Below are 48,759 nucleotides of genomic sequence, written 5' to 3'. Positions count from 1 at the left end.
GTCGAGAACATCTGAACGCCCTCGCCCGTGGCGGTGTCGGCGCCCGAGGCCTGGCAGCTGGTCGAGAACATCTGAACGCCCTCGCCCGTGGCGGTGTCGGCGCCCGAGGCCTGGCAGCTGGTCGAGAACATCTGAACGCCCTCGCCCGTGGCGGTGTCGGCGCCCGAGGCCTGGCAGCTGGTCGAGAACATCTGAACGCCCTCGCCCGTGGCGGTGTCGGCGCCCGAGGCCTGGCAGCTGGTCGAGAACATCTGAACACCCTCGCCCGTGGCGGTGTCGGCGCCCGAGGCCTGGCAGCTGGTCGAGAACATCTGAACGCCCTCGCCCGTGGCGGTGTCGGCGCCCGAGGCCTGGCAGCTGGTCGAGAACATCTGAACGCCCTCGCCCATCATTGCGCGTGCCGAGGTTATCGGCGCGGAGCCGGACGAGAACATTTCCGTTACGTCGCCATCCATCATGCTGGCACCGTCTTTGTTTTCGCCTTGGATTTGGTTGATCTTGAGCATGGCAGTCATTGGTCTGTCCCCCAGAGTTGGTGTTGATGACCCCCTCACGGTTGCAGGACCGACGGCTCTCGAAAAGATATTTTTCAATCATGCGTTGCAAAATAATGAGTTATCCACATTAAGGAAATGAGGCAAAAATAAGTCATTCAACAAAATTGCAGGCCACGGAAATCATTGAAAAATTTTTATCCACAACCCGAAAATTCAGCGAATTGGGGCGAAAGTTCGGCAACTTCACAGCGAATCGGAGGGACGGATTCGCCCGAACTTGCCGATCTGCGGGTTCTTGCATCGCTTGCCCCCGCCGCCGGGATCGGGGATAGATCGGGGCAAAGCCAGCACGGGGGACCCGGACATGAAGATCGCCACGTTCAACATCAACGGGATCAAGGCCCGCGCCGAGGCGCTTCCAAACTGGCTGGACAGCGCCCAACCCGATGTGGTGCTGCTGCAAGAGATCAAGTCGGTGGACGAGGCTTTCCCCCGCGATCTGTTCGAAGAGCGCGGGTATAACGTGGAAACACATGGCCAGAAAGGCTTCAACGGGGTGGCGATCCTGTCGAAGCTTCCGCTCGAGGATGTCTCGCGCGGGCTACCGGGCGACGAGAGCGACGAACAGGCGCGCTGGATCGAGGCCACGGTGGTGGGCAAACAGGCGCTGCGGGTCTGCGGGCTTTACCTGCCCAATGGCAACCCGGTCGAACTGGCCGAGGATGGCAGCCCGGTGCCGGGCGGCAAGTACGACTACAAGCTGCGCTGGATGGAGCGGCTGCGGACCCGCGCGGCAGAGCTGTTGGCGGCAGAGGAACCGGCGCTGATGGCGGGGGATTACAACATCATCCCGCAAGCCGAAGACGCCAAGCGTCCCGAGGCCTGGCGCGAGGACGCGCTGTTCCGGCCCGAAAGCCGCGCCGCCTTTCGCCGTATCCTGAACCTGGGCTTTACCGAGGCGTTCCGAGCACGGGTGCAGGGACCGGGGCATTATTCGTTCTGGGACTATCAGGCCGGCGCCTGGAACCGCAATGACGGTATCCGCATCGACCATTTCCTTCTGACCCCGCAGGCCGCCGACCTGATGCGCGATTGCGGCATCGACAAGGAGGTGCGCGGCAGGCACAAGCCATCCGATCACGTGCCGGTCTGGGTCGAGCTGGATATCTGAGCCGTACGGTTGTTTGGGGGCGCTGCCCCCGCCGCGCAAGCGCGTCTCCCCCGAGGTATTTGGGAACAGAAGAAGAGAGGGCCGTTTACGCGCCCATTGTCACGTCGTGGCGGTAGAGCCAGTCGAACTGGCGCACCATGCGGGCGGGCGCCAGCCTGCCGCCAAGTGACAGGGCCAGATGCGCGGGGCCGCGCAACGGGCTGCGCAGGTGGTATTTCCAGGCATTGCTGTTTGCCGCCGCGATCACCCGGCGGGCGCGGGCCTGACGGCGGGCCTGATAGGCGGCCAGCCCCAGCTCGATCCCCGGCGCCTTGCCCAGTTCATCGGCCAGCACCCAGGCGTCTTCGAGCGCCATATTGGCGCCCTGTGCCATGAAAGGCAGCGTCGGGTGGGCCGCGTCGCCGACCAGAGTGACCCGGCCCCGATGCCAGGTTTCCGCCACCGGGTGGCGGAACAGGCCCCAAAGGCCCGGCGCGCTGACCTGCGCCAGCAGGGCGGCGGGCAGGCCGCCGAAATCTGCAAACGCGGCGCGTAGGTTGGCGGGGTCGTCGGACTGGCTCCAGCTTTCGGCGGTCCAGTCGGCGCGTTCCTGCACCGCGACCAGATTGACCAGGCTTCCACCCCGCAGCGGGTAGCAGACCAGATGCCGCCCGGGGGCCATGAACACGTGCGCCTCGTCCGGTAGGTTCACCATGTTCGGTACGGTGGCGCGCCACGCAACCTGACCGGTGAAGAAGGGTTTGCCCGCCCCGTTGAGCGCGGCACGCGCCCGGGAATGCAGCCCGTCGGCGCCCACCACCAGATCGGCGGTCAGATGGGCCCCGTTACACATATGCAGGACCGGCGGCGATCCGGGGTCGATGCGATCCACCTTTTGCAAGAGCCGGACATTGACGCCGGCCCGGCGCACCGCCTCGGCCAGAAGGTCGATCAGGTCCGCCCGGTGCACGAAGGCATAGCGCTGATCGCCCGCATGACGCATGAGGTCGAGCCGCACCACCTCGCCCGGACGTCGATAGTCCGAGAGCACCACGGCCCGGCCGCGCACCGAGGCCCGCTCGAAATCCGCCCCCAGACCCAGCGCACCCAAGACAGCGGCTCCATTGGGGCTGACCTGGATACCGGCGCCCACCTCTTCGATGGCATTTGCCTGTTCCAGCACGGTGACATCGGCGCCGCGCGCCTTGAGCGCCAGCGCCGCAGCCAACCCGCCGATTCCAGCGCCCACCACGATGATCCTGGTTCCGAACATTCCCATGCGCCCCCTTTAACGCAAAAACGCCGGGGCGAAAGGCCCCGGCGTTTCCGCTGATTGTCGCAGGTCGCGACATCAATCGTCGCGATGCACTTTCTCGCGGCGCTCATGGCGTTCCTGCGCCTCGAGCGTCATGGTCGCGATCGGGCGTGCATCCAAACGTTTGAGCGAAATCGGATCGCCGGTGACCTGGCAGTAGCCGTATTCACCTTCGTCGATGCGACGCAGCGCGGCATCGATCTTGGCAACCAGCTTGCGCTGACGGTCACGGGTTCTGAGTTCCAGCGCTCGGTCCGTTTCTTCGCTGGCGCGGTCGGCCACGTCGGGAATGTTGCGTGTGCCGTCCTGCAACCCTTCGATCGTGTCGCGGCTGCCCGCCATCAATTCGTGTTTCCAGTTGATCAGCTTGCGACGGAAATACTCAAGCTGACGATCATTCATGAATGGCTCGTCTTCGGCCGGGCGATAGTCTTCCGGCAGAAAGGATTCCGGCTTCATCTTTGCTCCCTCGGTCTGGCCTACAACGTCCGCTTTGGTAACTGGTTCAGACATTCGGCTCCCCCTTCTGCCGCAGCGTTTATCTGACGAACCGGGGAATGTCACTACACAAAGACATGCGAAAGAGCCCAATTTCCCGCCCTAGTCAGCAATTGATCAAACGACCCAAAATCTATGCCCAACCTCTTGAAATTTAGTGAGTTCCTGAGGGTTGTGTGAATGTTGGCATCGACATGACGTTACGACATATGGAGTCGAAGGGCGCATTTTCTCAATCTTTGACGTGGAAACAGGGTGTTTCCAACCTTCTCAACGACGCCGCGGCGCGCCTTGCCAAAGCGGAGCGCGCGCTTTACCTCAGGGCCGAGCACGCTAGGACGAGGACCGCCATGACCGCACGTTTTCAGGGAACCGCTGAATATGTGGCCACCGACGATCTGACGATCGCGGTGAACGCCGCCGTGACGTTGGAGCGACCGCTGCTGGTCAAAGGCGAACCGGGCACCGGCAAGACCGAGCTGGCCAAACAGGTCGCGGGCGCCCTGGGCCTGCGGATGATCGAGTGGAACGTGAAATCCACCACCCGCGCACAACAGGGCCTGTATGAGTATGACGCGGTCAGCCGTCTGCGCGACAGCCAGCTGGGCGAGGAGCGCGTGCATGATGTGAGCAACTACATCAAGAAGGGCAAGCTGTGGCAGGCTTTTGACGCGGACGAGAAAGTGGTGCTGTTGATCGACGAGATCGACAAGGCCGATATCGAGTTTCCCAACGACCTGCTGCAGGAGCTCGACAAGATGGAGTTCCATGTCTACGAGACTGGCCAGACCATCCGCGCCCGGCAGCGCCCCATCGTCATCATCACCTCGAACAACGAAAAGGAACTGCCCGACGCGTTTCTGCGGCGCTGTTTCTTTCACTATATCCGTTTCCCTGACGAGGCCACCATGCGCCGCATCGTCGAGGTGCATCACCCCGGCATCAAGGAGGCGCTGCTGACCGCCGCTCTGACCCAGTTCTACGAGATTCGCGAGACGCAGGGGTTGAAGAAGAAACCTTCGACGTCCGAGGTGATCGACTGGCTGAAACTGCTGCTGGCCGAGGATTTGAGCGCCGAGGATCTGCGCCGCGACGGGGCCAATGCGCTGCCGAAACTGCATGGTGCGCTGCTCAAGAACGAGCAGGATGTGCACCTGTTCGAACGGCTGGCCTTCATGGCACGCGGTAAACGCTGATTCAGGCCAGATTAGCAACAAAATGCGGGCGGTTCGTTCCGAACCGCCCTTTTTGTTTCCAAAAAATTGGTAAACAGAGCCTTAAATGGCCTTCACGCGCTTGCTTCGAGAAGGCTGCGGATGCCACCATGTTCCTATTGCGGCGGTAACCAATCACCGCGCAATAGATTGACAGGTTTGGTATCATTGAGCAGCAGTAAGAGAATGACAGTCAAAAGCGCCTTTTCCCGCACCATCTCCCGCCCGCTTGTCAGGGCGCTTGCCCTGGTCTCGGGCCTTGGCCTTGCTGCCTGTGATACCGTCCCGCTCGAGGATACGCCGACCCGCGCGCAGACGCCCGGCCTGTCGCTGGAGCCGATGAAGAGCTTTGGCACCACACGGGTGCAGCCGCCGCAACGATCGAACGGCAATATCGCCGCCGATTTCCTGGCCCTGCATTTCCAGCTGGAAAGCGGGCGCGACCTGCCGGTGTTTACCCGGTTCGAGACCCCGATCACCGTGCGCGTGACCGGCTCGCCGCCCGCAAGCCTGCAACCGGACCTGACCCGGCTGCTGGGGCGCCTGCGCGGTGAGGCCGGGATCGACATCCGTCAGGTCAGCGACGCCAGCGCCAATATCACCATCGAGGCCGTCAGCCGCGAGGAGATCGGCCGCGCCCTGCCCCATGCCGCCTGTTTCGTGGTTCCCAACGTATCCAGCCTGGCCGAATTCCGCCGTGACCGCCGCAAGGACAAGACCAACTGGGCCAACCTGCGCAAGCGCGAGCGGCTTGGCATCTTCGTGCCCTATGACAGCAGCCCGCAGGAATTGCGCGACTGCCTGCACGAGGAGCTGGCGCAGGCGATCGGGCCGCTCAACGACCTCTACCGCCTGCCGGATTCGGTATTCAACGACGACAATATCCACACCATCCTGACCGGGTTCGACATGCTGGTGCTGCGTGCCACCTATGCGCCGGAACTGCGCAGCGGCATGAGCCAGGCGCAGGTCGCCGCGGTGCTGCCCGACCTGCTGGGTCGGCTCAACCCGCGCGGCGTCACCGTTGCCGCGCAACCGGTCGTGTCGACCCCGCGCGCCTGGATCGATCAGGTACAGGCCGCGCTTGGCCCCGGAACGGCCTATCAGGCCCGGCTGGACGCCGCCAACCGAGCCGCGCAGATGGCCCAGTCCTGGGGCTGGGTGGACCAGCGCCGCGCCTTTGGCCACTACATGCTTGGCCGGATGCTGCAAACCGCCGATCCCGATCTGGCACAGCGGCATTTCACGACCGCCATGCAGGTGCTGCAATCGACACCGGGCACCCGGCTGCATCAGGCCTATGTGACCACCCAGACCGCCGCCTTTGCCATCTCGCGCGGCGATGGTGCCGGGGCGCTGGCCCAGCTGCGCCCGATGCGTGACGTCGCCGCTCAGGCCGAGAATGCCGCGCTGCTGGCCACCCTCATGATGCTCGAGGCCGAGGCGCTGACCCTGTTGGGCAAAACCGACGCGGCCCGCGACCTGCGGCTGGACAGTGTCGGCTGGGCGCGGTACGGGTTCGGCTCGGACTGGGCGGTTCGGGCCAAGATGCAGGAGATCGCGGCCCTGAACCCCCGCAACGCACTGGGCGGGTAAGAACGCATGATTGTCATCGCAGCGGCGCTGTTCGGCGCCTTGCTTGGCGGGCTGACCGCCAAGCGACGTAACGGCACAACCGCGGATATCGCGCAATATGCTGCGGGCTACGCGATTGCCTTCGCGCTCCTCGGGATGATAGCAACATTGGTGATCCACCGTCTGATGGTCTGAGCCGATGTTCCTGCCCTTTTTCGAGAATTTGCGCAAAGCCGGGGTGCCGGTGTCGCTGCGCGAATACCTGACCTTTCTCGAAGGCATGAAAAAGGGGCTGGCGACCTACGATGTCGAGGCCTTCTATTACCTGGCCCGCGTGTCGATGGTGAAGGACGAGCGCAATATCGACAAGTTCGACCGCGCCTTTGCCGCCAGTTTCAAGGGGCTCGAAGAGATCACCTTTGAGCAGGTGATGGAGGCCGTGGACATCCCCGCCGACTGGCTGGAGAAGATGGCCGAGAAACACCTGTCGCCCGAGGAAAAGGCCGAGATCGAGGCGCTGGGCGGGTTCGACAAGCTGATGGAGACGCTGCGCGAGCGGCTCAAGGAACAACAGGGCCGCCACCAGGGCGGCAACAAGTGGATCGGCACAGCCGGCACCTCGCCCTTTGGCGCCTATGGCTACAACCCCGAAGGGGTGCGGATCGGCCAGAAGGAAAGCCGCCACCAGCGCGCGGTCAAGGTCTGGGACAAGCGCGAGTTCAAGAATCTCGACGACACGGTCGAACTGGGCACCCGCAACATCAAGGTGGCGCTGAAACGCCTGCGCCGCTGGGCGCGCGAGGGTGCGGCGATGGAGTTGGACCTGGACGGCACCATCCGCGCCACCGCCGAACACGGCTATCTGGACGTCAAGGAACGCCCCGAACGGCATAACGCGGTCAAGGTAGTGCTGTTCCTTGACGTGGGCGGCTCGATGGACCCGCATGTGAAAGTGGTGGAAGAGCTGTTTTCGGCGGCGCGTGCCGAGTTCAAGCATCTGGAATATTACTACTTTCACAATTGCCTCTACGAAGGCGTCTGGCGCGACAACCGTCGCCGCTGGGATGCGCAGATCCCCACCCATGAGGTGCTGCGCACCTATGGGCCCGATTACAAATGCATCTTCGTGGGCGATGCCTCGATGAGCCCCTACGAAATCGCCTATCCCGGCGGTGCCAACGAGCATTGGAATCAGGAGGCGGGCCAGGTCTGGCTGGCACGCGCGCGCGAGCAATGGGCCAGCAACCTCTGGATCAACCCGGTGCCCGAGAAATACTGGGACTATACCCATTCGATCGGCATGATCCGCGAGATATTCGAGGACCGTATGGTGCCGATGACCCTGTCGGGGCTGGAACAGGGCATGCGGGTACTGACCCGCTGACCACCAGCTGCGCGGCGGCCAGCGGCTTCATGCGTTCAGTACACGACCCCGGCACAAACCGGTTCGCCGGTCTCGGTGGTGGACAGGCTATAGCCTTCGGGACAGACCGGATTGCCCAGTTTGTCGAATGAGGGGGCTTCAAGGATCTGTACCGGCTCGGGCTCAGGCTCGGAACAGCCCATCAGCGGAAGCGCAAAGGCAATCAAAAGGGTCAATCTGGTCGTCATCGCTCGTGGTTCCTCGCATCAAGATGTGCGGCTGCATCGGGCCGCCCGTGGCACGCTAGGCGCGCACGGCCCGAACCGACAAGCGCCGCAATAGGGACGCGGCTAAACCGGCGGAAACCCTGTCTGCGATGCCAGTTGCGGGGGCAGAACTCTGCCCAGGATGGCGCCCTGCCCACCGGGCCGACCCGTCATCGGCGGCTTGCCGCTTGCCCCCGTCGCCGGAACGCCCCATATCTGATCCATGTTGCGCGTCACCCCGATCCTGCTGGCGGTTCTCTACGCCTTTGCGATGTACCATTTCTCGGCCTGGCGGACCCGGCGCGAGCTGGATGCCCGCTCGACCGAGCTGGCCGACCCGGCGCTGAAACGGCTGACCGACCGGCTGGCGGCGGCGCTGGGCGTGGCGCGGGTGCCGGTGCATATCTATGAAATCGACCCGGTCAACGGGTTGGCCGCGCCTGACGGGCGCATCTTCATCACCCGCGGCTTCTACCGCAAATATCAAAGCGGCGAGGTCACCGGCGAAGAGCTGACCTCGGTCATTGCGCATGAGCTGGGGCATGTGGCGCTGGGCCATTCGCGGCGCCGGATGATCGACTTTTCCGGCCAGAACGCCATGCGCACCGCGCTGGCCATGCTGCTGGGCCGGTTCATCCCCTTTTTCGGGGTCTGGATCGCCAATATGCTGACCACCCTGCTTGCCGCACGACTAAGCCGCGCCGACGAATATGAGGCCGACGCCTATGCCGCCGCCCTGCTGACCAAGGCCGGCATCGGTGTGGCGCCGCAAAAGGCGCTGTTTCACAAGCTTGACGCGCTCACTGCCCAGCGCGCCGGGGTGGCGCCCGCATGGCTGCTCAGTCATCCCAAAACCGCCGAGCGCATCGCCGCGCTTGACCGGCTCGAAGCGCGCTGGCAGGCGCATTGATCCTCAGGACCGACCCGCATGCTCTATTCCCTGCTCGACCTCGCCCCGGTGCCCGAGGGCAGCGATATTCCCCAGGCGCTGGCCAACAGCGGCGATCTGGCCGCCCATGCCGAGGCGTTGGGGTATCATCGTTACTGGCTGGCCGAGCATCACAACATGCCCGGCATCGCCAGCGCCGCGACCGCGGTGCTGATCGGCCATATCGCCAGCCGGACCAAGTCCATGCGGATCGGCGCGGGCGGCATCATGCTGCCCAATCATGCGCCTTACATGGTGGCCGAGGCCTTTGGCACGCTGGCGTCGCTCTATGGCGACCGCATCGACCTGGGGCTGGGGCGGGCGCCCGGGACCGATATGGCGACCGCCCGCGCCTTGCGCCGGGGTCTGTCACAACAGGACAGTTTCCCTCAGGATGTGATCGACCTGATCGGCTTTCTCGGGCCCGAGGATCCAGAGGCACGGGTGCGCGCCTTTCCCGGCCAGAACACCCATGTGCCGGTCTGGATCCTGGGGTCCAGCCTCTATGGCGCGCAACTGGCGGCTCAACTGGGCCTGCCATATGCATTTGCCTCGCATTTCGCGCCGCAGGCGCTGGAGGAGGCGCTGGAGATCTATCGCCGCAGCTTCCGCCCCTCGCTCTATCTGGATCACCCCCATGCGATGATGGCGATCAATGTCTTTGCCGCCGAAACCGACGCTGAAGGGGTACGCCTGCGCACCACCATGCAACAGGCCTTTGCCCGGCTCAGGCTGGGGCGGCCCGGCAAACTGCCGACGCCGGTTGACGATATCGCCGCGCATCTGGATCGCGCCACGCTGGCCGGGGTGAATGCCGCGCTCAGCGTTTCGGCGGTGGGCAGCCCCGAGATGGTGCGCGCCGACCTGACCCGCATCATCGACCGTTATCAGCCCGACGAAGTGATCCTGACCGGGCAGATTCACGATCACACCGCGCGCAAACGTTCGTTCGAAATCGCGGCCGGGATCCTGCGCTCACTCTGAGCGGTGGTGTTCCAGCGCCTTGCCCAACCGAGGCAGCCGCGCCTTTTTCATCAGACTGCGGAGGGTCCATGTCTCGCCCGACAGACGGTTGGCCTCATCCAGCACTTTTTCGGCCATGAGGGCCATATTGTCCGGGTCATCTTTGAAAAACTGCAAAAGGAACGCATCCGGGTCGATCCGCTCCAGCCCTTCCTCGGCCAGGATGTTGCGCGGGAAATCGGCCCGGTTGAGGGTCACGATCACCTCCGCAGATCCGGCGATGGCCGTGGCCAGCACATGGATATCCGCCGGATCGGGCAGCCACAGCCGTGCCTCGACACCAGGCGCGGGCGGCAGCTCGGCCCTGGGCCAGGCGGCGCGGGTCAGGGCGATCTCGGCGCGCGCCTGCGCCTCGCCCGCCGGTCCCAGCTTGACCGCCGCACGCGCCCATTCCTCCAAAATGCGGGCCGACCAGAGCGGGGTGAAATGCCCCAGCCGCGCCGCACCCAGCAGCATCTCGCGCATGACCGTGGGGTAGATCACGCAAGTGTCGAGCACCGCTTTCACAGCCGGAAGAACACCGCCTTGAGATAGCCGCTCTCGGCCAGTTGCGGCAATTGCGGATGATCCGGCCCTGCAAAGCCGGTATGGATCAGCTGCGCGCTGCGCCCGGCGCGGCCGATGCCGCGCACGCTGGCCTCGCGGAACCGCGACAGGTCGGCGGCATGCGAGCAGGAGCAGAGACCCAGATAGCCACCCGGTCGCACCAGCGCCGCAGCCAGCCGCGCCACCCGTTCATAAGCGCGCAACCCCGCGTCCAGCGCCTGTTTCGAGGGCGCAAAGGCGGGCGGATCGCAGATCACCACGTCAAATGTCTCACCTTCCTCGGCCAGCGCGGTCAACACGTCGAACGCATCGCCCTGCCGCGTCTCGAACCGCCCGGCCAGACCCGAGGCCAGCGCCCCCTGTTCGGCCAAGGCCAGCGCCGGGGCCGAGCCATCGACCGCCAGCGCGCTTCCGGCGCCGCCGGCCAGCATCGCCAGCGCAAAGCCGCCCACATGAGAGAACACGTCGAGCACCCGCGCACCCTGCCCCGCCAGCCGCTGGGCAAAGGCATGGTTGGGGCGCTGGTCGAAGAACAGGCCGGTTTTCTGGCCACCGGTCAGATCGGCCATATAGGTGGCGCCGTTCATCGGCACAGGAACCGGCGCCACTGGCGCCGCCCCCGCCAGCACCGCGTTCTTGTCATCCAGCCCTTCGAGAGACCGCGTCCGGCCCGAAGCATTCTTCAGAACCGTGTTCACGCCGGTCACCTTGATCAGTGCCGCGCTCAGCAGCTCCAGATGCGCCTCGGCCCAGGCGGCATTGGGCTGGATCACGCAAGCCTCGCCGAACCGGTCGATGATCACACCTGGGAAGCCATCGGCCTCGGCATGAACGAGCCGGTAAAAGGGCGCGTCAAACAGGCGTTCGCGCAGTGCCAGCGCCCGGGTCAGACGCGCCTCGAACCAGGCGGCGTTCAACTCTGCCTGCGGGTCGCGGTCCAGCATCCGGGCGAGGATGCGCGAGCCGGGATTGACCGCAACCAGTCCCAGGGGCGCGCGGTTGTCATCCTCGAGCACCGCCACGGTACCGGGGGCGATCTTGCGGGTACGGCGGTCGGTGACCACCTCGTTGTCGAACACCCAAGGCGCCCCGTGACGGATGGCACGGGCGTTGGCCTTGGGCTTCAGGCGGATGCGGGGACGGTCAAAAACGTCAGAGGGCGCTGTCATGAGCGCCCTCTTAATCTCATTCCCGTTGGCTGGGAAGTGTCAGAGACGATTCATCACCTGGATGATGCCCAACGAGGCGTTCTCGTAGCCTTCGGGGTTGGTCAACTCTTGCTGGATCACCCATGTCAGGTGGTCGGTGATGCGGACCTTTTGGGTCTGACCGCGGGCCTCGGCGTTGATCGCCTGCTGGCCGCCAAAGGCCTCCAGATCGGCGCGAACCTCGCGCGGCGGGGTCAACTGCTCACCCGTAACCGGATCCTTGAGGACCATGTCAAAGGTGATCGCGTGCACGCCGCCGGTGGTATAGCGCGCCTTTTCGGTCAAGGCGTGGAACCGCTTGACGACGATTTCCAGATCGGCCTTGACCGGGCCGCTCAGCGGGCTGACGCCACGCACCATCGCGTCCTGCACGATCTTCTGAACCTGGGCGTGACGGTCGCCGATCGGATCCTCACGCCACACGATGTCGCCGCGCGGCAGATAGCTGTTGCGCTCGGACACCTTCAAAGAGCGCGGCACCAGCACGGTGACCGAGTTGATGGTCACGGGCGCCTGCCCTGCAACCAAGCCGCCAACTCCCGGCTCTTGCGTCGCTGCGCGCGCAACGGTGTCGATGTCGGCATGCGGGATCACCACCTGCCCCACCGCCGCTGTTGACTGGACCCGGCTTTCCGGTTGCAGCAGGTCATACCCCGCCGGAGCCGTAATCGACGTGGTCGGCAATTGCTCGTAAGGGGCGTTCCGGGTCGGGACATCGACGGCCGTGCAGGCCGCAACCGACAGGCCCAGACCGGCAAGCAGGATCATCCGCATGGTTTTCATGTCTCTTCTCCATTTTCGGGTTCCGACTCCCACAGCCGCACCCGTTTGAGGAGAATTTGCCCCGCAATTAGGGCAACTTTGCGACAAATTCCGTACGTTTCAGAGATTGTTTCCGATCCGGGATCACTCAGTTTCTGGGTCGGCTACGCCATCCGCCACGTCGGCGGGGCGCCTGTTCGGCGCTCAGCCCGTCCTGCATGACGGCGGTCATGGGATGATCGGGCGCCTCGGCCCCATAGCGCCCGTGCAGGTCCGCCAACGCGTCGCGCTGGTCTGTTCCCACCGGCAGGCTGAGCGCCCAGTCAAGGAATATGGTGCGGCATTCGGGGGCCGTGATCCCCTCGATCCTGTAGGCCTCGTAGATCAGACCCTTGGGGTCATGCGGGTCACCCGTCTTCGGCATCCTCTGGTCCTCCCACCGCGGCGCCAATCAGCGCCGCCGCCTCGGCATATGTCGTCTCCAGCGCCGCCTCCAGCGCCGCCATGTCCTCGAACCCGGTGCTGCGGCAGAGGAAGGCCGCGCCGCCCTCGCCGATCCGCTCCGCGTCGATCATCTCGCCCGACAGCAGCCGCGCCGCCGTCTGTACCGACCAGCATAGGTCATAGGCACGGGTCAGCGACTGCGCATCCGCGACATCCAGCCATCCAGCGGCGACCGCGCCTTGTAGGCCCTGCGCCACATCGCGCGCGGCGCTGCCCGACAACAGCGCGCCGGTCTGCGCCACCAGTTCGATATCCAGCATCCGGCCCGGCCCGGTCTTGGCATCCCACACTCCGGCGGGCTGTTTCGCCGCCGCCAGCCGGGCGCGCATCTCGGCCACCTCGCGCAGCACCTTGTCGCGGTCGGCAGGGCGGTTCAGAAGCTCTTGCCGGAACCGCTCGATATCCGCGCCCAATGCCTCTGAACCCGCCACCGGACGGGCACGGGTCAGCGCAAGATGCTCCCACACCCAGGCCTCGTTCAACTGATATTCGGTAAAGCTGGTCCAACTGGTCGCCACCGGTCCCTGCGTGCCAGAGGGGCGCAGGCGCATGTCGACCTCGTACAGCTTGCCCTGCGACATTGGCGCGGTCAGCGCGGTGATCAGCGCCTGCGTGAGCCTTGCGTAATAGGGCCGGGTCGCCAGCGGGCGCGGCCCGTCCGAGCCTTCGGCGTCTTCGGGGTCATAGATCACGATCAGGTCAAGGTCGGATTGCGCATTGATCCGCCCCGCCCCCAGCGAGCCCATGCCCAGCACCGTGGCGCCACGTCCGGGCGGCGTGCCGTGTTTGCGGGCGAATTGGGCCTCGACCACCGGGAACAGCGCCGAGATCACCGCCTCGGCCAGTTCGGCATATTGCGCACCGGCGCGGGCGCCGTCGATCAGCCCGCGCAGATGGTGCACGCCGATGCGGAAATGCCATTCCTTGGTCCAGCGCCGCGCCATGTCGAGCCGGGCCTCGTAATCGTCCTCGGCGGCCAGACGCTCGGCCAGATCGGCGCGCAGCGCTGCCCCGCCCGGCCAGTCATCGAAGAACGAGCCGCCGATCACCGCGTCAAAGACCGAGGCATTGCGCGACAGGAAGGTCGCCAGCGCATGGCTGGTACCGACGATATCGACCAACAGGTCGATCAGTTGCGGATTGGCCTCGAACAGGGAAAACAGCTGCACCCCGGCGGGCAACCCGGCCAGGAACCCGTCAAGCGCCAGCAGCGCCTCGTCCGGTTTGGCGGTGCGCGCCAGCCGCGCCAGCAGTTCGGGCTTCAGCCGTTCGAAAATGCGCCGCCCCCGTTGCGAGCGCAGCGCCGGATAGGTAGGCCAGCGCGACAGCACATTGTCGTCGAACACCACCTCTGCCGGCAGGGCGGGCGCCGGGGCGGCGGCGCTATCGGGGGCAAAGAAATCCTCGGTCAGCCCATGCACCTCGGTCAGGCGCCGGGTCAGGTCGGCGCGCAGTTCGGCGGCGTCGATCCCTATCAGGCAGGCCACGCGGGCAATGCCCTCTTCGGTCTGCGGAATGCGGTGGGTCTGGGCGTCATGCACCATCTGGATGCGGTGTTCGACCTCGCGATGGGCGCGGTAGTGGCGGGTGAGCGCCTCGGCCACCTCGGGCGGCACCCAGCCCTTGGCCGCCAATGCCGCCAGCCCCTCGACCGTGCCGCGCAGGCGCAGGTCACGGTCGCGCCCGCCCGCGATCAACTGCCGGGTCTGGGTAAAGAACTCGATCTCGCGAATGCCGCCCCGGCCCAGCTTCATGTCATGGCCCGGAATGGTCAGGGCGCCGCCGGTGCCCTTGTTCTCGCGAATGCGCAGGCGCATGTCATGGGCGTCCTGGATGGCCGCGAAATCCAGATGGCGGCGCCAGACAAAGGGGCGCAGGGTTTCCAGAAACCGCGCCCCCGCCGCCAGATCGCCCGCGCAGGGCCGCGCCTTGATATAGGCGGCACGCTCCCAGGTGCGGCCAAGGCTTTCATAGTAATGTTCCGCCGCCTCCATCGCCAGGCAGACCGGGGTGACCGCCGGATCGGGGCGCAGCCGCAGATCGGTGCGGAACACATAGCCATCGGCGGTCTTGTCGCTGAGCGTGGCGCAGAAATTGCGGGTGGCACGCACCATGCCCTGACGCGCCTCAAAGAAATCGTCGGGCTCATAGCGGGTTTCGTCAAACAGCACGATCAGGTCGATGTCCGAGCTGTAGTTCAGCTCATGCGCGCCCATCTTGCCCATGGCCAGGATCACCATCCCGGCGGCGGTTTCCACATCCGCCTCGGTCTGGCCCGGCAGCTTGCCGCGCCGGATCAGGGCGGCGATCTCGGCCTTGGCGGCCAGATCGGCGGCCAGCGCGCCGAAATCGGTGAGCAGCGCGGTCACCTTCTCCAGCGGCCAGGCACCCGCCAGATCGGCCAGCGCGGTCAACAGCGCCAGTCGCCGCTTGGCCTGTCGCAAACCGGGTTTGAGCTGATCGGGCGGCAACGCGCGGGCCGCGGTCAGTTCGGCGGCTACCGCCGCATCGGCATCCTCGAGCGCGGGCGCCAGCCATGCGGCCTCGGCCCGCATCAGCCCCATCAGATAGGGGCTGGTGCCCCCCGCACCGGCGACAAGATCGGCCAGATCGCCCCCCAGTTCGGGCAGCAGGGCACGCGCCTCTGCCCCCAGTTCGGGGTCATAGGCACGGGGGAGTCGGGTGATGGCTAGGCGTGTGGTCATGCGCCAAATAGCGCAGCCGCCCCACCCGCCGTCAATGCGTCAAAACTTGACCTTTGCCACCAGTGCGGGCAGTTCATGCGCCATGAGCAAGAGCCTGAAACGGGTCCGCGCCGCACTTGAGGCCGCGCAGATCGCCACCGAAATCCGCGAGACCGGCAACGCCCGGACCGCCGAAGACGCCGCCGCCGCTGTCGGCTGCGCGCTGAACCAGATCGTCAAGTCGATCATCTTTCAGGCGCGCGAGGGCGATGCGCTAGCATTGTTTCTGACCGCAGGAGGCAATCAGGTCGACCCAGAAGCCGCCACCGCCCTGTTCGGCACGCCGCTGACACGCACCGATGCCGATACGGTGCGGCAGAAAACCGGCTTTGCCATCGGCGGTGTTGCGCCGGTGGGGCATTTGTCGCCGATCACCTGTTTCCTGGATCCCGCACTGATGGACTTTCCTGTAGTTTGGGCCGCGGCAGGTACGCCCCGGCATGTCTTTGCCATCGCACCCGGTCAGCTGCATGACCTGACCAGTGCACACATCGCGGATTTCGTGAAATCGGGTTAGATCAGCGGCAGCGCCTGGCTGATCAGAACCGCCCAGAAACAAGCCCCCAATAGCGCACTGGGCAAAATCCACCACCCTGGCGACATCCGGTCGTCCCGCTGCAACACGTCCTGGCCAAACCTGTTCGCACCCGATGTCGGCATAAAGCTTCCAATTTACTTTCTGAGAGGCGGATTTCACTTAAGTAATAGCAAATCTGATTTTCGCGCGAAGCGCAACCCAAGATTGCGTTGCCGATAGTCAACTCGCCAAAATCAGAATGTAAATCTTTTTCACATCCCCTCTTGCATTCCCCGTCACGCCGCCCCAAATGAGTAATGTGAAAGACATTCACATCAACTGATCTGGAGACCCAAAATGACCATGATGACCGACCCCGTCGCCGCCCCGTCAAATCCGGGTTGGCTACATCGAAGCGAAGCCTGGCTGGACAGCAAGGGCAAAGGCGCCTGGATCGCCGCAATGGTCCTTGGATTCATCTTCTTCTGGCCCCTTGGCCTCGCCCTTCTCGCCTATATGATCTGGAGCAAACGCATGTTCAGCAAATCCTGCACCCGCCGCAAAGCCTGGAGCCATCATGGCATGCGGGCGATGTCGACCACCGGCAACAGCGCCTTTGACGCCTACAAGGCCGATACACTGGCCCGCCTGGAACGCGAGCAGGCCGATTTCGAGGCGTTCCTGCACCGCCTGCGCGAGGCCAAGGATAAGGCCGAGTTCGACGATTTCATGGACGAGCGCGCCCGTACGGCCCGCGACGACAAGAACGACGCCGACGCCTGAACCCAACCGGCCGCCCCCTCACGGGGCGGCCATCCCAAGTACACGGACCCTGCCCCGATGACCCACCTTCCCCATCCCGACCATCAGCCGGAATTCTATCAAAGCATCCCGGCCAAACGCTTTTTTGCCTGGGTGTTCGACACCTGCGTGATCCTGATGCTCAGCTTGGTCGTGGTGTTGCTCACCGCTTTTGTCGGCGCCTTTGTCTGGCCCCTGCTCTATCTGATCGTGGGTTTCGTCTATCGTGTCGCCACGATTGCTGGCGGCTCGGCCACCTGGGGCATGCGCTTTGTCGGGATCGAGCTGCGCGACGCCCATGGCGCTCATCTGAACGGCGGTCAGGCGCTGGCCCATACCGCTGGCTACACCGTCAGCATGGCACTGCCATTGCTTCAGGTGATCTCGATCCTGATGATGCTGACCGGCGCTCGCTCTCAGGGGCTGACCGACGCGGTACTGGGGACCGTGGCGCTGAATCGTCGGGCCTATGCTTAACTCTTGTGATTTTGGTCACTTGGCGGGTCCTTGATGGATTGTTATCATCCAATCCGAAATCAACGAGAACCCCATGCGCCACAGCCTGCCAATCGCACCACAATTTTATGTGACCGCTCCGCAACCCTGTCCGTATCTTGCGGACAGGATGGAACGAAAGCTATTCACTGCTTTGCAAGGTGAAGGCGCCGAACAACTGAACAATGCGCTGTCGCAACAGGGCTTTCGCCGGTCTCAGAATGTCCTCTACCGCCCGTCCTGCACCGATTGCGCCGCCTGTCTTTCGGCCCGGATCAACGTGTCGGCCTTTCGCGCCAGCCGCAGCCAGAAACGCGCCCTGCGCCGAAATGCGCACCTGACCAGACGCGCCACTTCGCCCTGGGCGACTGACGAGCAATATGACCTGTTCCGCCGCTATCTGGACAGTCGTCATGCCGATGGCGGCATGGCGGACATGGACGTGTTCGAATTCGCCGCAATGATCGAAGAAACGCCGATCCGCAGCCGGGTTATCGAATACGCCCATCGCGAGACCCGAGCGCTCACTGCAGTCAGCCTGACCGATGTGCTAGATGATGGTCTCAGCATGGTCTATTCCTTCTATGACCCCGACCTGCACCGTGCTTCGCTTGGCACTCACATGATCCTCGATCATATCGACATCGCCCGCGAAGCGGGGCTGCCTTATGTCTACCTTGGCTACTGGGTGCCTCGTAGCCCCAAGATGGGATACAAGGCCCGCTTCTCGGGGCTTGAAATCTATTTGGGCGGAAGCTGGCAACCGATGACGAACCCCGATGCGCATGACGTCATCCGACATCCGCTTTCCACAGACCCGATTGCCGAACAGGTAGCTAATATCCAGTTGCCCGACCGCATGCCTACCCGCGACTGAACGCGTAGCGGGTCTTCCCAACGACAAAATGGTTTCGCCGACTGCGGGAAATGTCCGCTAATTCACGCGCCTCGGTACCGCTTGTTCCTCTTGCCCGAAATATCCCGGGGATGAATTGCCCCAAAGGGGCAAGAAGGGGCAGCGCCCCTTGACCGAAACTCAAAAAGCAAAGGGGGCCCGAAGGCCCCCTTTTCCATTTGATAAACTCCGATCAGTTCGGGATCAGCGACGGAACGATGGTCACGATCGAGGGGAAGCTCCACAAGATCGCGATCCCGACCACCTGGATGATCACGAAAGGCACGATACCGCGATAGATATGGCCCGTGGTCACCTCCTTCGGCGCCACGCCCCGCAGATAGAACAGGGCAAAGCCGAAGGGCGGCGTCAGGAACGAGGTCTGCAGGTTCACCGCCACCATGATGGTCACCCATTTCGGATCGAACGACCCGCCATAGATCACCGGCCCCACGATCGGGATCACGATATAGATGATCTCGAGAAAATCGAGCACGAAGCCCAGCACGAAGAGCACCAGCATCACGATCAAGAACACCGTGAACTCGTTGTCAAAGCTCTTCAGGAATTGCTGGATGTAATGCTCGCCACCAAAGCTGATCACCACCAGGTTCAGCAACTGCGACCCGATCAGGATGGTGAACACCATCGAGGTCACCTTGGCCGTCTCACGCACGATCGGTGACAGGACACCGCCGGCAAACAGCACCCAGCAGCCGAACAGCAGCCCGCCCAGCGCATAGATATAGGTCGCATAGGCGAAGACAAAGGCGATCCAGGTTTCGACGCTGACACCGTCCTGATTGATGCGCAGGTCGAAATTCACCCCGATCAGCAGGCAGATGATGATGGCAAAGGTGGACCAGATGATCACCTTTCCCGACCGGCCCTCATCGCGCAGCTTGCGATAGGCCGCCAGCATGATCGCCCCGCCCGCGCCCAGCGCCGCCGCCGGGGTCGGGTTGGTCACACCGCCCAGGATCGAGCCCAGCACCGCGATGATCAGCACCAGCGGCGGGAACACCACCCGGATAAGATCATTGCCGGTGCAGCGGATCGCCGCCTCCTTGCAGCCGTAAAGCGCCAGCGCCAATGGCAAGAGCAGGATAAGCACTGTCACACCGGGAGAGGTCAGCGGTCCGATGAACAGGATGTCGGCCAGCAGCATCAGGACCAGACCCAGCCCGCCCACCAGCAGCGGTTTCGGATCACGCGAGGGCGCGATGCCCCGGCCCACCACCAGCGTCAGGCCCAGCAGCACCGCGATCACGGCGACACCGGTGCCGATCGGCGCGGCATTCGCAATTTTGGAGGCTCGGGCCTCGGCGATCTCCTCGTCAGTCAGGCGGTGCGATTCCTGCACCCCACCTGCGGCGTCGATCGATTCCTGTTCGGCGACGGCCGCGTCCCAGGCTTCCTGCCCGTGCAGCGCGATCATCGAGGCCTTGCAGTCAGGGCCCACATTGGTGCGCAGGCTGGCGCTCTTGGAACTGTCCGAAAAGGTCGAAACGGTCACGTCCTGACTGCCCACGACACCAAGACTGCCCAGCAGCAAGACCCCGGCGATCAGCGCCACCGGTGCCCCCAGCAGCCAGGTAAAGCCCTCGGCGCGGGTGATCGGCTCGCCGGTGCCTCCCCCCATCGCCACGGCCGGCGCTTTCTCGGGGTTCAGAAGCGCATAGCCAAAGGCATAGAGCGCATAGAGCAGCGCCAGCAAAATGCCAGGCAGCAGCGCTGCTTGGAAGAGGGTGCCGACTGACACCACTGCCGGTTCGCCCAGATAGGTCAGCGCGTCGGTACAACCCGCCTCGATGGCGCGCGTCTCCTGCGCGGTCGAATAGAGATCGCCCGCCAGCGTGCCCAGCAGAACGATCACGATCGAGGGCGGAATGATCTGCCCCAATGTGCCGCTCGCCGCGATCACACCGGTCGCCAGTTCCGGCGAGTAGTTGTTGCGCAGCATGGTGGGCAGGGCCAGCAGGCCCATGGTCACCACGGTCGCGCCGACGATCCCGGTCGAAGCGGCCAGAAACGCGCCCACGACCACGATCGACACCGCCAGACCGCCGGGCAGCGGGCCAAAGACGCGCGCCATGGTGGTCAGCAGATCGTTGGCGATCTTCGAACGCTCCAGCGTGATGCCCATCAGCACGAACATCAGCACCGCCAGCAGCGTCTCGATGGACTGGCCCGCCAGCACCCGCTCGTTCATCCGGTTCACGATGAAGGAGACGTTGCGGTCCATCGCCGTCTGCCAGCCACCCTGGAACACATGTTCGGCAACCCGTGGCAATTCGGGGTATCGGAAGATCGAGATCACATCCGGTTTGACCCCGGAACCGATCAGATCGTTGTAAGCCTGCGACGAGGTGTCGATAGCCTGGTGGATCAACAGCCCCGCGCTGTCCAGCGCAGCGATGATACCGAATGAGATGATGCCGGCGCCGCCGATGGCAAAGGCCACCGGAAATCCCGACAGGATGCCTCCGAAGAGACAGAGAAAGACGATAATGAGGCCGATTTCGACGCCATCAAGACCGAATAGCATGTTCCCGGTTCCTATTCTTAATGCGTGCCTTCATAGGCCTCTTCGCCCTCGCCAAGAGTATCCTTGTCGAGATATTTACCCGCGCTGCTTTCGCCTTCGACGAATTCGAGCCATGAGCGGTAGAAAAAGGCGACTGCGTGGATGAACACCATGGCGGCAAACGTGATCAGCAGGATCTTGAACAGGAAATACCCGTTGAACCCGTTGGGACTGAACCCGATGGTCTCCACGTTCCAGCGCAGCGCCCGAGATTTCATCAGCAGGCGGTCAAGCTGGTCGCTGGCCGAAGGGTTCGGCACGATCAGGTGCCGCCACAGAAAGTACCAGCCGTAAAGCCAGGTCACCACTGCCACGGGCATCATGAACAGAAGCGATCCGGCCATGTCCACCACCCGCTTTCCACGGTGGCTGAGGCCGGAATAAATCAGGTCGACGCGGACATGACCGCCCTGCACGAACGTGTAGGTGGCGCAAAGGCAGACAACCATCGCGTTGTAAAGCTTCAGCTCTTCGGACCACCAGCTGACGTCGAGCGTCACCGGGATGCCAAAGCCAAAGGACAGATCGGGCCGTGCAAAGACGCGCTGCATGAACACGATGATGATCTGTTGCAGCACCATCAGCAGGCCCGCCCAGGCAAAGAAGCGCCCGACCGTGTTGGCGAAACCTTCGAGCCCGCGCACCATCAACCACATGAACGAGCGGAAATACATTCCGATCGCGGTGAGGACCAGAACGAAGGTGAAGACCACGAAGAAGAACTCGACCGAGCCGCCATAATAGACAAAGCGCATGATCGAGGCCTTGTCGGACCAGTCCAGCCAGAGCTGTGGATGGGTGACCGCGTAGCCGAAATTATAGAATGCCTCGGCGATGTTCTGAAACAGCCAGATCAGACCGTTCCACAGGGCGCCGAAAAAGGAGATACCGTTATCGTCCTGCATGATGTCCCCGATTCAGGAGTGCCGGATCGTCCTGCGGAACAGCGCCGCAAGGTCCTGGCAAAGCGTAGGCCCCCCGCCCTGGGGCGGGGGTCCGGTATTGGCCGCTTGGCGGGATCAGCCCAGAACGCGGTCGCGCTGTGCGGTGTAGACGCCCGACGACATGTTCAGCCAGGCCGACGAGGATTTCATCGACGCCATGGCGCTGTCGTGGATCTTCTTGAACAGCTCGTCGCCCATGTTCTCGGCCATGACTTCCTGGCTCGCCTTGCCGAAGGCATCCCAGACGCTGTCGGGGAATTCCAGGACCTTGACGCCACCGGCTTGCAGGCGCTGCAGCGCCGAGCCGTTGTTGGACAGGAACTGGGCCAGGTTCCACTGGTGGCACTCGCCCGCCGCAACCTCGATGATCTTCTGATGCGCGGGGCTCAGGCTCTCGAACACGTCACGGTTGGTGGCAACCGACAGACCCGCACCCGGCTCGTGGAAGCCCGCGGTATAATAGGTCTTGGTGATCTCCTGGAAGCCGGCCTTTTCGTCCGCCCAGGGGCCGATCCACTCGGTCCCGTCAATGGCACCCGAGGACAGCGCCTGGTACACTTCCGAACCCGGGATGTTCTGGACGCTTGCGCCCAGCTTGCCCAGCGCCTTGCCGCCCAGGCCCGGCATGCGGAACTTCAGACCGTTGAAATCCTCGGGGCCATTGATCTCTTTCGAGAACCAGCCACCGGCCTGCGCGCCGGTGTTGCCGCCCAGGAAGGATTTCAGGCCAAAGATCTGGCCCAGCTCGTCATGCAGCTCGTGGCCGCCATCGTGATAGTACCAGTTCACCAGTTCCTGCGCGGTCATGCCAAAGGGCACGGCGGTAAAGAACGCATAGCCCGGATGCTGACCGACGAAGTAATAGTCGGCGCCGTGATACATGTCGGCCTGGCCCGAGGAGACGGCGTCGAACACTTCGAACGCGCCCACCAGTTCGCCGGCGGCCTTCAGGTCGACAGTCAGGTTGCCATCGGACATGGCGGTGATGTTGTCGGCGACGCGCTGTGCCGAATCATGCACACCGGCCAGACCGCGGCCCCAGGTGGTGACCATGGTCAGGGTCCGCTTGCCCTGAGCATAGGCCGGAGCGGCCAGAGCGGTGGTGGCAGCCGCGGCAGCGCCGCCCATGGCCGAGGTTTTCAGAAAAGAACGACGATCCATAAGAGTATTTCCTCCCCTTGCAAGTCATGGACGCCCGCCAGGTCATCCCGGTGGGCGGATCGTTTCCAGTGGCGCAAGGGTAACGAGCGATGATCCGCTCTGTGAATACCTAGTACTACGTAGCGGCGCGGAAAAATGCGGCCACTGACCTAGAAATCCACTGTTTTTCGGGCACTGCGCGACCACACAAGTGCGTGGCGGCAGGTCACGACTTGATCGCATGCTTTGATTTTGCCGCCGGTTTTGCGTATCGATTCGCCATGCACCGCCTGCGCAACCTGATCCGCCCCAACTACGCCCAGAAGATCTCGCTTCTGGCGACCCTGCCGCTTGTGGTGGCGGTGGCCGCCATCGCGGCGCTGGTGGCCTATCAGGCGCGCACCCTGGCCGAACGCGAGATCCAGGCGTTGGAGCGGCAGCTGTTGCAGGCAAAGAAGGCCGAGCTGCGCAACTACGTCACCCAGGCGCGCAACGGCTTTGCCCATATCTATGGCCCCGCCGCGCCTGACGATGAAGGGGCCAAGACACAGGTCGCACAGATGCTGGCGGCGATGATCTACGGACAGGACGGGTTCTTTTTCGTCTACGATTACGAGGGCAAGAACCTGGTCAGCCCGCGCCAGACCGAATTCATCAACCGCAACTGGGAGGGGTTGACCGACAGCAAGGGCGTACCGGTTGTGGACGAGTTCATCCGCCTCGCCCGGCAGGGCGCGGGTTGGCATTCCTTCATGTGGGAGAAACCCTCGACCGGGGAAGAGGCGCAGATGGTGGCCTATGTGGTGGGCTTGCAGGACTGGCGCTGGGCGGTGGGCACCGGGGTGTTCATCGACGACGTTCTGGCCTCGGTCGCAGCGGCCCGGGCCGAGACACAGGCCCGCGTCCGCCGCACCTTTGTCTATATCGGCGCCATCGCGCTGGCGGCGCTGCTGATCGTGTTCGGCTCAGGCATGGTTCTGAACATCCGCGAACGCCGGCTGGCCGATGCCAAGCTCAAGGAACTGACGCAACGGGTGTTCGACGCGCAAGAGGAAGAGCGCGGGCGGGTGGCGCGCGAATTGCATGACGGTATCAGCCAGATCCTGGTCGGGGTGCGCTATGCGCTGGACAATGCCCGTCGCCGGCTGGCACGCGGCGATCATGACGGCGCCGAACCGCCGTTGGACAAGGGGATCGAGAACCTCGGCATCGCGATCACCGAGGTGCGCCGCATCAGCCGCGACCTGCGCCCCGGCGTGCTCGACGATCTGGGCCTTGGTCCGGCATTGAAATCGCTGACCGACGATTTCCGCGAGCGCACCGGCATCGCGACCGATTTCACCACCGTGGTGTTCCGCAACCGGCTGGATCACAACAGCAAGATCGCGCTCTACCGCATCGCCCAGGAGGCGCTGACCAATATCGAGCGTCATTCGGGTGCCACCCGGGTCTCGATCGACCTGCGCGGCCACAAGAAGGGCGCCACCATGCGTATCTCGGACAATGGCCGCGGCATCCGCTCGACCCCGGGCAAACCCGGCCCCGGCCTGGGCCTGCGCAACATGCAGGAACGGATCGAACAGCTTGACGGCAGCCTGCGCATCCTGTCATCCCGCGGCGCGCAAACCGGCACCGTGATCGAGGTGAGCCTGCCGCTGAGCCACCTGTTGCCGCCCCAGGAGGAGCCGGCGTCGAAGAGAAAGGCCCTGCCATGACCGACACCCCCGTCCGCGTTCTGATCGTCGACGATCACCCGATGGTGGCCGAAGGCATTCAGGCCATTCTCGAAAGTTATGACGACATTCAGGTGATCGGCACCGTGGGCGACGGGCGCGAGGCGGTGGGCCGCGCTCTGGCGCTGCTGCCCGATGTGATCCTGATGGATCTGAACATGCCCGGACTCGGCGGGCTGGGCGCCACCGAGATCATCCTGGAACAGATGCCCGATACCCGCATTCTGATCCTGTCCATGCATGACAGCCCCGAATATATCTCCACCGCGCTCAGCCATGGCGCCATGGGCTATGTGCTCAAGGACGTGCCGACCGAAGAGATCAAGCAGGCCGTCGACGCGGTGATGCGGGGCGAGCGGTATCTGTGCACCGGTGCCAAGGGCTCGCTGGAGCCAAAGGAGGGCGAGGAGGCGCGCGAGGCGCTGACCGGGCGCGAACAGACCATCCTGCTGCAACTGGCGCAGGGTAAGTCGAACAAGGAAGTGGCCATCGCGCTCGATATCTCGGTGCGCACGGTGGAAACCCACCGCAAGAACATCAAGCGCAAGCTCGGCATTTCCTCGACCGCCGGGCTGACCCGCTATGCGTTGGAACACGGCGTGCTGCAAGGCACCGGCGTCGGTCTCTGACCCGGCAGCGGCAGCGGCTCGGGTCAGTCCCGCAACGCGTCTGCGCGCAATCCCGCGCGCTGGTGATGCCGGGGCAGCACCCTGCCATACAGCTGCCGCGTCCGTTCGACCCCACCGCACATCCCCTCGGTCTCGACAAACGAGAAGATACCCACATAACGCCGTCGCGGCCCCTCGACCGGGGCGACCCGATGCAGCGCGTATCGGCCCTTGAAGATCTGCAAATCACCCGGTTGCAGGTCCAGCACCCGAACCCGGTCGCGGGCGCCCGCCAATACCTCGGCTACGCCCTCGAAATTCTCGTCGCTCGCCGTCCGCAGGTCGGGCACATACTCAAACGCGCCACCCGCACTGCCGTTCTGGATCGCCAGCGTGACCGTGAAATTGTTGGTGTCGAAATGCCAGGGGAAGCCCTGCCCCGTTTCGACCGCGTTTACGATCACATCCGCCAGCGGGTCGTCATAGCGAAAGAACCTGTTCTCCGGCTCACCCAGCACGTCACGGATGAAGGGCATGAAGGGCCCGGCCTCATAGATCCGGCGCAGCGGTCTGTCGGGCGGAAAATTATCGGCCGGCACGAAGGCGTTCGAGCGGTCGAAGAACTGCCGAACCGGGTGGTTGGCGGGCAGGTCCGGATCGTCCTGCGAGAAGTAGACATTGGTGCGGCTGAAGGAGCGATGCCCCAGATGCGCCACCGCATCGGCCTCGGCCACCAGCCGCGCCACGCCAGCGGGATGGGCAAAGCCCGGCAGCACCGCGCAACCGTCCTCGGCGATTTCGCGCCTGAGATCGGCCAGCAAGTCCGCATAGGCCGGCGCATCGGGCCGGTCGATCGGATAGCGCCCCAGATCGATCAAATCATGCAATTCCATCGCGTCCTCCTGCTTTGCCGCCCCTACAGGGTCGGTAAACGAGTCGCGGATTTCTGGCCTGTTTCCGGCATCGCGCGCCGCCAATGGATCAGTTCCGTCACGCGACGAAGGGTCAAATTCGCGGAAATGTCCCGCCCTGCGGCATTCCGCGCAACAAAATGTCGCCAAAACTGCTCGCAGCGACAGGTTTTCGACCCGATTGAGTGTTGACGCCCCCTGCCCTCGCCCATAATGTCCCCGCCAAGCATGAAGGAGCCGCTGGGAATGACCGCGCTAGTCGTAATCGTAGGAACAACGCGCATGGGCCGGTAACGGTAAGCCATAATCGAACCCATGCGCCTCCGAAAGTTCGGGGGCTTTTTTTATGCTGAAACGAGAAGACGCATGTCGCCAATGGAGCAAAGCAGATGACACGTGAGATGACCGGCGCAAAGATGGTGGTCCAGGCCCTCAAGGATCAGGGCGTGGACACGGTATTCGGCTATCCGGGCGGCGCCGTGCTGCCGATCTATGACGAGATCTTTCTGCAAAACGACATTCGCCACATTCTGGTGCGGCACGAACAGGGCGCGGTGCACGCGGCCGAGGGCTATGCCCGCTCGACCGGCAAGCCCGGCGTCGTGCTGGTGACCTCGGGTCCCGGCGCCACCAATGCGGTGACGGGCCTGACCGACGCGCTGCTCGACTCGATCCCGATCGTGGTCCTCACCGGCCAGGTGCCGACCTTCATGATCGGCTCGGACGCGTTCCAGGAGGCCGACACCGTTGGCATCACCCGTCCCTGCACCAAGCATAACTGGCTGGTCAAGGATACCGACAAGCTGGCCAAGACCATCCACGAGGGATTCCATGTGGCGACCTCGGGCCGGCCCGGCCCGGTCCTGATCGACATCCCCAAGGACGTTCAGTTCGCGACCGGCAAGTATCAGGGCCCCAAGGGGCTCGAGACCCATTACAACCCGCCGGTCAAGGGCGACATGGAAGAGATCACCGAACTGGTCGCGGCCATCGAAAAGGCCAAGCGCCCGGTGTTCTATACCGGCGGCGGCGTGATCAATTCCGGCCCCGCTGCCAGCCAGCTCTTGCGCGAGCTGGTGGATGCGACCGGCTTTCCCATCACCTCGACCCTGATGGGTCTGGGCGCCTATCCCGCCTCGGGCAAGAACTGGCTGGGCATGCTGGGCATGCACGGGCTTTACGAGGCGAACATGGCCATGCATGGCTGTGACCTGATGATCAATATCGGCGCCCGCTTCGACGACCGGATCACCGGCCGCATCGACGCGTTCAGCCCGAAATCGAAGAAGGCGCATATCGACATCGACCCCAGTTCGATCAACAAGGTGATCCGGGTCGATATCCCCATCGTCGGCGATGTGGGCCATGTGTTGGAAGACATCCTTAAGGTCTGGAAGGCGCGCGGGCGCAAGACCAATGCCGAGGCGGTGCAGAAATGGCAGGCTCAGATCACCGAATGGCGCAATGTCAACTGCCTGACCTACAAGCCTTCGGAAAAGACCATCAAGCCGCAATACGCGCTGGAGCGTCTGGAGGCGCTGACCAAGGGGCGTGACCGCTACGTGTGTACCGAAGTGGGCCAGCACCAGATGTGGGCGGCGCAATATCTGGGCTTTGAGGATCCGAACCGCTGGATGACCTCCGGTGGCCTGGGCACCATGGGTTACGGTACGCCGGCCTCGATCGGGGTGCAGATCGCGCATCCGGACGCGCTGGTGATCAACGTGGCGGGCGAGGCAAGCTGGCTGATGAACATGCAGGAGATGGGCACCGCCGTGCAGTACCGCCTGCCGGTCAAGCAGTTCATTCTGAACAATGAACGCCTGGGCATGGTGCGCCAGTGGCAGGAGCTCTTGCATGGCGAACGCTATTCGCAATCCTGGTCCGAAGCGCTGCCCGATTTCGTGAAACTGGCCGAGGCCTTTGGCGCCAAGGGCATCCTGTGCAAGGACCCCGCCGATCTGGATGACGCGATCATGGAGATGATCAACTATGATGGGCCGGTGATCTTCGATTGCCTTGTCGAAAAGCACGAAAACTGCTTCCCGATGATCCCCTCGGGCAAGGCCCATAACGAGATGCTTCTGGGCGACGCTGAAACCCAAGGCGTGATCCAGGCCGGCGGCGCGGTTCTGGTCTGACAAAATCCTGCGAATTTTGTCGGTCGCGCCCTGTGCGACCGGTACTCTCCACTCTGAAAGGGACGCATATGTCTGCCCTACACATCAAGAAAGGCTCCAGCAGCCATTCCGCCTATAACCTACGCCCGACCTTCTCGGACGTGGCCGAACGGCACACCATCGCCCTTCTGGTCGAGAACGAGCCCGGTGTGCTGGCCCGCGTCATCGGTCTGTTCTCGGGACGCGGCTACAACATCGAAAGCCTGACCGTCGCCGAGGTGGATCACACCGGCCATCTGAGCCGCATCACCATCGTCACCACCGGAACCCCGCAGGTGATCGAGCAGATCAAGGCACAGCTGGGCCGCATCGTCTCGGTCCGCGACGTCCACGACCTGACGGTCGAGGGCCGCGCGGTTGAACGCGAACTGGCGATGCTGAAGGTGGTGGGCAGCGGCGACAAGCGGGTCGAGGCACTACGCCTGGCGGATATCTTCCGCGCCAACGTGGTCGACAGCACCCTGTCGAGCTTTGTCTTCGAAATCACCGGCGCACCAGAAAAGATCGACGCCTTCGCCGATCTGATGCGACCACTGGGCCTGGCCGAGATCGCACGAACAGGAGTGGCAGCGCTCCTGCGCGGCGACTGATTGTCAGCCGATCAGGCGTGGCAGGCTTCGCCTTCGGCCTGCCTGTCACGCTTGCGCAGGGCAAAGCCTGCGAACGGGATCACCTTGGCAACCGACCTATCCGGGGCTGTATTGCCAGCTTTCTCTTCCCCAGTAGTGCGCAAGAGGTCGGGCAAGCCGCGATAGCTTCCCTGATCGATCAGGCGCGGGTTGAGAGCTAAACGCTGCTTGCGCTCGGTCACCAGATCAAACTGGACCCAGTCCCCCACATCCAGGCTAACCGATGCCTGCGCATCCGTTTTCCGATAAAATGCGAGGTCGCCATGATCCTCACACCAGATGACCGCTTTTTGATCATCCCTGTCGCTCCAGAGTACTACACCAAGCATATCCCGTCCCAATGATCTATTTTCTTTAGATTGAGCGAATTAACACGACTCAAACATGGTAAAATGCGTGTCTGACTATTGCTTTTTGTGTCTGGAAGGGTAGCTTCCCGACACGCTTTGGCGTCTATTATGACGCCATATAGTATCAGATTAAGTGTCGACCGAAGGGACCCACCACTCACCCTTCACGTTTCGGTCTAAATGAGCAATTCTGTTTCGGGACACTATGACAAAAACAACAAGGACACCGGCGGAGCTCCGCAACATGTTCGGCGAAAACTTGCGCCGACTGTCACGCCGTTACCCCTCCATCTCCGAGCTTTCGCGACAACTCGGTATCAACCGCACCCAGTTCAACCGATACCTGTCAGGAGAGAGCTTTCCCCGCCCCGATGTCCTGGACCGGATATGCAATTTCTTTAATGTCGACGCGCGCATCCTGCTGGACCCGGTGGATGCCATCCCGGTGTCTGACCAGATACTGTCAGGTCCAGTCCTCTCCGAGTTCTTTGGCCCGGATGTCACCAGTCTGAACGAGGACGACTTTCCAAGCGGCTTCTACCGCTTCACCCGGCGCAGCTTCGTAAACGAGAGCAAATTCGTTCTGGGACTGGTCTATGTGTTTCGTGAAAGCAACACCACTTACATCCGCGGCTACGAGGCTCTCGAGGCCATGCGGCAGCAGGATTTGCCTGATGATCCCCGGACCCGCGAGTTTCGTGGCTACGTCACCCGCGAGGATGACGGGGTGACGCTGTTGATCTCGCGCCGCAACGCGATGACCTTCTCGTTCAACTACCTGTCACGGGTGGCCTCGTTTGAGAACAACTTCTGGGTCGGCTACGTGTCTCGCTCGGTGCGCGAGCCGGTCAGCGGCCACCGAATCACCCGGCTCGTCTACGAGCACCTGGGTCGCGACAAGTCCTCCATCTGGAAGACAGCGCGCCAAGCCGGGTTTCTGGATGTTGATCAGCTTTTGCCTTTTCACAGGCGCCTACTGCGTCCCGACGACCCCTTTCTTTGACACCGCGCCGAGCAACGGTCTAGCGGACCGACGAACAGGCCGCCGCACGTCAGGGCGCGGTGTCTTCGCGCGTGACTTGACGGTACAGATGCCACGAGGCATGGCCGAGCCAAGGCAATACCAGGAATAGACCGAGGAACCCGGGCACCATCGCGACAAAAGTCATCATCGCCAGAATCACGGCCCAGGCCAGCATCACCGCCAAGTTCGAAGTCACAAAGCCGAAGCTCGCGATCATCGCCGTCACGAAATCCAGTTCCCGGTCCAGCAGCATCGGGATCGACATTACGGTAATCATGTAAAGCAACGCCGCAAAACCGGCGCCGACAACCGTTCCCATCGCCAGCATCATCAACCCGTTGGGACTGAGAAACACCTCCATAGAGCTGGAGACATTGGTCATGGTCGACAGGCCGAGGAAGAGGGCAAAGATCATGTGGCCCAGGAAGAACCAGAACAGAAACACCAGCACCATGATGGCGCAGATCGAGGGCAGCTGGCGGCGGCTCTGCAAGATCACGACGCCGAATATCTCTCCGAAATCCAGCGGCTCTCCCTGTTCCAATCGGTGCGATACCTCATAGAGGCCAACGGCGGCAAAGGGGCCAAGCAGCGGAAAACCGATCGCGGCCAACACCAGCCAGAAGGTGGTGCCGGTCCAGGCCGTCACCCAGGCCATCAAGAGACCCGACATCACATAAAAACCCGAAAACAGCAGCCCGAACAGCGGCGCCCGCAAGTAATCGCGCAGCCCGGCCGCCAGCGCATGGCGCAGCATGTCGAAGCTGGCCGGATGCATTGGCGGCACACCAAAAGGTTTCTCGATCATGCCTGCTCCTTCTCTGTTGTCTCGCGTCTACATGGCCGGGTGCCGTTGCGGCCAGGTCGTGGCCTGGTGATAGGCCTCGCCCAGTGCCAGCAGTGCCGCATCGCCGCCGCGCGGGCCAAAGATCTGGAACCCCATGGGTACGCCCTGGGGGCCGAACCCGGCCGGAACCGCCAGTGATGGCAGGCCGATCAGACCGATCGGTATCGTGACCTCCATCCAACGATGATAGGTATCCATGCTGCGGCCCGCGATTTCCTTCGGATACGGCACGTTCACGTCAAAGGGCCAGACCTGCGCCGAGGGCAATACCAGTGCATCGAATTCATCGAAAAGCTCGACCGACCGCTTGTACCAGTTCGAGCGTTTGACACTGGCGCGGTGGACATCCATCGCCGAGAGGCCGAGTCCGCGTTCGATCTCCCAGATCGCGGTATCCTTCAGCGCCGACCGGTTCTGGCGCAGCAAAGGCTCCAACGAACCGGCCTTGCCCCAGGATCGCAGGTCCAGCCAGGCCTCCCAGATCGCCGCCGCGTCCATCGGGGCCGGAACCGGTTCGACTGCGGCACCAAGCGTCTCAAGCACACGCAACCCGCTTTCGCACAGTTCCAGAATCCCCGACTCCATCGCATAGGCACCGCCCCAGTCACCCAGCCAGCCGATGCGGACACCCTTCAGATCCGCAGGGGACACCGGCGATGCCTTGGGAACGTTCACCGACAAAGGCACGCGCGCATCCGACCCGGCAATCACATCCAGCATGATCCCGATATCCGCTGGGCTGCGCCCCATCGGGCCCAGCGTGGCCAGTTGATGCAGGAACAATTCACGCTCCGGATCGAGGGGCACGGTGCCCCAGGTCGGACGGAAGCCGTACACGTTGTTCCAGGCCGCGGGATTGCGCAGCGACCCCATTTCGTCGGACCCATCCGCCAGGGCCGTCATGCCGGTGGCCAGCGCCACCGCCGCCCCGCCGGATGACCCTCCACAGGACAGGGCCGGCGCATAGGGGTTGCCCGTCGCGCCATAGACCGGGTTGAAGGTATGCGATCCGATCCCGAACTCCGGCACGTTCGTCTTGCCGATCAGGATCGCGCCGGCCGCCCGCAGGCGCGACGGCAAGAGACTGTCCTTGTCCGGGACAAAATCCGCAAACAACGGCGAGCCCATGGTTGTCGGCACACCGGCAATGCTTTCCAGATCCTTGATCGCGATCGGCAGGCCGTGCAGCGCACCGCGCGCCTCGGGCGCCACCGCATCCGCCGCCCGTGCCTCGGCCATCAGTTCCTCTGCCGAACGCAGCGCCACGATGGCGTTCAGTTCGGGATTGACGGCGGTGATCCGCGCCAGCGTGGCCTCCATCACAGCCTCGGATGACAGCTGCCCGCTACGCAGCGCCCCGAGAAGATCACTGGCGGAAGAACGGATCACATCCATGCGGTGGAGCCTCCCTAGGCTGGTTTCGAACCGAGCCTAGCGACGCCGGGGCGGCATTTAAACCCACTGTTTGCATGTATCTTTTCTGCAATCGCCCGCTTTCCGGCGAACCACCCCTGCGATAGGATCAGCCCATGCGACTTGCTCATGTCAGCCTCATCGCTCGCGATGCCCCCGCGCTGGCCGAATTCTACTGTACCGCGCTGGGCTGTTCGCCCCGACGGTCGGCCACCCGGCTGAGCGGTGCCTGGGTCGGGCGCGGCATCGGCCTTCCCGGGGCCGAGATCCTGTCGATCTGGCTGAACCTGCCCGATGGCGGCGCACCCTTCCTCGAAATCCAGCAATTCGCCCTTAACCCAGGTCACCCGCCACCCCAGCCCGACACGCCGGGCTTGCGCCATCTTGCCTTTGCAACCGCCGATATCGAGGCCACAGCCCGCGCCATCCTGGCCGCAGGCGGCAGCCAGCAGGGCGAAATCACCGATCTCGGCAGCGCCGAACACCCCTGCCGCGCGCTTTACATGCGCGATCCCGAGGGCAATCTGATCGAGTTGGAACAGGCCTGAACCCACCCCTTCATTTCGCTAGAAATACTCCGGGGGAGCCCAAAAAAATTCGACGAATTTTTTTGGGCGGGGGCAGCGCCCCCCTGCCCGGCCCGCCTCAGTCCTCGGACTGGGCGTCGGCGCGGCTTTTGCCGGAAACCTTCATGGCAAGCGTCGCCGCCATGAACCCGTCCAGGTCACCGTCCAGAACGCCCTTGGTGTCGCTGGTTTCGTGCCCGGTGCGCAGGTCCTTGACCATCTGATAGGGCTGCAACACATAGGAGCGGATCTGGTTGCCCCAGCCGGCATCGCCCTTTGCCTCATGCGCGGCGTTGATCTCTGCGTTGCGACGGTCCAGCTCCTGCTGGTAAAGCCGCGATTTCAGCGCCTTCATGGCGATGTCGCGGTTCTGGTGCTGCGATTTCTCGGAACTGGTCACCACGATGCCGGTCGGGATATGGGTGATCCGCACCGCCGAGTCGGTCGTGTTCACGTGCTGCCCGCCCGCACCCGAGGACCGGTAGGTATCGATGCGGATATCGCTGGGGTTCACCTCGATCTCGATATTGTCGTCGACCACCGGATAGACCCAGACCGAGCTGAACGAGGTGTGCCGCTTGGCCGCCGCGTCATAGGGCGATATCCGCACCAGCCGGTGCACCCCGCTTTCCGATTTCAGCCAGCCATAGGCGTTGTGACCGGAAATCTTGTAGGCCGCCGATTTGATCCCCGCCTCGTCACCCGCGCTTTCCGATTGCAGCTCGACCTTGTAGCCCTTCTTCTCGGCCCAGCGCACATACATCCGCGCCAGCATCGACGCCCAGTCGCAGCTTTCGGTGCCGCCAGCGCCCGCGTTGATCTCGAGGAAGGTGTCGTTACCGTCCGCCTCGCCATCCAGAAGCGCTTCCAACTCTTTCTCGGCAGCGCGCTCGCGCAGCGCCTTGAGCGCTGCCTCGGCATCCTTGACCACGTCCTGGTCGTCTTCCATCTCACCCAGTTCGATCAGCTCGATATTGTCAGACAGATCGGTCTCGATCCCCTTATAGGTGTCCAGCGCATCGACCAGCGTCTGACGCTCGCGCATCAGCTTCTGGGCGTTTTCCGGATTGTCCCACAGGTTCGGATCCTCGACCCGCGCGTTGAACTCCTCAAGCCGGTGCTGCGCAGTCTCGTGATCCATCCGCTGTGCCAACAGGCGCAGGGATTTCTCGATGTCGGTCACGACGTTCTGGATTTCGGCGCGCATGGGCTGTCCTGCTCTCGTTCTCTCGTGAAACAGCCTGATAAACCAGTGCCGGGGCGCGGGCAAGCGAGGCCCGATGTTTTTGCGGCCATCGGGGCCTTACCCCAGCGGCCGGCGCGAAACTGGCTCTGGATCGGTGGGCCGCCCCCCTTTGCAGGGCATCACGCAGCAGGGACAGCCCCCTCAGTAGAGCCCGCCCGAACTGACGGTGCCGAAATTGGCCTTGGGTCCCACAGTGGTGACCTCTCCAGTCGAGGTCCTGACCTGCCGGCCGGCCTGCTGCACCTCTTCGACCAGTGGCAGGTTCGACCCCATCGCAAAACCGCCATCATAGGTCAGGCCAAAGATCGGCTCTTCGCCATCCCGGAAATACTCGGCCACCACATAGTCGCCCGACGCGTCGTCCGGAAGGCGGGCGCCGGAAAAGCGGTCGATCTTGATGAAATGGCCCCCCGGCGGAATGTCGAAGGGACCACCGCCGTATTTCTTGACCGCCTCGGTCATGAAGCTCTGGAACACCGGGCCGCACATGCCGCCGCCCGAGGCACCCCGCCCCAGGGGGCGTGGGCGGTCATAACCGATATAGCAACCCGCCACGATGTTCGAGGTGAAGCCGATGAACCAGACGTCCTTGGCGTCGTTGGTGGTGCCGGTCTTGCCCGCCGTGGGCACCGGCAGGTTGACCGCGCCGCTGGCGGTGCCGCGCTCGACCACGCCACGCATCATCGAGGTCAGCTGATAGGCGGTGATCGCATCCATCACCCGTTCGCGATTGGTCACGATCCGAGGTGCCTGATCCGGCGCCAGTCGGTCCGACAGACAATCGACGCAGTCGCGCCTGTCGTGGCGATAGATCGTCTTGCCGAACCGGTCCTGGATCCGGTCGACCAGGGTCGGTTCCACCCGCTCGCCGCCATTGGCGAACATGGCATAGGCCGCCACCATCTTGTAGAGCGTGGTCTCTTCCGATCCCAGCGCATTGGCCAGGAACGGCCCCATGTGGTCATAGACCCCGAACCGTTCGGCATAACCCGCCACCACCGGCATCGACACCTCTTGCGCCAGACGGATGGTCATCAGGTTCCGCGACCGTTCGATCCCGGTCCGCAACGGTGTCGGGCCGTAGAACTTGTTGGACGCGTTCTTAGGCCGCCACAGGCCCTGCGGCGTATTCACCTCGATCGGCGCGTCGACCACGATGGTCGCCGGGCTATAGCCACTGTCCAGCGCGGCCGCATAGACAAAGGGCTTGAAGCTCGACCCGGGCTGACGCTGCGCCTGGGTGGCGCGATTGAACACCGAGTCCTGATAGCTGAACCCGCCCTGCATCGCGAGAACGCGACCGGTATTCACGTCCATCGCCATGAACCCGCCCTGCACCTCGGGTACCTGGCGCAGCGACCAGTCCTCGTCCGCCTTGCGCACCAGCACCACATCGCCCAGCGCGAAATTGTCCTTGAAGCTGCCCTGCATCCACTTGATGTCGGCGCGCGGCACGCGCCCCTTGGCCGGGCCATCCTCGATACCGATGGTCAGCTCCTGGTCGCCAACGCCCAGCACCACCGCCGGATGCCAGCGCCCGCCCAGATCCACATCGCGCGGCACCTCGGTTGCTGCCAGTTCTGCCCGCCAGACATTCTCATCCCCCAGCTTGGCCGGTTCGATGGTCTTTCCGGTGCCGTGCCATTTGCCGCGGCCACGGTCGTATTTCTGCAAGGCCTCGCGCAGCGCGCGGGCGGCCTCGACCTGCATCTCCTCGTCGATCGAGGCGCGCACGGTGAAGCCGCCGGTAAAGAACTCCCCCTCGCCGAAACCCTCGCTCAGCTGGCGCCGGATCTCGTCGGTGAAATAGTCACGCGGCGGCAACGCGGTGCGGAAGCCTTCGAAATCGCCGTTCTGCACCGAGCGCAGCGGCATCGCGCGCTCGTTCTCATAGGTGGCCTTGTCGATATACCCATTCTCGCGCATCTCGCGCAGCACATAGTTGCGACGGTCCAGCAGCCGCTGATATTCGCGGACCGGGTGATAATCCGAGGGCGCCTTGGGCATGGCGGCCAGCGTCGCGGCCTCATGCGGGGCCAGTTCGGCAAGTGTCTTGTTGAAATAGGTCTGCGCGGCGGCCGTTACGCCATACGAGTTCTGGCCGAGGAAGATCTCGTTCATGTAGAGTTCGAGAATCTGTTCCTTGTTCAGCGTCTGCTCCAGCCTTGCGGCCAGGATGATCTCCTTGATCTTGCGCTCTGCCCGACGATCCCCGGACAAGAGGAAATTCTTCATCACCTGCTGGGTGATCGTCGAGGCGCCGCGCACATTGCTGCCGCGCGAGCGGATCGCCTCGACCCCGGCGGCAGCAATGCCGCGGATGTCATAGCCTTGGTGGGTATAGAAATTCTTGTCCTCGGCCGAGATGAAAGCTTGCTTGATCAGGTCCGGGATCTCGTCCGCCGGGGTGAACAGGCGCCGCTCCTTGGCGAATTCGTCGATCAGCTGGCCCTCGCCCGAATAGATCCGGCTGATCGTCGGCGGCTTGTACTGGGCCAGCGATTCGTGACTGGGCAGGTCGCGGCCATACATCCAGAACACGCCCCCGATGGTCAGGGCGACCATGAAAACACCCAAGGTGACGAGGCTGAAGATCGCCCCGAAGAAAGAGAGGATGAACCGGATCACGTAGGCTGCCTTTTTAACGCGGTGGCCTCTATATAGGCGCGTCGCGCGCCATGGTCAAAACGCCCGGCGCCGTTTTGCCGCCACGTGCCACTTTCTTCTGTTGAAAAATACCTCGGGGTCCGGGGCAGCGCCCCGGTTCCATCCCAAGGCACGCGCTATTGCCGGACCAGCCCCTGCCGTTCCAGATCGGCCTGCCGCCAGTTTTCCAGCCCGTTGCGGATGCCCGCCGCCATCGCGGCGCGCCATTCTGTGTTCTGCAGATTTTTCAGATCGCGGGGACTCGATAGAAAGCCGATCTCGATCAGGACCGAGGGAATATCGGCGGCCTTGAGCACCGAAAACGACGCTCCGCGCAGGGGGCGGCGGTTCATCGGGCCGCCTTGCTGGGTCATGCCATCGACCAGCGCGCGTGCCAACGCCTCGGTGCGCGGGCGGGTCTCCTGCCGCGCCAAATCCAGCAGCACATCGGTCACCCGGTCGTCGGTGGCGCTCAGATCGGCGCCCGCCAGCAGGTCGTCGCGGTCATGCCGCTCGGCCAGCTTGGCCGATGCGATGTCCGAGGCCTCTTCGGCCAGCACATGCACGGTGGCGCCATGGGCCAGCCCCTCGCTCAGCGAATCCGCGTGCAACGAGATGAACACATCCGCCCCCGCCTCATGGGCCAGCGCGATGCGCCGTTCCAGCGACACGAAATGATCGCCGTCGCGGGTCAGAACCACCTCGAACCCGCCCGACCGCAGCAGCACCTCGCGCAACTCGCGGGCAAAGCGCAGCATCAGGTGTTTCTCCACCACGCCCTCGGTCTCGGCGCCCGGGTCGATGCCCCCGTGACCGGGGTCGAGCACCACCCGCAGCGGCGCGTCCGCGCCGCGCTCGGGCAGCGCAGGCAGGGCCTCGGGCGCGGGCAGGTCCCAGCGCGGGTCTTGCGGCGCCCCCGCGGCGGCGGCAAAGCTTTCCTCGTCCGAGGCGCGCAGGGACACCCCCAGCCGGGCGCCGCCGGTTCCTTCGTCCACCTGCATCGCCACCAGATCGACGGCCAGCGGAGCGGCCAGTTCCAGCACCATGCGCGACCAGCCCGGCAGATAGGTGCCGAAATGCACCGCCAGCACCTTGTCGCTCTGGTCGAGCGCCTCGGCGCGCAGCCCGGTCCAGTCCACTTCCTGGAAGTCCAGTACCAACCGACGCGGCGCGTCCAGCGTGAACAACCGATAAGGCACGCCCTGGCTCAACCCCAGTTCCAGGCGCAGCCCGCCGCGCGGCAGCGTCTCGATGCGGCTTTCGTCGGGCCGGATCCGGGCCAGGCCGCTGAAATCCTGCGCCAGCGCCGGCAGCGCCGCCCAGATCAGCGCGATGAAAAGGATGATCCTGCTCATGTCCCTGCTTTCTCTCGCCGATATCCCACACGATACCGCGACGGACCGATGCCGCAAACCATCATCCGCGCGCCTTCATGAAGGCTTCGAGGCGCGCCAGCCCTTCCTCGATATCCGCCGTGGCGCGCGCATAGGAAAAGCGCAGCGTACCGGCCCCGCGCACAGGGTCGAAATCCAGCCCCGGCGTCACCGCCACGCCCGCCTGTTCCAGGATCTCGGCGGCAAAGGCGCGGCTGTCATCGGTCAGCTCGGACACGTCGGCATAGACGTAAAAGGCCCCGTCGGGTGGCGCGATGCGGGTAAAGCCCGCTTGCGGCAACCGCTCCAGCATCAGCTTGCGGTTTGCCTTGTAAACATCTAGATTTGCTTGCAATTCCGCGTCGCAATCCAGCGCCGCCAGGGCCGCGACCTGGCTGGCATGCGGCGCGCAGATGAACATGTTCTGCGCGATCCGCTCGACCACGCGCACCTGATCCTCGGGCACCACCATCCAGCCCACGCGCCAGCCGGTCATCGAGAAATACTTCGAGAACGAGTTGATCACATAGCACTCGTCGGTCAGCTCCAGCGCGGTCACCGCCTTGGCCTCGTATTCGATGCCATGGTAAATCTCGTCGCTGATGAAACTGGCACCCTGCGCCTGTGCCGCCTCGATCAGGGCGCCCATGGCGGCATGGTCCAGCATGGTACCGGTCGGGTTGGCGGGCGAGGCAACCATCAGCCCGGCCAGATCGAGCCCGGCAAAATCCGCCGGCACCGGTTGTAGCCGGTTTTCCGGCGCTGTGGGCAGATCGACCGGCACCAGCCCCAGCGCCCGCAGGATTTGGCGGTACGAGGGATATCCCGGCGCGCCGATCCCCACCCGGTCGCCGCTGTCGAAAAGCGCGGTAAAGGCCAGCAGGAATCCGCCGGAGGACCCGGGCGTGATCACCACCCTTTCGGGGTTCAGATCGACCCCGTACCACTCGCCATACAGCCGCGCGATGCGCTGGCGCAGTGCCGGCAGGCCCAGCGCCACGGTATAACCCAAAGCGTCTGTTTCCAATGACTTGGCCAATGCCTCTACTGCCCCCTTGGGGGCGCCGGTACCGGGTTGACCCACCTCCATGTGGATGATGCGGCGCCCGGCCTCTTCGGCACGGCGGGCAGCCTCCATCACATCCATCACGATAAAGGGATCGACGGCGGATCGGCTTGAGTTTCTCACGGCATTCTCCCAATGTGCGGCCATGGCTTTTGACCGCGTATCCCGGCTGGCGTCAATCCCGGCCCTGTTGCTGGTTGCTTTGCTGTGGCTGGTCACGGCAGGCAGCGCTTCGGCCATCACCTTGCTGCGCGACCCTGATATCGAAAACGGGCTCGAGGAGCTGGCCTTTCCCATCCTGCGCGCCGCCGGGCTGAACCCGCGCCGGGTCAAGCTGTTGGTGGTGGATGACAGCTCGCTCAACGCTTTTGTGCTGGATCACAATGCCATCTTCATCCATTCCGGCCTGATCCAGAAGGTCGCCCGCGCCGATATCCTGCAAGCGGTGATCGCGCACGAGGCGGCCCATATCGCCAATGGCCATATCGCCCGGCGGATCGGCAATTTCGAAAACGCGCAGACCCTGTCGAAGCTGGGCCTGGCCCTGTCGCTGATCGCGGCGGCGGCGGGCGGCGGCGAGGCTGCTGCCGGGATCGCGGCGGGCACGCAAAGCTCGGCCCTGCGCGGCTTTCTGAAACATACACGGGCCGAAGAGTCGGCGGCCGACAATTCGGCCGCCAGCTATCTGCGCTGGTCCGATATTTCCCTGCGCGGGCTGGTCGACCTGCACCGTACCTTTGCCGGGCAGGAATTGCTGAGCGTCGGGCGGCAGGACCCCTATATGCAGTCCCACCCGCTGACCCGCGACCGCATCCGCAATGCCGAGGCCTTTCTGCAATCCTATGGCGACAAGGCCCCCGAGAACCCCAATGCCGACTATTGGTTCGCGCGCGTGCGCGGCAAGCTGTCGGCCTTTTCGCGCAGTTCGAAATGGACATTGGGGCGCGCGCCCGAGGAAGCACATCGCGACATCCGCCTGATGCGCGAGGCAATCGCCTGGCACCGCGACCGCAACCTGTCCCGCGCCCGCGCCGCCATCGACGGCGCCATCGCGCTGCGCCCCGAGGACCCGTTCTATGTGGAACTCAAGGGCCAGATCCTGATGGAGCACCGACAGACCCAATCCGCCGTCGCCACGTATGAACAGGCGGTGGACCTTGCCCCCAACAACGCGCTGATCCTGGCGGGGTATGGCCGCGCGCTGCTGAGCGCCGGACAGGACCGCGCCGCGCTTGAAGTGCTGGAACGCGCCCGCGCCCGCGAGTACCGCGACGTGCGCATGTTGCGCGATCTGGCCGTGGCCTATGCCAAGCTTGGCAATGACGGCATGGCCTCGATGGTGACTGCCGAACGCTATGCGCTTCAGGGCCGCCCCGAAGACGCTCTTATTCACGCCAAACGCGCCGTTGGCGCCCTGCCCACCGGATCTCCCGGTTGGCAACGGGCGCAAGATGTGCTGTTGGCATCGGAACGCTCAGTGAAAAGGAAATGATGATGCTCCGCCATATCGCCCCGGCCGTGACGGCCCTGTCGCTTCTCTCGGTCCCGGCCCAGGCGCTGGACCTGTCCGACATGACCCCCGACCAGCGCGCCGCCTTTGGCGAGCAGGTGCGCGCCTATCTGCTGGAAAACCCCGAGGTGATCATCGAGGCGGTGAACCTGCTGGAACAGCGCAAGGCGCAGGAAGAGGCGCAGCAGGATCTGCACCTGGTGCAGGTCAATGCCGAAGAGCTGTTCAATGACGGCTATTCCTGGGTCGGCGGCAATCCCGAGGGCGACATCACCCTGGTCGAGTTCATGGATTACCGCTGTGGCTATTGCCGCCGCGCCGTGCCCGAAGTGGCCGAACTGCTGCAATCGGATGGCAATATCCGCCTGATCATCAAGGAATTCCCGATCCTGGGCGAGGCCTCGCTGGCCTCGTCCCGCTTTGCCGTGGCCACCCTGATCGTGGCGGGGCCGGATGCTTATAAACAGGTGCATGACGCGCTGCTCGACTTTACCGGCGAGGCCGACGCCGTCGCATTACGCCGTATCGGCGAGGGGCTGGGGCTTGATACCGACGCCATCCTGGCGGAGATGGAAAGCGAAGAAGTCACCCGCCGCCTGGCCGAAACACGAGCGCTGGCGCAGCGACTGAACATTTCCGGCACCCCATCCTTCGTGATGGAAACCGAGATGCTGCGCGGCTATCTGCCCGCAGACCAGATGCAGCAGGTCGCGGACGCGTTGCGCGCCGAACGCAGTTGATCTGATGGCGCCGGCCAGGGTCGGCGCCGCTGCCCCGAAAATGCCCAGATTTTCGTGATGGGCATCACCGGGTTGTTAACCTTTTTGCGGTTAGGCTCGGGGCATGGATATGATTACCCTTGCCCCCCTTGCGGGCCTGTTGCCCGCCGTCGGATTCTTTGCGCTCTGGTATCTTACCGCGCGCCGACTGCGCCTGTCGCAGTTCCATATCCGGCAACAGACGGACCGGATACAGGACCTGCGCCGCACGCTTGAGGGACTGGACCTTGAACTGTCGATGAAGGAAGCCCGGATCGCGCGGCTGTCGCGCGATCTGACCCAGTCGCGCAGCCGGCACGCCGCCCCATTGGCCCGCGCCGGATAGCCCGGCTCTACTCTGCCGCCTCGGCGGCCGAGGCGGCCTCGAGCGCGGCGGCCTTTTTCTCGACCTCTTCGACGATATGGTCGATCATCCGTTCGTTGGACATCTTGTGGCTGGCCTTGCCTGCCAGATAGACCATCCCCGACCCGGCGCCGCCGCCCGTGAAACCCACATCGGTCATCAGCGCCTCGCCCGGGCCGTTCACCACACAGCCGATGATCGACAGGCTCATCGGTGTCTTGATGTGCTCCAGCCGCTTTTCCAGCGCCTCGACCGTCTTGATCACGTCAAACCCCTGCCGCGCGCAGCTGGGGCACGAGATGATGTTGACGCCGCGATGGCGCAGACCCAGCGACTTGAGGATCTCGTAGCCGACCTTCACCTCTTCGACCGGATCGGCGCTGAGGCTGACGCGGATCGTGTCACCGATCCCCATCCACAAAAGGTTCCCCAGGCCGATGGCAGATTTGATGGTGCCGCTGACCAGCCCGCCCGCCTCGGTGATCCCCAGGTGAATCGGGGCGTCGGTGGCCTCGGCAATCCCTTGATAGGCGGCGGCCGACAGGAACACGTCGCTGGCCTTCACGCTGATCTTGTACTCGTGGAAATCGTTGTCCTGCAGGATGCGGATATGCTCCAGCCCGCTTTCCACCATCGCTTCGGGACACGGCTCGCCGTATTTCTCCAGCAGGTGCTTTTCCAGGCTTCCGGCATTCACCCCGATCCGGATCGAACAGCCGTGATCGCGCGCCGCCTTGATCACCTCGCGCACCCGGTCCGGGCTGCCGATATTGCCGGGGTTGATGCGCAGACAGGCCGCGCCCGCCTCGGCCGCCTCGATCCCCCGGCGATAGTGGAAATGGATATCGGCCACGATCGGCACCGGGCTTTCGCGTACGATCTCGCGCAGGGCCCGCGCGCTGGCCTCGTCCGGGACCGAGACCCGCACGATATCCGCTCCCGCCTCGGCCGCCGCCTGCACCTGGGCCACGGTGGCGGCCACATCGGTGGTCAGCGTGTTGGTCATCGTCTGGACCGAGATCGGCGCATCGCCCCCGACAGGCACATTGCCCACCATGATCTGGCGCGATTTGCGGCGATAGACATTGCGCCAGGGGCGCACGGGATTGTGGGACATGGGGGCCGGCCCTCTACATCGGAACGCATTGGCCCCTAGATAGGCCCCCGCGCCGGTGGCGGCAATGGCGGATCAGTCGTTCGCGACCTGTTGCGGTTGGGTGTTCTGCGCCTCGGCCACCAGCAGCTGGCGCAGGGCGTTGTTCTGATCGGACTCCAGATCGGCCACCTGGAACCGCTCGCCCACCGCATCCATCGACAGGACCACGTTGCGGGTGACGGTGCCACGTGCCCCGATCGGACCGTAATGCGCGCCATTCATGCTGAAATATACACCACCGGATTCGCCCACCAGAAGCTTCGGCGGCTCCTCGGTCAGCGGCACCTCATAGACATTGCCCTGTTCGATCGTGCCCAGAGTCCCTTCGAAGATCACACTGCCATCGGCGGCGGTAACCCGCATCCAGGCTGGGCTGACGGCAACGATCTTGAGCGTCGGTTCAATCTCCTCGACCACCTGCGGCAACAGAGCCTCAACCGCGCGCTGCGTCTCGCTCAGCTGCACTTCGGGCAGTTCGGGGGGCTGGAAATTACCCACTGTACGCGGGTCCAGCGTAGCGATGGGTGCGTCTCGCGCTACCAACACCGGCACGTCCAGAGCTTGCGGACGGTAGAGCCGGTCAAGTGCCTCGACCGAGGGCGGTGCCATCACGGATTGCAGCGTGTCGCCAGCTCCGTTCAGAGGATCGAGATCGGATAGTACAAGTGGTGCCTGTTCGACAGGTGCCACCTGCACCTGCTGAACCTCTTTCAGAACCGACCAGCCGCCAAAACCAATACCGCCGATCAGTGCAGCCAACACGAGAACCGAGCCAACGGCGCGCGGCTCGATCTGCGACAGGAACGAATCTCGACCCGGCGCAAAGGGTGTATTGGGGGCAATGAACGGATCACTGGCCGCCTGGCGGCGTTGCGGGGTGGCACCAGGCTTCTTGACGCTGGACGCCTGCGCGGACATGCCATGCGCCACCTCAAAGCCGCTTTCGGCGCAGAATTTCGTGAAACAATCGTCGGGGTCCATCCCCAGATAGCGGGCGTACGAGCGTACGTAACCAGCGATGAAACCCGGAGTGTCAAATGCGGACGGATCGCAATTCTCGATGGCAGCAATGTAGTTGGCTTTGATCCGCAACTCGCGCTGCACATCCAGCAGCGACTTCCCCATGGTCGCGCGTTCGCCGCGCATGGTATCGCCCAGACGCAGCTCGAAGTCGTCGAAGCCGCGCGGCTTCTCCTCCTCTACGTGTGTCGACTTGCGCTGAGACCTGCGCCCGATCATTCCTGCCGCCCCAAAGTTGGCTGCCAGATGCTACTGACAGCGCCAAGAATCGTCCCCATAACGATTCGTCCGTGCCTGTTGTTATCCTCAACCCTATCATAGGACAAAGGATTTGCACACGGGCGCGTGTTTTCAACCCGCCAATTCGGCGCGATTTAGCGCACAATGCGACCAAAGCGCATCCATCGCCTTTACCAGTTTGTCCACTTCCTTGGGACCATGCACCGGCGACGGGGTAAAGCGCAGGCGTTCGGTTCCGCGTGGCACGGTGGGGAAATTGATCGGCTGCACATAGATACCGAAATCTTCCAGCAGCATATCGCTCAGCTTCTTGGTGTGCACCGGGTCGCCCACGATCACCGGCACGATATGGCTGCCGTGGTCGATCAGCGGTAGGCCCAGCCCCTTGAGCCGCATTTTCAGGATGCGGGCCTGGGTCTGATGCTGGTCGCGCAGCTCTTGCGCATTCTTCAGATAGGCGACCGAGGCCGCAGCGCCTGCCGCAACCGCCGGTGGCAGCGAGGTGGTAAAGATGAAACCCGGCGCATAAGAGCGGATGGCATCGCACATTTTCGCGCTGGCCGCGATATAGCCGCCCATCACGCCATAGGCCTTGGCCAAGGTGCCATTGATGATGTCGATGCGATGGGCCAGGTTGTCACGCTCGGTCACGCCGCCACCGCGCGGACCGTACATGCCGACCGCGTGCACCTCGTCGATATAGGTCAGGGCGCCGAATTCGTCGGCCAGGTCGCAGATCTCTTCGATGGGGCCGAAATCGCCGTCCATCGAATAGACCGATTCAAAAGCGATCAGCTTGGGCGCGGCCGGGTCGTCGGCGGCCAGCAGCTCGCGCAGATGCGCCACGTCGTTGTGGCGGAAGATACGCTTGGCGCCGCCGTTACGACGCACGCCCTCGATCATCGAAGCATGGTTGAGCGCGTCTGAATAGATGATCAGGCCGGGGAACAGCTTGGGCAGGGTGCTCAGCGTTGCGTCATTGGCGATATAGGCCGAGGTGAACAGCAGCGCTGCCTCTTTGCCATGCAGATCGGCCAGTTCGGCCTCGAGCCGCTTGTGATAGACGGTAGTGCCGGAAATGTTGCGGGTGCCGCCCGAACCGGCACCAGCGGCGGTCAGCGCCTCTTGCATCGCCTCCAGCACGACCGGTTGCTGGCCCATGCCCAGATAATCGTTGCCGCACCAGACGGTGATCTCTTTCTCGCTGCCGTCCGGACGGGTCCAGATCGCATGTGGGAAATGGCCCTTGCGCCGTTCGATGTCGATGAAGGTGCGATAGCGGCCTTCGTCGTGAAGCTTCTGAATGGCGGCGTCGAGTTTAACCGAATAGTCCACCGGATCCTCCTTCGTATCGTGCGGCCGGGTTGCGGCAGGTCAGGCTCTACGCCACATTCGCGTTCGTGAATGGATATCTGCGGCGCATCATTTTTTCAACTGTTACATCCGGCCCCGATGTCGCAGCCTTGACTTGCGTCAATTAAACCGCCGCTTTTTCGGGGACAAGACAAGGAGCGCCTTACCAAGCGTGAAAAACGTCAGCAGGTGACGCAATCTTTTTGCGCGGTTTCCCATCGTGAACGGCGGCCACTGGACAGGGCGGGCGGGGCTGCTAGGCTCCGCGCCGAATATCCCGTTAGACAAGGAACCGCCCGATGTCCCTCGACGACGTCCTCTCGCGTATCGACACCGACCTGCCCGCCGCCATCGACCGGCTGATGGAGCTGCTGCGCATCCCCTCGATCTCGACCGATCCGGCCTATGCCGAGGCCTGCGACCAGGCCGCCGACTGGCTGGTGGCCGATCTGGCCGGGATCGGCATTGCCGCCGAAAAGCGGGTCACGCCGGGCCGCCCGATGGTGGTGGGCCATGTGGCCGCTGATCATGACGACGCCCCGCATGTGCTGTTTTACGGCCATTACGATGTGCAGCCGGTCGACCCGCTGAACCTGTGGACCAGCCCGCCGTTCGAACCGCAGATCGAGGACACGCCGAACGGGCGCGTGATCCGGGGCCGCGGGTCGTCGGACGACAAGGGCCAGTTGATGACTTTTGTCGAGGCCTGCCGCGCCTGGAAGGCGGTGCATGGCACCCTGCCCTGCCGGATCACCTTTTTCTTCGAGGGCGAGGAGGAGAGCGGCTCGCCCTCGCTGGTGCCCTTCCTTCAGGCCAATGCCGAAGAATTGAAGGCCGATATCGCGCTGGTCTGTGACACTTCGATGGTGTCGCGCGGGGTGCCGTCGATCGCCGCGCAGCTGCGCGGCATGCTCAAGGATGAATTCACCATCACCGGCCCGCGCATCGACCTGCATTCGGGCCATTACGGTGGCCCCGGCCTGAACCCGCTGCGCGAGCTGTCGCGCATCGTGACCTCGTTCTATGACGAGAAGACGGGCCGCGTCGCGGTCGAAGGTTTCTACGAAGGCGTGCACGAAGTGCCCGCCGAGCAGCTGCGGCAATGGGAAAATTGCGGCTTTGACGAGGGTGAGTACCTCAGCTCGGTCGGCTATAGCCAGGCGCATGGCGAACAGGGCTATTCGACGTTGGAACAGCAATGGGCGCGCCCGACGCTTGAGGTCAACGGGCTGTGGGGCGGCTATAACGGCGCCGGGTCCAAGACCGTGATCCCGGCCCAGGCCCATTGCAAGATCACCTGCCGGCTGGTCGGCGATCAGGACCCCGACAAGCTGCGCGTCGCGATCCGCAAACATGTCGAGGCACAGCTCAGCCCCGATGCGGGGGTGATCTGGGACAACGATCTGGAGGGGTCGAAAGCCTCGGTGATGAATATCACCCGCCCCGAGATGGAGGCCGCCCGCGGCGCGCTGTCCGACGAATGGGGCCGCGAGGCGGTGTTCACCGGCATGGGTGGCTCGATCCCGGTGGTCGGGTTCTTCAAATCGGTGCTCGGGCTTGATTCGATGCTGGTGGGTTATGCCAATGACGACGACGCCATCCATTCGCCCAACGAGAAATATGATGTGGAAAGCTTCCACAAGGGTATCCGCTCGTGGGCGCGGATCCTGGATGCGCTGACCCGCTGATCAGCGCCACGTCCCGTGGGGCCGGCTCAGGCGCAGTCGGCCCCGCCAAACCGGACGGGCAGCATGTAGAGCTCGTCATATTCGGGCCGCTGGAAATGCCACAGCCCATCGCCGCGCTGCTCCCAGGTGGAATGCATAACCTCTCGCACATGGCTCAGATCAAAGCTCTCGACCACCGGTCGCCGCTCGAAGGCACTGAACACCGCATCATCGTCGCGCCCGTCGGCGAACCATTTCGGGTTGGTGCGCACGGTGCCGTCACCGGCCACCTCTTTCTGCTTCTCGATGAAGGCGTTGCGGCGATTGAGCGTTTCGACATAAAGCCCATAGTCGCAATACTTCATGTGGAACATGTAGAGGAAATCCGGCATGTTCAGCTTTTCGTATTCGGCGTAATGGCCGCCGCGCCCGATCTTGGCAGGGCGTGATACGATACAGGGTTTGGCATAGTGCAGCGCCACCTGCGCGTGGCGGCGCGGTCCCAGGATGCCGCCGCCGATATCGTCCTTCTCGCGGTCGCGCAGATGCACGATCTCCAGTCCCATCGCAGTATATACGGTCCGCCCCGGCGCATCGTCCAGCCAGGTGCGCAGGTTCATCCCCGTCGACGGATCGACCACCACGAACTCGTCCACGTCACAGATCAGAACGTGTTTGTACCACTGCCTGAGCGCGTTCTTGAGGTGGTTCTTGGTGCGCCAGTGCAGCATGGTGAACTGGCTTGTTTCAATGGCGGGCACCGGAAAGATGTTGCAGCCCTGCGCCAGCTCGCGCACCAGCGGCTCGTCCCCATGGCTGATGATATAGAGGTTGTTGCGCCCGAAAAGCCCGCCATAATATTGCACGAAGCGGGTCAGGAAATACGCGTCGTCCCGACAGATCGTCACAACCGCCGTGTTCGAGTCTACCTTCACCTGAAACACCTCTGCCCGTTTTCCCAAGCCGATACAGGAAAGCGCACGTGACAGGCAAGAGGCGGAGAGACGCAAGGCGCCCATCGTCCCAGCTATTCGATGGTCTGTGGGGTGAAGTGGCGCGGTTGACGGGGCTCGAACCCGCGACCCCCGGCGTGACAGGCCGGTACTCTAACCAACTGAGCTACAACC

Annotated in this window: 45 protein-coding genes; 21 read left to right on the top strand and 24 right to left on the bottom strand. The window is 63.8% G+C overall.

Annotation, left to right across the window (positions count from 1 at the left end):
• Positions 1 to 515: DUF6749 family protein (locus tag MB818_RS19715; RefSeq protein ID WP_238906134.1), on the bottom strand; the 515-nt coding region annotated here is incomplete at its 3' end.
• A 346-nt stretch (positions 516 to 861) separates the two neighbouring features.
• On the opposite strand from MB818_RS19715, the gene xth reads away from it, so the two are divergent.
• Positions 862 to 1,668, top strand: a complete 807-nt coding sequence (gene xth, locus MB818_RS19710) for an exodeoxyribonuclease III (RefSeq protein WP_238906133.1) — start codon at positions 862 to 864, stop codon at positions 1,666 to 1,668.
• An 85-nt stretch (positions 1,669 to 1,753) separates the two neighbouring features.
• On the opposite strand, the gene MB818_RS19705 is transcribed toward xth, so the two are convergent.
• Both MB818_RS19705 and dksA read right to left on the bottom strand, forming a co-directional pair.
• Positions 1,754 to 2,920, bottom strand: coding sequence for an FAD-dependent monooxygenase (locus MB818_RS19705; protein ID WP_234176033.1), 1,167 nt, complete (start codon positions 2,918 to 2,920; stop codon positions 1,754 to 1,756).
• A gap of 78 nt (positions 2,921 to 2,998) precedes the next feature.
• Positions 2,999 to 3,421, bottom strand: a complete 423-nt coding sequence (gene dksA / locus MB818_RS19700) for an RNA polymerase-binding protein DksA (protein ID WP_234136291.1) — start codon at positions 3,419 to 3,421, stop codon at positions 2,999 to 3,001.
• Positions 3,422 to 3,810: 389 nt separating this feature from the next.
• On the opposite strand from dksA, the gene MB818_RS19695 reads away from it, so the two are divergent.
• From MB818_RS19695 to MB818_RS19680, 4 genes are all read left to right on the top strand, one after another.
• Positions 3,811 to 4,656 carry an AAA family ATPase gene (locus MB818_RS19695; protein WP_234136290.1) on the top strand — a complete coding sequence of 282 codons (846 nt, stop codon included), beginning with the start codon at positions 3,811 to 3,813 and terminating at the stop codon, positions 4,654 to 4,656.
• A 204-nt stretch (positions 4,657 to 4,860) separates the two neighbouring features.
• Positions 4,861 to 6,270: a DUF2927 domain-containing protein gene (locus MB818_RS19690; protein ID WP_234215920.1), complete on the top strand. Its 1,410-nt coding sequence runs from the start codon at positions 4,861 to 4,863 to the stop codon at positions 6,268 to 6,270.
• A 6-nt stretch (positions 6,271 to 6,276) separates the two neighbouring features.
• Positions 6,277 to 6,444, top strand: coding sequence for a hypothetical protein (locus tag MB818_RS19685; protein ID WP_011048221.1), 168 nt, complete (start codon positions 6,277 to 6,279; stop codon positions 6,442 to 6,444).
• A gap of 4 nt (positions 6,445 to 6,448) precedes the next feature.
• Positions 6,449 to 7,633 (top strand): vWA domain-containing protein, encoded by a 1,185-nt coding sequence (locus tag MB818_RS19680; RefSeq protein ID WP_234162376.1) that lies wholly within the window; start codon positions 6,449 to 6,451, stop codon positions 7,631 to 7,633.
• 35 nt (positions 7,634 to 7,668) lie between these two features.
• On the opposite strand, the gene MB818_RS19675 is transcribed toward MB818_RS19680, so the two are convergent.
• Positions 7,669 to 7,860 carry a hypothetical protein gene (locus MB818_RS19675; protein WP_234136287.1) on the bottom strand — a complete coding sequence of 64 codons (192 nt, stop codon included), beginning with the start codon at positions 7,858 to 7,860 and terminating at the stop codon, positions 7,669 to 7,671.
• A gap of 241 nt (positions 7,861 to 8,101) precedes the next feature.
• Between MB818_RS19675 and MB818_RS19670 the strand changes: the two genes are divergently transcribed.
• Together MB818_RS19670 and MB818_RS19665 are read left to right on the top strand one after the other, a co-directional pair.
• Positions 8,102 to 8,788, top strand: coding sequence for a M48 family metalloprotease (locus tag MB818_RS19670; protein ID WP_234145440.1), 687 nt, complete (start codon positions 8,102 to 8,104; stop codon positions 8,786 to 8,788).
• Positions 8,789 to 8,806: 18 nt separating this feature from the next.
• On the top strand, positions 8,807 to 9,790 hold the full coding sequence (locus MB818_RS19665; protein WP_238906132.1) for an LLM class flavin-dependent oxidoreductase: 984 nt from the start codon (positions 8,807 to 8,809) through the stop codon (positions 9,788 to 9,790).
• Here the strand turns inward: MB818_RS19665 and MB818_RS19660 are convergent.
• The 5 genes from MB818_RS19660 to MB818_RS19640 form a co-directional block, all read right to left on the bottom strand.
• The gene (locus MB818_RS19660) at positions 9,782 to 10,336 is read right to left on the bottom strand and encodes an RSP_2648 family PIN domain-containing protein (protein WP_234215922.1); all 555 of its coding nucleotides are present in this window, start codon (positions 10,334 to 10,336) and stop codon (positions 9,782 to 9,784) included. The two genes, MB818_RS19665 and MB818_RS19660, sit on opposite strands and share 9 nt — an antisense overlap.
• Complete coding sequence (locus MB818_RS19655; protein WP_238906130.1) at positions 10,333 to 11,544, bottom strand: RSP_2647 family RNA methyltransferase; 1,212 nt, start codon at positions 11,542 to 11,544, stop codon at positions 10,333 to 10,335. Before MB818_RS19655 ends, MB818_RS19660 begins: the two co-directional genes overlap by 4 nt.
• Positions 11,545 to 11,583: 39 nt before the next feature.
• Positions 11,584 to 12,366 carry a DUF6778 family protein gene (locus MB818_RS19650; protein WP_234145437.1) on the bottom strand — a complete coding sequence of 261 codons (783 nt, stop codon included), beginning with the start codon at positions 12,364 to 12,366 and terminating at the stop codon, positions 11,584 to 11,586.
• Between the two features lie 127 nt (positions 12,367 to 12,493).
• Positions 12,494 to 12,769, bottom strand: coding sequence for a hypothetical protein (locus tag MB818_RS19645; RefSeq protein WP_234136282.1), 276 nt, complete (start codon positions 12,767 to 12,769; stop codon positions 12,494 to 12,496).
• Complete coding sequence (locus MB818_RS19640; RefSeq protein ID WP_238906128.1) at positions 12,753 to 15,554, bottom strand: [protein-PII] uridylyltransferase family protein; 2,802 nt, start codon at positions 15,552 to 15,554, stop codon at positions 12,753 to 12,755. Before MB818_RS19640 ends, MB818_RS19645 begins: the two co-directional genes overlap by 17 nt.
• A gap of 82 nt (positions 15,555 to 15,636) precedes the next feature.
• On the opposite strand from MB818_RS19640, the gene MB818_RS19635 reads away from it, so the two are divergent.
• The 4 genes from MB818_RS19635 (at position 15,637) to MB818_RS19620 (ending at position 18,283) form a co-directional block, all read left to right on the top strand.
• Positions 15,637 to 16,110, top strand: coding sequence for a YbaK/EbsC family protein (locus tag MB818_RS19635; RefSeq protein ID WP_234136280.1), 474 nt, complete (start codon positions 15,637 to 15,639; stop codon positions 16,108 to 16,110).
• A 357-nt stretch (positions 16,111 to 16,467) separates the two neighbouring features.
• Positions 16,468 to 16,893, top strand: coding sequence for a DUF2852 domain-containing protein (locus MB818_RS19630; protein WP_234136279.1), 426 nt, complete (start codon positions 16,468 to 16,470; stop codon positions 16,891 to 16,893).
• A gap of 57 nt (positions 16,894 to 16,950) precedes the next feature.
• Complete coding sequence (locus tag MB818_RS19625) at positions 16,951 to 17,388, top strand: RDD family protein (protein ID WP_234136278.1); 438 nt, start codon at positions 16,951 to 16,953, stop codon at positions 17,386 to 17,388.
• 73 nt (positions 17,389 to 17,461) lie between these two features.
• A complete protein-coding gene (locus MB818_RS19620) occupies positions 17,462 to 18,283 on the top strand; it encodes an arginyltransferase (protein WP_234136277.1) in 822 nt (273 codons plus the stop codon).
• A 211-nt stretch (positions 18,284 to 18,494) separates the two neighbouring features.
• Here MB818_RS19620 and MB818_RS19615 read toward each other — a convergent pair whose 3' ends face one another.
• The 3 genes from MB818_RS19615 to MB818_RS19605 form a co-directional block, all read right to left on the bottom strand.
• Positions 18,495 to 20,849, bottom strand: coding sequence for a TRAP transporter large permease (locus MB818_RS19615; RefSeq protein ID WP_234166222.1), 2,355 nt, complete (start codon positions 20,847 to 20,849; stop codon positions 18,495 to 18,497).
• A 17-nt stretch (positions 20,850 to 20,866) separates the two neighbouring features.
• The gene (locus MB818_RS19610) at positions 20,867 to 21,793 is read right to left on the bottom strand and encodes a TRAP transporter small permease subunit (protein WP_234136275.1); all 927 of its coding nucleotides are present in this window, start codon (positions 21,791 to 21,793) and stop codon (positions 20,867 to 20,869) included.
• Positions 21,794 to 21,907: 114 nt separating this feature from the next.
• On the bottom strand, positions 21,908 to 22,993 hold the full coding sequence (locus tag MB818_RS19605; protein WP_234145429.1) for a TRAP transporter substrate-binding protein: 1,086 nt from the start codon (positions 22,991 to 22,993) through the stop codon (positions 21,908 to 21,910).
• A 260-nt stretch (positions 22,994 to 23,253) separates the two neighbouring features.
• Here MB818_RS19605 and MB818_RS19600 point away from each other — a divergent pair, with 260 nt between their 5' ends.
• A complete protein-coding gene (locus MB818_RS19600) occupies positions 23,254 to 24,687 on the top strand; it encodes a cache domain-containing protein (protein WP_234218412.1) in 1,434 nt (477 codons plus the stop codon).
• Positions 24,684 to 25,334, top strand: a complete 651-nt coding sequence (locus tag MB818_RS19595) for a response regulator transcription factor (RefSeq protein WP_234162371.1) — start codon at positions 24,684 to 24,686, stop codon at positions 25,332 to 25,334. Before MB818_RS19600 ends, MB818_RS19595 begins: the two co-directional genes overlap by 4 nt.
• Positions 25,335 to 25,357: 23 nt before the next feature.
• Here MB818_RS19595 and MB818_RS19590 read toward each other — a convergent pair whose 3' ends face one another.
• Entirely contained in the window at positions 25,358 to 26,206 is an 849-nt protein-coding gene (locus tag MB818_RS19590) for a HalD/BesD family halogenase (RefSeq protein WP_234136271.1), read from the bottom strand.
• Between the two features lie 407 nt (positions 26,207 to 26,613).
• On the opposite strand from MB818_RS19590, the gene MB818_RS19585 reads away from it, so the two are divergent.
• On the top strand, positions 26,614 to 28,365 hold the full coding sequence (locus MB818_RS19585; protein WP_234136270.1) for an acetolactate synthase 3 large subunit: 1,752 nt from the start codon (positions 26,614 to 26,616) through the stop codon (positions 28,363 to 28,365).
• A 68-nt stretch (positions 28,366 to 28,433) separates the two neighbouring features.
• Complete coding sequence (gene ilvN / locus MB818_RS19580; protein ID WP_234136269.1) at positions 28,434 to 28,994, top strand: acetolactate synthase small subunit; 561 nt, start codon at positions 28,434 to 28,436, stop codon at positions 28,992 to 28,994.
• Positions 28,995 to 29,005: 11 nt separating this feature from the next.
• On the opposite strand, the gene MB818_RS19575 is transcribed toward ilvN, so the two are convergent.
• Positions 29,006 to 29,362 carry a hypothetical protein gene (locus tag MB818_RS19575; protein ID WP_234136268.1) on the bottom strand — a complete coding sequence of 119 codons (357 nt, stop codon included), beginning with the start codon at positions 29,360 to 29,362 and terminating at the stop codon, positions 29,006 to 29,008.
• Between the two features lie 265 nt (positions 29,363 to 29,627).
• On the opposite strand from MB818_RS19575, the gene MB818_RS19570 reads away from it, so the two are divergent.
• A complete protein-coding gene (locus MB818_RS19570) occupies positions 29,628 to 30,386 on the top strand; it encodes a helix-turn-helix domain-containing protein (RefSeq protein ID WP_234136267.1) in 759 nt (252 codons plus the stop codon).
• A gap of 49 nt (positions 30,387 to 30,435) precedes the next feature.
• Here MB818_RS19570 and MB818_RS19565 read toward each other — a convergent pair whose 3' ends face one another.
• Together MB818_RS19565 and MB818_RS19560 are read right to left on the bottom strand one after the other, a co-directional pair.
• Positions 30,436 to 31,215 (bottom strand): DUF2189 domain-containing protein, encoded by a 780-nt coding sequence (locus MB818_RS19565; RefSeq protein ID WP_234136266.1) that lies wholly within the window; start codon positions 31,213 to 31,215, stop codon positions 30,436 to 30,438.
• Positions 31,216 to 31,242: 27 nt separating this feature from the next.
• A complete protein-coding gene (locus MB818_RS19560; RefSeq protein WP_234215928.1) occupies positions 31,243 to 32,649 on the bottom strand; it encodes an amidase in 1,407 nt (468 codons plus the stop codon).
• 134 nt (positions 32,650 to 32,783) lie between these two features.
• Between MB818_RS19560 and MB818_RS19555 the strand changes: the two genes are divergently transcribed.
• Positions 32,784 to 33,215 (top strand): VOC family protein, encoded by a 432-nt coding sequence (locus tag MB818_RS19555; protein WP_238906126.1) that lies wholly within the window; start codon positions 32,784 to 32,786, stop codon positions 33,213 to 33,215.
• A 97-nt stretch (positions 33,216 to 33,312) separates the two neighbouring features.
• Here MB818_RS19555 and prfB read toward each other — a convergent pair whose 3' ends face one another.
• The 4 genes from prfB to MB818_RS19535 all read right to left on the bottom strand — a co-directional run bounded on the left by prfB (position 33,313) and on the right by MB818_RS19535 (position 39,687).
• Positions 33,313 to 34,440 (bottom strand): peptide chain release factor 2, encoded by a 1,128-nt coding sequence (prfB, locus tag MB818_RS19550; RefSeq protein WP_238906125.1) that lies wholly within the window; start codon positions 34,438 to 34,440, stop codon positions 33,313 to 33,315.
• 180 nt (positions 34,441 to 34,620) lie between these two features.
• Positions 34,621 to 37,107, bottom strand: a complete 2,487-nt coding sequence (locus MB818_RS19545; RefSeq protein WP_238906124.1) for a penicillin-binding protein 1A — start codon at positions 37,105 to 37,107, stop codon at positions 34,621 to 34,623.
• 155 nt (positions 37,108 to 37,262) lie between these two features.
• Positions 37,263 to 38,480, bottom strand: coding sequence for an N-acetylmuramoyl-L-alanine amidase (locus MB818_RS19540; RefSeq protein WP_238906123.1), 1,218 nt, complete (start codon positions 38,478 to 38,480; stop codon positions 37,263 to 37,265).
• Between the two features lie 61 nt (positions 38,481 to 38,541).
• Entirely contained in the window at positions 38,542 to 39,687 is a 1,146-nt protein-coding gene (locus MB818_RS19535; protein WP_238906122.1) for a pyridoxal phosphate-dependent aminotransferase, read from the bottom strand.
• A gap of 22 nt (positions 39,688 to 39,709) precedes the next feature.
• On the opposite strand from MB818_RS19535, the gene MB818_RS19530 reads away from it, so the two are divergent.
• The 3 genes from MB818_RS19530 to MB818_RS19520 all read left to right on the top strand — a co-directional run bounded on the left by MB818_RS19530 (position 39,710) and on the right by MB818_RS19520 (position 42,178).
• Positions 39,710 to 41,056, top strand: a complete 1,347-nt coding sequence (locus tag MB818_RS19530) for a M48 family metalloprotease (RefSeq protein WP_238906121.1) — start codon at positions 39,710 to 39,712, stop codon at positions 41,054 to 41,056.
• Entirely contained in the window at positions 41,056 to 41,814 is a 759-nt protein-coding gene (locus MB818_RS19525) for a DsbA family protein (RefSeq protein WP_234137008.1), read from the top strand. Before MB818_RS19530 ends, MB818_RS19525 begins: the two co-directional genes overlap by 1 nt.
• 103 nt (positions 41,815 to 41,917) lie before the next feature.
• Positions 41,918 to 42,178 (top strand): hypothetical protein, encoded by a 261-nt coding sequence (locus MB818_RS19520; RefSeq protein WP_234136258.1) that lies wholly within the window; start codon positions 41,918 to 41,920, stop codon positions 42,176 to 42,178.
• 7 nt (positions 42,179 to 42,185) lie between these two features.
• Here MB818_RS19520 and ispG read toward each other — a convergent pair whose 3' ends face one another.
• The 3 genes from ispG to hemA form a co-directional block, all read right to left on the bottom strand.
• Complete coding sequence (ispG, locus tag MB818_RS19515) at positions 42,186 to 43,313, bottom strand: flavodoxin-dependent (E)-4-hydroxy-3-methylbut-2-enyl-diphosphate synthase (RefSeq protein ID WP_234145414.1); 1,128 nt, start codon at positions 43,311 to 43,313, stop codon at positions 42,186 to 42,188.
• A gap of 72 nt (positions 43,314 to 43,385) precedes the next feature.
• Positions 43,386 to 44,591: a helix-turn-helix domain-containing protein gene (locus tag MB818_RS19510; RefSeq protein ID WP_234136256.1), complete on the bottom strand. Its 1,206-nt coding sequence runs from the start codon at positions 44,589 to 44,591 to the stop codon at positions 43,386 to 43,388.
• A gap of 132 nt (positions 44,592 to 44,723) precedes the next feature.
• Entirely contained in the window at positions 44,724 to 45,947 is a 1,224-nt protein-coding gene (gene hemA / locus MB818_RS19505) for a 5-aminolevulinate synthase (protein WP_234136255.1), read from the bottom strand.
• A gap of 317 nt (positions 45,948 to 46,264) precedes the next feature.
• Between hemA and MB818_RS19500 the strand changes: the two genes are divergently transcribed.
• Entirely contained in the window at positions 46,265 to 47,653 is a 1,389-nt protein-coding gene (locus MB818_RS19500; protein ID WP_238906120.1) for a M20/M25/M40 family metallo-hydrolase, read from the top strand.
• Positions 47,654 to 47,679: 26 nt separating this feature from the next.
• Here MB818_RS19500 and MB818_RS19495 read toward each other — a convergent pair whose 3' ends face one another.
• Positions 47,680 to 48,567, bottom strand: coding sequence for a glycosyltransferase family 2 protein (locus tag MB818_RS19495; protein WP_238906118.1), 888 nt, complete (start codon positions 48,565 to 48,567; stop codon positions 47,680 to 47,682).
• Positions 48,568 to 48,759 lie beyond the last annotated feature (192 nt).

It is taken from the genome of Ruegeria alba (assembly GCF_022321465.1).
GTDB lineage: Bacteria > Pseudomonadota > Alphaproteobacteria > Rhodobacterales > Rhodobacteraceae > Ruegeria_B > Ruegeria_B alba.
Note: the sequence above shows the minus strand (reverse complement) of the source record. Positions and strands in the feature narration are given on the sequence as shown.

What these genes read in the sequence shown, in the direction of transcription:
- xth (WP_238906133.1), top strand. Translation starts at nt 862, where the DNA reads ATGAAGATCGCCACGTTCAACATCAACGGGATCAAGGCCCGCGCCGAG.
- MB818_RS19705 (WP_234176033.1), bottom strand. Translation starts at nt 2,920, where the DNA reads ATGTTCGGAACCAGGATCATCGTGGTGGGCGCTGGAATCGGCGGGTTG.
- dksA (WP_234136291.1), bottom strand. Translation starts at nt 3,421, where the DNA reads ATGAAGCCGGAATCCTTTCTGCCGGAAGACTATCGCCCGGCCGAAGAC.
- MB818_RS19695 (WP_234136290.1), top strand. Translation starts at nt 3,811, where the DNA reads ATGACCGCACGTTTTCAGGGAACCGCTGAATATGTGGCCACCGACGAT.
- MB818_RS19690 (WP_234215920.1), top strand. Translation starts at nt 4,861, where the DNA reads ATGACAGTCAAAAGCGCCTTTTCCCGCACCATCTCCCGCCCGCTTGTC.
- MB818_RS19685 (WP_011048221.1), top strand. Translation starts at nt 6,277, where the DNA reads ATGATTGTCATCGCAGCGGCGCTGTTCGGCGCCTTGCTTGGCGGGCTG.
- MB818_RS19680 (WP_234162376.1), top strand. Translation starts at nt 6,449, where the DNA reads ATGTTCCTGCCCTTTTTCGAGAATTTGCGCAAAGCCGGGGTGCCGGTG.
- MB818_RS19675 (WP_234136287.1), bottom strand. Translation starts at nt 7,860, where the DNA reads ATGACGACCAGATTGACCCTTTTGATTGCCTTTGCGCTTCCGCTGATG.
- MB818_RS19670 (WP_234145440.1), top strand. Translation starts at nt 8,102, where the DNA reads ATGTTGCGCGTCACCCCGATCCTGCTGGCGGTTCTCTACGCCTTTGCG.
- MB818_RS19665 (WP_238906132.1), top strand. Translation starts at nt 8,807, where the DNA reads ATGCTCTATTCCCTGCTCGACCTCGCCCCGGTGCCCGAGGGCAGCGAT.
- MB818_RS19655 (WP_238906130.1), bottom strand. Translation starts at nt 11,544, where the DNA reads ATGACAGCGCCCTCTGACGTTTTTGACCGTCCCCGCATCCGCCTGAAG.
- MB818_RS19650 (WP_234145437.1), bottom strand. Translation starts at nt 12,366, where the DNA reads ATGAAAACCATGCGGATGATCCTGCTTGCCGGTCTGGGCCTGTCGGTT.
- MB818_RS19645 (WP_234136282.1), bottom strand. Translation starts at nt 12,769, where the DNA reads ATGCCGAAGACGGGTGACCCGCATGACCCCAAGGGTCTGATCTACGAG.
- MB818_RS19640 (WP_238906128.1), bottom strand. Translation starts at nt 15,554, where the DNA reads ATGACCACACGCCTAGCCATCACCCGACTCCCCCGTGCCTATGACCCC.
- MB818_RS19635 (WP_234136280.1), top strand. Translation starts at nt 15,637, where the DNA reads ATGAGCAAGAGCCTGAAACGGGTCCGCGCCGCACTTGAGGCCGCGCAG.
- MB818_RS19630 (WP_234136279.1), top strand. Translation starts at nt 16,468, where the DNA reads ATGACCATGATGACCGACCCCGTCGCCGCCCCGTCAAATCCGGGTTGG.
- MB818_RS19625 (WP_234136278.1), top strand. Translation starts at nt 16,951, where the DNA reads ATGACCCACCTTCCCCATCCCGACCATCAGCCGGAATTCTATCAAAGC.
- MB818_RS19620 (WP_234136277.1), top strand. Translation starts at nt 17,462, where the DNA reads ATGCGCCACAGCCTGCCAATCGCACCACAATTTTATGTGACCGCTCCG.
- MB818_RS19615 (WP_234166222.1), bottom strand. Translation starts at nt 20,849, where the DNA reads ATGCTATTCGGTCTTGATGGCGTCGAAATCGGCCTCATTATCGTCTTT.
- MB818_RS19610 (WP_234136275.1), bottom strand. Translation starts at nt 21,793, where the DNA reads ATGCAGGACGATAACGGTATCTCCTTTTTCGGCGCCCTGTGGAACGGT.
- MB818_RS19605 (WP_234145429.1), bottom strand. Translation starts at nt 22,993, where the DNA reads ATGGATCGTCGTTCTTTTCTGAAAACCTCGGCCATGGGCGGCGCTGCC.
- MB818_RS19600 (WP_234218412.1), top strand. Translation starts at nt 23,254, where the DNA reads ATGCACCGCCTGCGCAACCTGATCCGCCCCAACTACGCCCAGAAGATC.
- MB818_RS19595 (WP_234162371.1), top strand. Translation starts at nt 24,684, where the DNA reads ATGACCGACACCCCCGTCCGCGTTCTGATCGTCGACGATCACCCGATG.
- MB818_RS19590 (WP_234136271.1), bottom strand. Translation starts at nt 26,206, where the DNA reads ATGGAATTGCATGATTTGATCGATCTGGGGCGCTATCCGATCGACCGG.
- MB818_RS19585 (WP_234136270.1), top strand. Translation starts at nt 26,614, where the DNA reads ATGACACGTGAGATGACCGGCGCAAAGATGGTGGTCCAGGCCCTCAAG.
- ilvN (WP_234136269.1), top strand. Translation starts at nt 28,434, where the DNA reads ATGTCTGCCCTACACATCAAGAAAGGCTCCAGCAGCCATTCCGCCTAT.
- MB818_RS19575 (WP_234136268.1), bottom strand. Translation starts at nt 29,362, where the DNA reads ATGCTTGGTGTAGTACTCTGGAGCGACAGGGATGATCAAAAAGCGGTC.
- MB818_RS19570 (WP_234136267.1), top strand. Translation starts at nt 29,628, where the DNA reads ATGTTCGGCGAAAACTTGCGCCGACTGTCACGCCGTTACCCCTCCATC.
- MB818_RS19565 (WP_234136266.1), bottom strand. Translation starts at nt 31,215, where the DNA reads ATGATCGAGAAACCTTTTGGTGTGCCGCCAATGCATCCGGCCAGCTTC.
- MB818_RS19560 (WP_234215928.1), bottom strand. Translation starts at nt 32,649, where the DNA reads ATGGATGTGATCCGTTCTTCCGCCAGTGATCTTCTCGGGGCGCTGCGT.
- MB818_RS19555 (WP_238906126.1), top strand. Translation starts at nt 32,784, where the DNA reads ATGCGACTTGCTCATGTCAGCCTCATCGCTCGCGATGCCCCCGCGCTG.
- prfB (WP_238906125.1), bottom strand. Translation starts at nt 34,440, where the DNA reads ATGCGCGCCGAAATCCAGAACGTCGTGACCGACATCGAGAAATCCCTG.
- MB818_RS19540 (WP_238906123.1), bottom strand. Translation starts at nt 38,480, where the DNA reads ATGAGCAGGATCATCCTTTTCATCGCGCTGATCTGGGCGGCGCTGCCG.
- MB818_RS19530 (WP_238906121.1), top strand. Translation starts at nt 39,710, where the DNA reads ATGGCTTTTGACCGCGTATCCCGGCTGGCGTCAATCCCGGCCCTGTTG.
- MB818_RS19525 (WP_234137008.1), top strand. Translation starts at nt 41,056, where the DNA reads ATGATGCTCCGCCATATCGCCCCGGCCGTGACGGCCCTGTCGCTTCTC.
- MB818_RS19520 (WP_234136258.1), top strand. Translation starts at nt 41,918, where the DNA reads ATGGATATGATTACCCTTGCCCCCCTTGCGGGCCTGTTGCCCGCCGTC.
- ispG (WP_234145414.1), bottom strand. Translation starts at nt 43,313, where the DNA reads ATGTCCCACAATCCCGTGCGCCCCTGGCGCAATGTCTATCGCCGCAAA.
- MB818_RS19510 (WP_234136256.1), bottom strand. Translation starts at nt 44,591, where the DNA reads ATGATCGGGCGCAGGTCTCAGCGCAAGTCGACACACGTAGAGGAGGAG.
- MB818_RS19500 (WP_238906120.1), top strand. Translation starts at nt 46,265, where the DNA reads ATGTCCCTCGACGACGTCCTCTCGCGTATCGACACCGACCTGCCCGCC.